Consider the following 41,803-nt stretch of genomic DNA (forward strand, 5'->3'; position numbering starts at 1 on the left):
TGCAAGAGCTTTTTTTGATAATCAACAAGGCTGCAAACCCATTACGCTATTAGTAGATAACCAGATGTTGAGTGAGGTTTTAATTACCAAATATTTAACCACAGGATTACAAAAATTAATAGACGGAAACATCGTGCTAAACACAGAACAATTTGGAATTTTACCAGGTTTAATAGCACCTGATATTTTACAATCCATTCAAGTACTTCCTGGCGTAGAAAGCGTTAATGAAAGTGTTGCCAATATAAATGTTAGAGGTGGAACCAATGATCAAAACTTAATCCTTTGGGATGGCATTAAAATGTACCATTCTGGACATTTTTTTGGATTAATATCTGCTTACAATCCAAGTTTAACCAACAAAGTTATTGTTACTAAAAACGGAACAAGTAGTCAATATAGCGATGGTGTATCTAGTACAATTAATATGTTTACTAAGGATAAAATTACAAACACTTTTTCTGGAGGAGCTGGTGTTAATTTAATTAGTGCAGATGCCTTTTTACAAATTCCGATATCCAAAAAATTAGCGCTACACATTTCTGGACGACGCTCCATTACAGATGCATTTAACACACCAACATATGACAATTATTTTGAAAGAAGTTTTCAGGATAGCGACATTAACATTAATCCAAACTTAGACAATAGCACAACGCAATCCAATTTTGTGTTTTATGATTATACTGCAAAAGTCCTATTTGATTTAAACGACAAACACCAATTTAGAGCCAATATTATTGGCATCAATAATAATTTAGATTATACCGAAAGCACTACAGATAGCAACACTACGACGTCCACAAAAAGCAGCAATTTAACTCAAGATAATTTAGGTTATGGCGCAAACTGGAATGCACAATGGAACGATGCTTTTAGCACTAACGTGTCAGGTAGCTACTCGCAATACAACGTAGACGCTTCGGATTTGCGTGTGCAAACCAATCAGCGTTTAACACAAGCTAATGAGGTCTCAGAAACTAGCTTACAACTTAAAACGCAATACCAAATCAATACTAATCTATCTTTTATTAATGGCTATCAGTTTAACGAGATTGGTATATTAAACCAAACCACAGTCACTGTTCCATCCTACTCTAAAACAAAAAAAGATGTTTTGTTAAACCATGCTTTTTTTACAGAAGTACAATATCATAAAAACAATACCTACTTAAGACTAGGTGCACGTGCCAATTACTTCCAAAAGTTTGACCAATTACTAATAGAACCAAGATTAAATATGCGTCAAAAATTATCTAACCAATTTGCTATAAAATTGGAAGGCGAATTTAAAAATCAAACTGCCACGCAAATTGTAGATTTTCAGGATGATTTTTTAGGTGTAGAAAACAGACGTTGGATACTTGCAGACAACCAAAGCATACCAATTTCAAAAAGTAAACAAGCCTCTTTTGGTATAGACTATAAACAACGCAACTTGACTCTAGATTTGACTAGTTTTTACAAAGTAGTCCAAGGTATTACTGCCAGAAATCAAGGATTTTATAATAACTTTCAATATTTAAACGCTATTGGAAATTACACCTCTAAAGGTGTCGAGTTTTTAGCTAATAAAACAGCAGACCGTTTTAGCACATGGTTAAGTTACACGTATAGCATTAACGACTATCAATTTGACAGTTTTACACCATCCGTATTTCCAAATAATGTGGATATTAGACACTCGGTTTCATTAGGTTTTAATTATAACGTATTACAAAATTTACAACTCTCAGTAGGTAGTGTTTGGCATTCTGGTCAACCTTACACTAACCCACTTGCCAGTAACCCAACCGTCCAAATCAATAATAATTATTACGTTAATTACGACCAACCAAACAGTCAAAATGTGGATCCATTTTTTAGATTGGACGCGTCTATTAATTATGACTTTAATTTTACTAAGGACTCAAGACTTAGTTTTAGAGCTGGTGTAAAAAATGTAACCAATCACCATAATACCATAAATCGTTATTTTGAAGTCGATCCAGAAGACAACAATAAAACCATCCAAATCGATAATAAATCCCTAGGATTAACACCAAACGCTAGTTTGCGTTACAGCTTTTAATAGCTTATCTTTCTTAACATTAAAGGTTTTTAAAAGACCCTTTTAAATGCACAATTGATAAGCAACGCCATTTTAAGATGAAAAAAACTATCATAATACTTTTTCTATTGTTAGCAATAACCGCTTGCAAGAACAACACCAACCAACCACAGTCACCAACTGAAACACCTTCCGACTACCAACAAATTATTACAACCCATTACCAATTATATAAACCTACCCAAAAAGCAAAAGCAGTACTAATCCTTTTTGGCGGTTTTCCGGAACAAGCAGAGGATATTAAAAAAGAATTTAAAATTCTGGAACACGCTAAAAAAAACAACATTGCTGTCCTGCTATCTAACTACAATCAAAAATTATGGTTAGACACGCAAGACAAACAACAACTAACCACACGATTACAAAACGCTATCACTGATAACCAATTACCAACAGATGCCATTTATATTGGTGGTTTTTCCAGTGGAGGCGTTGTAAGTTTGCTGCTAAGCGATTTTGTAGCAGCCTCAAAACAATATAACTTTAATCCAAAAGGCGTCTTTATTGTGGACTCTCCTATTGACCTAGAAGCCTTGTACAAAGCGTCTCAAAAAAATCTAGAGCGTCAATTTTCTGAGGTATCTGTAGAAGAAAGCACATGGATACAAAACACATTAACTGAAGCTTTTGGACCACCTGAAACCAATCTGGATCACTACCAAAACAATAGTGTGTACACCTACAGTAGTAACTACACAAAAAATTTACAACATTTAAAGAATACAAAAATACGATTGTACACAGAGCCTGACACACTATGGTGGAAAACCAACCGAAAGGCAGATTATGACCAAATGAATGCGTATTACATCAAAAAATTAGCCGAACAACTACAAGCACAACAGTTTAAAAACGTGCAATACATACCAACCAGAAATAAAGGTTACCGCTCCAATGGAGACAGACATCCTCATAGTTGGTCTATCATAGATGTGGAAGATTTGGTAGCTTGGATTTTAAACGACTAACTACTTAAAATAAATTAATTATTTGACATACATCAAATAATATGGTTTACTACAACTTTAGTTTTGCATCTTAATAATTATAAAAAAATTATGATACTTACAAAACTAAATTCAAAAGAATTATCTGGCTATACAAGTCAAGATCGTGTTGAAAACGCATTACAACAACTTCAAGAAGGAAAAGGAATTATTTTAACAGATGATGAAAATCGAGAAAATGAAGGCGATTTAATATTCTCTGCACAACACATGACCATAAAGGATATGGCACTTATGATAAGACATTGTAGTGGTATAGTTTGCTTATGTTTAACTAATCAAAAGGCCGATATATTAAAACTTCCTTATATGGTAAAAGAAAACACCAGTAGTTATCAAACCCCTTTTACCATTTCTATCGAAGCAAAAAAAGGGGTAACTACTGGTGTGTCAGCTAGTGATAGACTAAAAACTATACAAGTGGCTTGTAACAGTAATGCTACAAGTAAAGACCTAGCAAAACCTGGTCATATTTTTCCTTTAAGAGCCAATAGTAATGGTGTCCTAGAAAGACCAGGACACACAGAAGGTAGTATTGATTTAATGAAGTTGGGAGGCTTAAAACCAGAGGCTGTATTGTGCGAATTAATGAATGAAGATGGAACGATGGCTAATACAAATACAATTATATCATTTGCAAAACAACATGATTTAATAGTCCTATCTATACAGGATATTATTGATTATCGTAAATTTGTAAGAGACTACAAATAAATGACAAACTACATTGAACTCACCAATTTTATAAAGAAGAATATTGACATTGAAGATAAAGACCTAGAAGTGGTACTATCTTATTTTAAAATAATCAAAAAAAGTAAAAATACTATTTTACTATCAAATGGAAAAAATAGTCAGGTTAGTTATTTTGTAAAAAAAGGTTGTTTACGCCTGTATTACATAGACGAGGAAGGCAAAGAAATTACACGTTACATTGCTTTTGAAAATCAATTTGCCACAGAACTTGTCAGTTTTATAACCAATGAACCTGCTCAGGAAACCATTCAGGTTATAGAAAACAGTGAGTTACTATATATCACACATGATGATTTTAGACACCTAATGACTATCATACCTATATGGAAAGATTTTTACAGAATCTATTTAGAAAAAGCGTACGTTAATAATTCAAGACGCTTGTTATCGTTTACAGCTTTAGATGCATCAGAAAGGTATAAACAATTGTTTAAAATAAATCCAAATATTGTCAAGCGACTACCAAATAAAATAGTGGCATCTTACATTAACATATCACAAGAAACCCTAAGTCGAATAAAATCTAAAATCTAATTGCATATTACATTAACTACTCTATTCATTTAAAAAAACTTCAAACACATAAATCATAATAAATAGGTTACCTTTCCAAAAAACAACTTAATACATAATAAACCTAATAAATGAAAAAAGTAATTTACACCTTTGCACTTTTAGCAGTCTCATTAATGTCATGTGAAAGTAGTTCAGACGACGAAACAACTCCTCTTAACGCCACACCTACTAACGAGACAATATTACCAACTCAATTAGATATTGTTTATTCTGATGGAGAAACTGAAACGATTACATACAGTTATGATGGAATGAAACTTATAAAAGAAGAATCATCTGATGGTTATTATACAGATTATGTTTATACAGATAATAAATTAAGCGCTATTAATTACTACGAGGATTCTAATGCTGAAATCCTAGAATCCTATACGTACGACGCTCAAGGACGTGTTGAAACAATTTCAACCAATATTATTGGCGTAGGTATATATGAGTATAGCCAAACTTACAATTCAGATAACTCTGTAATTACACAAACCTCAACAACTTCTGCTGGCGCAACACCTTCTACCACTACAGTTAGCAATGGTAATGTAGTAAACTCTACAGACGGAACATATTACACGACTACTTTTAATTATGACTCTAAAAATGGCGTATTTAAAAATATAGATGTAAGAGATGTATTGGTAACCATTGAATCTGAAAATGGTTATGCTACTAATTTCACATTAAATAATCGCACTAGCGAACAGGTAGTATATAATCAAACTTTAGATAGTGAAAACTATACGTATACTATGACTTATACTAGTTTTGATTACCCAAGAACAATTCAAGAAAGCGAAGAAGGGGATATCACATTATATACTTACACGTATAATAACGACTAAAAGTCTACAACGTATTACTTTAAAATAAGTAAAAAGAAAGAAAAATCATAAAAAAACGCTTTCAAATACTTGAAAGCGTTTTTTTATATAGTAAAGTATTAAGCTTACATGCGCTCTGGCACTGCAACGCCTAATAAGCTAAATGCATTTTTTATAGTGTTTGCTACGGTTTTGGATAACTGTACTCTAAATATAATTTCGTTTTGTGTATCTGCACCAAGTATAGATACGTTTTGATAAAAACTATTAAAGGCTTTTACCAAGTCGTAAGTATAATTAGCAATTAACGCAGGACTGTGGTTTGTTGCTGCTTGCTGTATTACCTCTGGAAACAATTGTAATTGCTTGATTAACTCACGCTCCTTGTCGTCCAAAGTCACTTGATCTGCACTTAGCGTGATAGTCTCTGTGATATTAGCCTTACGCAGTATAGATTGGATTCTAGCGTACGTATATTGTATAAAAGGTCCTGTATTACCCTGAAAATCGATAGACTCTTTTGGATCAAATAAAATACGTTTTTTAGGATCTACTTTTAAAATGTAATATTTTAAAGCACCTAAACCAATCGTTTTATAAAGGTCTGCTTTTTCTTGATCTGTATAACCGTCTAGCTTACCTAAATCCTCAGAGATGGTTTGTGCTGTGTCAGCCATTTCGACAATTAAATCGTCAGCATCTACAACTGTACCTTCTCTACTTTTCATTTTTCCAGAAGGTAAATCTACCATTCCGTAACTTAAATGAAATAGGTTTTTAGCCCAATCAAAGCCTAGTTTTTTAATAATTAAAAACAGAACTTGAAAGTGGTATTCTTGCTCATTACCAACAGTATACACCATACCACCAACATCTGGATAATCCTTAACACGTTGGATAGCTGTCCCAATATCTTGGGTCATGTAAACTGCTGTTCCGTCAGAACGTAATACAATTTTTTCGTCTAATCCATCTGCTGTTAAATCGCACCAAACAGATCCATCTTCTTTTTTAAAGAACACGCCAGATTTTAAACCTTCGGCAACAAACTCTTTTCCTAAAAGGTAGGTTTGACTTTCATAATATAAGTTATCAAAATCTACACCTAAGTTAGTATACGTTTGTTCAAAACCTTTATATACCCAACCGTTCATGGTTTGCCATAAAGCAACAACGTCTTTATCTCCAGCTTCCCATTGTTGTAGCATTTGTTGTGCTGCTACTAAAATTGGCGCTTCTTTTTTAGCGTCGTCTTCGGTTTTACCTTCTGCTATTAACGCTGCAATTTCTTTTTTGTATTCTTGGTCAAACTTAACGTAGTAGTTACCTACTAATTTATCGCCTTTTAAACCAGTAGATTCTGGTGTTTCACCATGACCAAAACGTTGCCAAGCTAACATACTTTTACAAATATGTATTCCTCTGTCGTTTATAATTTGTGTTTTGTATACTTTTTTTCCAGACGCCTTTAAAATTTCGGCAACACTGTATCCTAATAAGTTGTTTCGGATGTGACCAAGGTGTAATGGTTTGTTTGTATTTGGCGAAGAATACTCTACCATTACGGCTTTATTTTCCGCGCAAGCGTTAACAAAACCAAACGTGTCTTGATCCTTAATAGTATTAAAATAATTTACAAAATAGGATGCCTGAATCTCTAGATTTAAAAAGCCTTTTACAACGTTAAACCCTTCTACTTCTGAGACATTGTCCACCAAATAATTACCAATAGCCTCACCTATTTGCACAGGATTACCTTTTACAACCCTTAACATAGGAAATACAACTACTGTAATATCTCCTGCAAATTCTTTACGTGTTGCTTGGAATTCTACAGTTTCTAAATCTGCGCTATAAACGGATTTAAAGGCTTGTTTAACGTGTTGCTCTAAGATGTTTTGAAGGCTCATTGATTATATTTTTTGAAAGGGCAAATATAGCATTTATTGAGCATAAACTATGGCTTTTTGTTATCCTTATTAGCTTGGAGTATTGGATTAAAAAAAGTAAAATACAACTTTAACATAATTGTTATTATATATGCCAAGTAAGTCTAAAAATAATAAAAATACCGTTAGTCTAATTTTTTGGCATTACCACTTAAAAATTATGATATCAGCATTTTAATAATCATTTTTAACCCTCGAAGAAAAATCCCTCCAGTTTCTTCTGTAATCAAACTAACTATTAAGTCATTACCCTAATTGCGGTTAGATTGCTTTTATGTGCAATTTATCTTACATTTGTTGTAATGCTGTATATTTAAATGAAGCGACTGATTGTCCTTTTATGCCTACTAAATTTAGCTTTTGGCTTTTCGCAAGAAGAAGAGCTGGAAAGCTTGACTATTCAATTAGCTTATCAGGATCCTGATATCTCTAAAGTGGATACGTCGGTTAGTATTATTAAATTACTTTTTAAAACCGAAGATTACAGCAAAGCATTAAAGTTTATTAAGCAAAGTGAAAAACTAGCTAAAGACTTAGACTACAAAAAAGGATTGGCTGAAATTACATACTACAAAGCTAAAATCCATTATCAAGAAGGACAATACCAAATGGCTGTTGGCGAATTTAAAAACGCTAAAACGTTATTTACCATTATTAAAGACACCATTACTGTTGCTAAAATAAATAGTGATCTTGGCTTTATAGAAATTGAAAATGGTAACTACAAAGTTGGTTTAAACTATGCGTTGTCTGCGATACAAGAGTTAGAAAAACGATCGCTTTTTAATGATTTATCTACCAATTATGAAAGTCTTGCTAATGCCTACCAAAACGCCAATGTTTTAGACAAAGCAATTACCTACAACATAAAAAAAATAGAGGTCGATAATAAAATTAATAATATTAAAGGACTTATTGCTACCAATAAAAAACTAGGAGATATTTATACTTCTAATAAAAATTATAACCAAGCCATTAGTTATTACGAAAGTGCTTTGGGTTATGCTGGCAATAATGACGAAACCACTAGAGCAAACATTTTACCTTATTTAGGTAATGCATATTTAATGGGTAAGGATTATAAAACGTCTGCAAGATATTTATTAGAATCCATTAACCTGAACAGACGTTTTGATAACCAAGAAGGTGTATTGATTGCTTTAAATAGTTTAGGCGAATTATACCTAAAACAAAACCGTTTAAGTACTGCACAGGAACAATTATTGGAGGCTTCCAATTTAAGTCGCTTATTAAACAATGATGAGCAATTACTTAAAAATTATAGATTAATGAACACGTTAGACAGTATTAAAGGCGACTTTGATAATGCTTATGTGTGGCAAAGCCAATATTATAGTTTAAAGGAAAAAATAGATGCTGAAAACAATAAAAAATCGGCAATTATAAAAATAGATACCTTAGATGGTACTACTGCTGAAGTGGATAATATAATTTTACCTGTTACCACCAATGATACGGTTGTTAGCAAGAAAAAATATGACAAATTTAAACTAATCTTTTACGCACTACTAGCTGCTTTTGCTGTGGTCTTAACCTTTTTTGTCCTGTTTTATTTAAAACGAAATAATAGATTAAAATATACCAGAGAGCTAGAGGCTAAGAATAAAAAAATAGAGTTGCAAAACGAAGCTATTTTAGAGCAAAGTAAGCATCTAGAAAACATTAATAAGGTTAAAGACAAATTGTTTTCCATAGTCTCTCACGATTTAAAAGACTCGTTAACCTCTACTAAAGGGTTTATTGATTTATTAAAAGAAGGACAGCTAACGCAAGACGAATTTCATAGTTTATTACCAGAACTAAGCGAAAACGCTAATAACGCATCACTACTACTATTTAATCTATTAAACTGGTCTAAGTCTCAAATGCAGTCTTTAGAGCCAAAACCAACCTTATTTGATATTCAAGAAGTATTTGCAGAGAAGGTAAAACTTATGGATCAAAAATTTGATGCTAAAGGTGTCAAACTAATTGATAAAACATTACGCGATTTTGTTTATGCAGATCGAAGCATGATAGAAATTGTAATACAAAACCTATTAGCTAATGCTGTTAAGTTTTGCAACAGAGGCGACCTTATTACAATTACCAACCAAATTAGTAATGGTAAGTCTATTATTAGCATTGAAGATACAGGTGTTGGTATTACAAAAGAAAACCAAAGCAAACTTTTTGGTAACAATACATTTACCACTAGAGGTACCAACAAAGAAAAAGGTACTGGATTGGGACTAACAATATGCCGAGAGTTAGTAGACTTAAACAATGGTAAAATTTGGGTGGAAAGCGAACTAAATATAGGGAGCACTTTTTATATAGAACTCCCTAAAAGTAGAATTGATAATTTAAGTGATACTGAAACTACACCTTTGGTAGAAACACCTCAGCCATCATACAGCGAGCGCTACCACCTCCACAAGTCTCAATAGTTTCTAAACTACTTGATAATATTGGACAGTGTGCTTCAATTAATTGTATTTGCGTTGGCGTTAAACTGTCGTGAGCAGCTTGGCTCATCACTAAATAAAGTTTATCATCCTTACCTTTAACTTGCAACATGTTACCAGCAAATTGGTGCATTTGTGCTTCAGTAATTTTAATAACTTTTTTGTTGTTTTTCTCTAAGTTACTCACCACATTTTTGCGTTCTTTTTTATCATCAATAGTGTCTAAACATATGACAGCAAAAGTCTCTGCTAAACACATCATCACGTTAGTATGATAAATTGGTAAGCGCTTACCATCAACCGTTTGATTTGCAGTAAAAACGACTGGTGTGTATTCAAAATCTTCGCAAAACTCAATAAATAAATCCTCATCAGCTCTTGGTGATAATGCGCAATAAGCAATCTCGTTTACACGATCTAACAATAAACTTCCGGTACCTTCTAAAAATAGCCCTTCGTCCTCTGCAGATGTGTAATCTATAATATTATTAATTTTAAAACCTTCTTGTTCTAATCTTAAAAACACATCTTCGCGTCTTTCTCTTCTTCTATTTTCAGCAAACATAGGATACATAGCGATGTCACCATTTTCATGAAAACTTACCCAATTGTTTGGAAAAATAGAGTCTGGAGTATCCAAAGAAGCCTTATCATCTATCACAATTACATTTACACCTACAGCTCTAAGTTTGTCTACATAAGCATCAAACTCGTCTTGAGCTTTTTTATTTATTTCGACATTTTTAAGAGCTAAATCCTCTTGAAAATAATTATTTACTGCTGTTTGCTCATTCATCCTAAAATTTACAGGACGAATCATTAAAATTGTATTTGTTGTTTGATGCATATTAAAATTTTTCACAAAAGTAAATTAATTTAAAAAGAAAAGCATTTAAAAAATAAGTAAATTGAAATCTTAAAAACCACCTTATAGAATTTGTACAACAGTATTTACAAAGTGAGCGTTTACTTGGCTTAAGCGCAGTAATTATAGGCTTATTATCTATTACAACTAGTATAATTTTTTACGTTAACAAACCACAATTTAAAGTCTTTGCGATTACCATGTTAATCATTGGATTAATAGAAGCTGGATTATTTATAACTGGTTACTTTTTAATAAACAATCAAAATAACGTGAATAAAAAAATAGAACAATTTATAATTAATAAAGACAACTATTTAAAGACTGACAAAATAGTTGTGGATAAAAACCTGAAAGCCTTTTTTATCCTTAAATTAATTTATGCCATAACATTTATACCCTTAGCTATTGTGTTATCTAAGATTAACCTTAAACCCATCTATTTTGGCATATTTACAGCTTTAATGATCCATCTAGCTGCTGCTATTGTAATTGATACATTTGGAGAACGTTATACTAAAATATATAAGACAATATTGAAACTACATTAAAATTATAATGACTTAAAATTGGTTTTTATAGCGACGCGCTTAATAATCAATCCCTGATAATAAGGATTTAATAAAAGGATAAAAACATCGATATCCAACATAAATCAACTAAATACTATTAATAATTTAGATTAAATGTTAAAAATTTACGATTAAACAATAGAAAAATTTGTTTTATAATTAAAAATATCTTTTCTTAGTAGTATATTAATAGCATTCCCTTTACACCTAACTGATTAATAGCAACTATGAGATTTTCCCTTATTCTCTTGTTTGTGCTTTCCCTAAGTACATTACAAGCTCAGCAAAATAACGTTGAAACTGCAAATTCTATCGACTATCTACAAGTCACTAGATATAGATTACAACCAAAAGATTTAAATCTAGACCATGTTATTGACACTGAAAAAGTCTATATAAAAATATATCATAATGAAACCGCTAGCATTGTGGATGATTATAATTTTTTTAAACCTAAAAAAAACGAAATCTTATTTTTTTACGGAACCAATGCTGAGAACCAAAAATCAGAAATGTTTTTTAAAGTTCATGACAGCTTAAAAGACGTCTATAAAAAGAAAGATTTTAATCAATTAATGCAAGTCATTAAGGTTTTAGAATACAATATCTTTTCTGAAGATAAGTTTTCAAGTGCTGAAGCCTATGCTGCATTAGAACGTGTGTAATACAAGTATTATATTTAAAAAAATGGCTGACTTTTAATTAAGTCAGCCATTTTTATATGGTGTAGTTTTTTTTTTATGGTGTGGAGTTGGAAACCTGTAACAGTTTACCGTTGTATAATTTATGTCCAGTTAATGCAAAATTAGCCATATAATCTGCCATTTGCTTAGCTGTAGTTGGTGCTTGATAACCTGGAAATGCTTCTTCTAACATTTCAGTCTGCACAGCTCCTAACGCTAACACGTTAAATGAAGGTCCAGTTTCTTTATACTCCTCAGCTAACAGCTCAGTAAGCGTAATAACAGCTCCTTTACTTGAGCTATATGCTGAGAGTCCTGCAAACTTCATACTACCCTGTACGCCTCCCATTGAGCTAACTGTAATAACATGACTATCTTTATTCATATAAGGTAAAACAGTCCTTGTCATTTCGGCAACACCAAACACGTTTGTTTTATAGATGTTTTCAAATTCGTACATGCTTGTTTCTGCAAAAGGTTTATTTAAAACAGCTCCTGCATTATTGATTAAAATATCTACTTGTTTCCAATTATCATTAATAAAAGTATTTACTTTTTTATAATCTTCAGTATTACCTAAATCAAACGAAAAGGAGGTTATATTATCAAAATGAAGGTTATTTACAGGTTGTGCATTTCTAGACAATGCTAAAACGTTATGGCCTTGATTAGCAAAAATGTGTACTAATTCAAACCCAATACCACGACTAGTTCCTGTTATAATTATATTTTTAATTTTCATTTAATGTAATTTCTTTTGTTGGTGTATTACTCATTTTTTCAATACCTGGAATAATACTATTAATTAATTGTACCATATGATTGTAATCTAACTTATCTGCTTCATCATCTACATGGTGATAATAGTCGTAATTAGATAAATCACATGAAGAGATCGTATGACATGGTAAGTTGAACTCTTTGTAAAAAGCATAATTATCTGACTGTCTAAATAGATTATACTTAGCAGCAATCTCTGAATAACCGACTACTTTAGTACCAGAATATTCATTAATTTTTTGTGCTATATTAGACTTGTCAAAACCTGTAACAAATGCAATGTAATCTCTGTCTTTAAAAGGCACACCAATCATTTCAAGATTAATCATTGTGTACATATTAAAATTATCTTGTTTTAATCGCTTTGCTAAATGCGCAGAACCTAACAATCCTTTTTCTTCCGCAGAAAAAGTTACAAAAAGTAAGCTTCTTTTATTAGTCTTTTTAGCACCAAAATATTTTGCTAAGGCTAAAACACCACTAGTTCCAGCTGCATTATCATTAGCTCCATTAGCTATACTGTCATTTGCAACCGTTTTACTTTGACCTATATGGTCATAATGTGCTCCAATTACAATAAATTCATTTTTTAATGTAGCATCATTACCTTCTAAATAGCCAACCACATTGTAAGCGTTTAAATCACCTACTTTAAAATTGTCACGATAGGTATCAAAAAAAGGCGTAATACCATAAGCATTAAACTTAGACTCAACATAGTTTGCTGCTTCACCAATACCTTCTGTTCCTGTATTTCTTCCTTTTAGATCGTCAGATGCCAAAAAAGTTACAATATCTTCAATTTCTTGGGTAGTAACAGTATAATCTTTTGGATCTGAAGTAGTCGTATCAACTTTTGTTTTACAAGCATTAACCATTACAGCTAATGCGCATACTAATAATATTTTTTTCATATTTAGTTTGATTTTAGTTTAAAGATAAAAAAATCCCAAATCAAATATATTGAAATGGGATTTTATATAATTTAAATTTTTGTTATCGCAAAACCTTATACTAACATCGTTACTGGATTTTCAATATACCCTTTTAATGTTTGTAAGAATTGTGCTCCTGTAGCTCCATCTACAGTTCTGTGATCACAAGCCAACGTTAACTTCATAGTATTTCCTGGTACCACTTGACCATTTTTTACTACTGGTTTTTGAACTATTGCTCCTACTGAAAGTATTGCTGAGTTAGGTTGATTGATGATAGACGTAAAACTCTCTATACCAAACATCCCTAAATTAGAAATAGTAAAAGTACTACCTTCCATCTCATCTAATGATAGTTTTTTATTTCTAGCACGACCTGCATAATCTTTAACTGCTGCTCCAATTTGTGGTAAAGACTGCTCATTTGCAAACTTAACAACTGGTACTAACAATCCATCTTCAACAGCTACTGCTACTCCAATATGAACGTGATTATTTAATCTCATTTTATCGTCAAACCACTGCGAGTTAACTTGTGGATGCTGACGTAATGCTAAAGCACATGCTTTAACAATCATATCATTAAAAGAAATTTTAACGTCTGGAATTGAATTATACTGAGCTCTAAACGCCATAGCATTGTCCATATCAAACTCTACATTTAAATAGTAATGTGGGGCAGAAAACTTAGATTTAGCTAAGTTTTTAGCAATTGCTTTACGCATTTGAGAGTTTGGTTTCTCATCAAAATCCTCTTGGCCTGAAGCAACAAATTTAGCAACTGGCGCAGATGATTGTGCTGCTGCAGCTGGTGTAAAGTTTTCGATATCGCGTTTAACAATACGTCCGTTTTCTCCAGATCCTTTTACAAGAGATAAAGTAATCCCTTTTTCTTCAGCCATTTTTTTAGCTAAAGGCGATACAAATATACGACCTGTAGACGTGTTAGATGTTTCTGCTTGAGCAGTTACTGCTGGTTTATTATCTTGTTTAGCCTCTAGCTTAGGTGCATCCTTTTTAGGTGCTTCTTTTAGCTTATCGTCTGTTTTAGTATCACTACCTGATACTTTAAAGTTTTTAGCTATACCAGAAACATCAGTCCCTTCAGGTCCAATAATTGCTAATAATGCATCTACTTTAGCAGAGTCACCTTCTTCTAATCCGATATATAATAATGTACCAGACTGGAACGATTCAAACTCCATAGTAGCTTTATCGGTTTCAATTTCTGCAAGGATATCACCTTCTTCCACTACATCGCCAACTTTTTTTAACCAAGTCGCTACAGTACCTTCTTCCATGGTGTCACTTAACCTTGGCATTGTCACCACTGTAACACCTTCTGGAATATCTTGTTCTTCTGAAGCAGCATCCTCATTATTAGAAGCTGTTTCTTCTGTTTTATCTTCAGTAGCATCTTGAGTTGCTTCTTCTTGACTTCCATTTAGCAATCCCGAAATATCTTCTCCTTCTTCACCTATAATGGCTAAAAGTTGATCAACTTTAGTTGTTTCACCTTCATGTACACCAATATGCAATAAAGTCCCTTCATGAAAAGATTCAAACTCCATCGTCGCCTTATCGGTTTCAATTTCAGCTAAAATATCTCCTTCTTCTATTTTATCTCCTACTTTTTTTAACCAAGCAGCGACAGTCCCTTCTTCCATGGTGTCACTTAAACGTGGCATGTTTATAATTTCTGCCATAGCTTATTTTATTTTGTGGTCTATAAATGGGTAATCTTCTTGATCGTAAACAGCGTCGTACATCACATTTTTTTCTGGATATGGTGATTCTTCCGCAAATTTCTCGCAATCAGCGACTAGAGCCTTAACTCGTTTATCAATGACTTTGATATCTGCTTCAGTAGCATATTCATTTTCAAGAATGATTTGTTTAACCTGAGTGATAGGATCTAATTTTTTGTATTCTTCTACTTCGTCTTTAGTTCTGTAGTGTTGTGCATCAGACATAGAGTGACCTCTATAACGATACGTTTTAACCTCTAAAAATGTTGGTCCATCACCACGACGTGCACGTTGTATAGCTTCGTCAAATGCTTCTGCTACTTTGATTGGATTCATTCCGTCAACAGGTCCACAAGGCATTTCATAACCTAAACCTAATTTCCAGATATCTGTATGGTTAGCTGTACGCTCTACAGATGTACCCATTGCGTAACCGTTGTTTTCACAAACAAAAACTACTGGCAACTTCCATAACATTGCTAAGTTAAAAGACTCATGTAAAGACCCTTGTCTAGCTGCACCATCACCAAAACAACATATGGTTACACCATCAACACCATGATATTTGTCTCCAAAAGCAATACCTGCTCCTAAAGGAATTTGTCCTCCAACAATACCATGACCTCCATAAAAACGGTGTTCTTTAGAAAATATATGCATAGAACCACCTAAACCTTGAGAGGTTCCGGTTGCTTTACCAAATAATTCTGCCATAACACGCTTAGGATCCACACCCATACCAATTGGCTGTACGTGGTTACGATAAGCAGTTATCATTTTATCTTTGGTTAAATCCATTGCATGTAAAGCTCCTGCTAACACAGCTTCTTGCCCATTATACAAGTGTAGAAAACCTCTAACTTTTTGTTGAATGTAGACTGCTGCAAGCTTGTCTTCAAACTTTCTCCAAAACAGCATGTCTTCATACCATTTTATATACGTTTCTTTTGTTACTTTTTGCATTGGTGACGTTTGTATTTTTTTAACGAATAACAAAAGTAACACTTTAGTTATTAATGAAAAAACTGAAAATAGTTATTTTTGTTACGAAAACGATATAGTTACAGTGCTGATTTATCAAAAATAAGCGGAAGTAGGTTTGCTAATGAATTTGAGCGTACTACTTTGCCTGTTTCTCCCATAAAAAACAGTTCGATTGGAATATCTTGTTTCACCTCGTATTCTGCAATTGCTTGTCTGCAAGCTCCACATGGTGGAATTGGTGTTAGGGTTGGATGCACTTGAGATCCAGCTATTATAGCCATTTTTACAAATTTTGCTTTTGGATATTTTGCACCAGCATAATAAATAGCTGTACGCTCTGCACATAATCCTGATGGATAAGAGGCGTTTTCTTGATTACTTCCGGTAACAATTTCTCCGTTATCTAGTAATAAAGCTGCTCCTACACTAAACTTTGAGTAAGGTGCATAGGCATTGTTTCTAGCTTCTGAAGCTTTACTCATTAATGACTGTACATCTTCTGAGACGTCACTAATATTATCAAATACCTGTAATGTTGTTTCAATTTTTACTTCCTTCATAATTTAAATATACGCAACTATTTTAGACAAAAAAACTATTGTTTTCACAATAGTTTTTAAGTTGTTTTATTTATTACTAATTAATACTCATCATACGTTCCTGCACCTAAATTAAAGGTTAAAGAAAAACGTAGTGTACTTTCCAGTGGACTTTGTACTTGAGAGGCTGAGAATAAATATGATAAATCTACATTTATAACATTATATTTAAATCCTGCTCCTAATGCAAAAAATTTACGTGCACCTTTTGTTTCGTGCTCATTAAAATATCCTGCTCTAAATGCAAATGAATCTTGATAAGTATACTCTGCACCTAAGGCATAGGTAAATTCTTGTAATTCTTCTTTAAAACCTCCTGGAGCATCTCCAAAAGATTGAAACACACCAGATAAAAATGGCACATCTGGATCTTCACCAGATACTATATAAGTAGGCTCATCCGCATTCTGAACACCATCTTCATTAGTATCATCAAAACCTAAAAGAGGAGGTGTTGGCACTAATAACTTAGAAAACTCTGCAGTTACTCCAACAGTATTATATTGATCTAATATAAAATCAAAACCTGCTCCTAATCTTAAATTAGTTGGTTGGAAATTATCTTGACCAGCTTCATCATACTTAAATTTTGGACCTAAATTCTGGATAGCAAATCCACCTCTCCAACGACCATTAAAATCGTTATAGGCTTGCTCTTCACTTTGATAATATCCTGAAATATCTACACCAAATGTGCTTGCTGCTTTAGTATCATTATCTCCAATATTAAGTTTTAGATCAGATTGCAAATAACGCATAGCTACAGACATCCCGAATTGATCGCTTAATCGTAAGGCATAAGATACATCTACTGTAAACTCGTTTGGTCTTTGTACCAACGCTTCAGAAAACTCGTCCTGAACAAACTCGATATCACCTAAAGAGAAATATTTAAAACTAGCTGCAAAAGCACTATTATCATTTAGTCTATTAAAATAAGTTACGTTACCTAAAAAGATATCGTTTACTAACTTACTTAAATAAGGTGTGTAACTTATAGCAACACCAGATTTTGTTTCTGAAAACACATATTTTGCAGAATTCCATTGCTGAGAGAATGCGTCTGGAGAGGTTGCAACACCCATATCACCCATTGCTGCTGCTCTAGCATCTGGAGCTATTAATAAAAACGGTACTCCTGTAGTAATTACTCTAGTATCGTTTGGGTTAGTAATAGTCGTTTGCGAAATACCCTTAAGAGATAAAAAGAAAGCTATCGCTATTAAAATTTTATTTTTCATGAATCAATTTTAGTTAACAAATATAATTTTTTATTAGAGGATTACAAGTTTCTCTATTTTTTCTACTGATTTATTGGTGCTTTTAGAATGGACTTTTAGTTTATAAACATAGGTCCCTTTTCCTATTTTGTCTCCAAAATCGTCACGACCATCCCAAATAATGTCTCTAGAAGTAGATTTTACTGTTTTACCGCCTACTAATGATGTTTGACCATTTAGCGTTTTTACTAATTTACCAGATATAGTAAATATTTGCACAGAGATATCTAAAACCTCTGAGCTGTTATGACTAAACCAAAACTCGGTGTAATTAACAAATGGATTTGGATAGTTTAATACGTTATTAATAACTAAACTTTCGTTTTCATTGTACACTACAAATTGGATTTCAGCTGTAGCTGAATTATTATATACGTCCCAAGCTTTAAGTGATAATGTATGTAAACCTGGCTCTAGATTCCTGAAAGGAAACCCTAAAGACCCTCTTGTATAATCGTCAACATCTGTTAAGTAATAGTCATTTAAAACGTATGGATTAACCTCGTCACCATCCAATAAAGCTACAATATCGTGACCAATTCCACTTGCGGTATTTATTCCGTTTTCATCCTGAAATTTAGCTATAAGTGTTGGCGACTCGTTGGTAATTCCTCCAGAAACAAAAGCCTCATCATTCATAAACAACGTAATAACTGGTCCAATATTATCCTCTGCTGCATCAGGATTAATACCACCGATTTTAACGGTTTCGATACTAGCACCTGATTTATCGTTTAACGTATTATTTTGGGTTGCATAAAAACTAACTTTACCGGTTCCTACAGGAATACCAATATCTTTAGGAACTATAAAATCAAATTCAAATTGTCCATTAGTAATAGTGGCTTGACCTCTAAAAACAATAGATCCCAATGTTTTATAATTTAGCTTAATTAGCGATGTGCTATTGTAAGTATTATCATTCGCTAATGTTTCTCTTTCAATTTCTTTATCAAAAATGGTCGTTGTTAAGATTCCATTATAATTAGTTAACACATTACCATTTACATCTGTTACTTCTCCTGCTAATTTAGCATAACTTAATGCTTGTAATACATCTGTATCTTGAGTGATTGGCACATCGTTAATTTTAGTAAGTGTAATGTTTGGATCTGGAAATGCTAATTTTAGAGCTGGATCACCAATACAAAATGCTAAGTTTTTTTGAGAGTTAGAAAAATTGGGATCATTTTTAGCTAATCTTAGTGCTTCTGCAACAGATGGATATTCGTAATCACTATATGTATCTAATGTACTGTATGAGAATAAATACTCTTTTAAAATCTTATTAAAGTCTTTTCCTACCGTTACAAAAATCTGTCTTGTAGTGGTTACTAACGCAATTGCTCCAGCGGATTTATTCCAATAAATTAACTCTCCTGCAGTTACCCTTAAAGGGTTATCAAACCTTGTAAACTCACAAGTTACTGTTACAAATAGATTTAGCTTACAATCGTTATTTAAAGCTTCAGCATCATCTTTTTGAAAAATACGTTCAAAAGCCAAACCGTCTTCTCCTCCATGCCCAAAATAATTAACCATGATGGCTCCTTTTTCGATAGCATTAGTAATAGCTTCTGTTACTTCTGGATATCTATCTCCTCCAGCAGATGCTTCTTGTTGGTAGGAGTCCGTGTGTATTTTAGTTACATTTATAAAAGGTTTAAATTGTGCAACTTCATCTGCAATCTCGTCTGTTGTTTCTTGTAATGTTGCTTCCCAAGCCTCATCGACATCATCAGATATTACTACAAAATTATTACGCCAACTACCTAAGGCTCCTTTTGAATAATAGACTTCAATTTTATCTACCATTTCTTTAGCGCGTTGCGGTGTATCTGCCACTATCCTACCTACTGCTACATCTAATTTATGGGAATTATTGTAGGCATCAATATTACCTTCATTTGCATCTAAATAAGCATAAAAGTCATCCGATATAAATGAATTTGACAAGTTAAAACTGCTGTAAGCATTCCAAGTTGGAAAATTATACGTGTTATCGGATATTCTACCCTTATAGTCAAATGAAGAATCTCCAAAAATGCATAAATACTTTACGCGATTATTTGGCGTACTAGCATTATCATAAACATATTTTACAAAATTCCTGATACCTGCTATATCTGGATTACCATTAGAAAACTCGTTATAAATTTGGTCTAATATTACAACCTTTACATTAAGATTATTTTTCTCTCTGTTAATTTGCGCCAATCGTTGTGCTTGAGACAAATGAGAACTGGTGGTCAGCATTAAATAGTCAACATCCTGAAAGCTACCTTGATTATTTAAAAATATGGTTCCTTTTAAATTTTGATTATTTACTCTACTGCTACTTGCCAAATTTGGTTCAAAATAATCCTGAGAACTAACAGTCACAAACTTTTTTAAACTACCCATTGGTACGTTAAAACTAATTGTACCTGCTGCTGCAGAATTACTTATTGAAGAAACATCATATAAATTAGTTACATCCCAAACCTCTTGTACCTGAGCTGCGTTAGAAACCACATAATTGGCTACACCTGCAGTTGACGCTGTTTGATTATTTTTAAATACAAATTGTTTTCCGCTAAAAGTTAAAGCTCTTGTAGCTTCTACAGCAACATAATCTAAATAGGAGGTCGCACTAGGGTTTCCTTGATTATTAAAATCCAAAGTAACGTTTACACTATTGCTAGCCACAGATGTTGTCCCTTGATAAGAACCTCCTGTTACATAAACCCCATCTATTGGACTAGTCGCATTCATGGATATATTACCAACTGCATTACTATTTACACTCAAAGCAAAACCACTGGCACTAGATGAAGTAGACACTGTAACCACTTTTAAACTTACAGGAACAGAGGTTACTAAATTAGGAAAATCAAAATTAAAGGATTGCGAGTTTTCTACTCCAAAACGCTCACCAAACCATCGTCTTCCAACAAAAATTATATTCGTTTCATCTACTTCATGAAACTTATAATCTTGAAAGGTATTTACTACTAAATCCGGAGTACCTGTTGCCTGACTAAAATTTTGGATCCTTTTACCTTGTCCAGAACTAATATTAAGATAGTAAACCGCTTTATTGGTATACGGATTAATATTAGTATTAATGTTACTATCCGAAACATTTGCAGAAGGTCCGACAGCATAAAACAACACATAATCGTTGTCATTAAAAACACCATCTTCCTCACCTACTACTTTAATAGCATTTTCAGTGGGATCAAAAGGAAAATTAGCACTATTTGAAAAAGGCATCATCATACCTCCATTTCCATAAATTTTTAAATTTCTTGGATCAAAACTAGAGACGTTAATTCCCATTTGATTTAAAAACGACTTTGAAAGCTTAAAAACACCAGTTTTAGGTATTTCAAACTTATACCATTCACCACTATTCAAAACAGAATTTGTGATAACTTGAGAATTGTTTAGTCTGCTACTATTACTAGTTGCTGCGTTATTATACTTAATAGTAAAGCTAGTTACCTTCTTATAATTATTACCTTCTCTTACAATAGGACTTAAAGTAAAAACAGCATAATTAGTAGTTCTAGCAGCTCCATTTTTTAAAGAAAATTGTAATGTTGTTGGTATTGTGGAAAGGTTAACATCCTTTAAATCTTCTCTAGCAATAGGAAGATAATTAACGTTGGTTACTTCAATAGAGTTTTCGGCAACAAAACCATTTACAATCCATTGCTCAACAAACTGCAAACCTTCTGACAAATCAAAAGAGAAGTTTTTAGAAGGTGAAAACGTAGGTATATTTAAAGAATAACTATCTGTAGCATAAGTTTGGGTATTATCCCATGCTAAGTTAAACTTTTTTTCTTGTGAAAATATTGGCGTTAGGTAGAGTACTAGTAGTACTAATAAAATCTTTTTCATTGCATTAATAACGTCTTATTTTAAATGATATTACTTAAATCTTAATAATTTCATAAAAACAAGTCAAAATTACGATAATAATTTTTAATAACCTGCGTTATACAGTTCCAAAACATCGATTAAAAGCAAATTTAATATCGATGTAACGTAAAAAAATAGGATGAAATGCATTTAAATTTTACTCAAAAATAACATTTTATGTTGTTTTGTTGGGTTTAATTATTATATTGCGACTCCAAAAAAACATTATTAGCTTACATAAACGCATGAATATGAAAAAAGTAATTGTATCAAGGTTGTTATTCGTTTTAGCGATTTCTTTGACCTTGGTTGGTTGTAAAAGATCTGGTAGCGGTAGTAATACCTCAAGAGCTACTGGATGGCAGATTAACTCTAAAGATGGTGGTTTTCAATACAATACCAAATTTAAAGAACAAGAAACTGCTCCAGGATTAGTTTTTGTAGAAGGTGGAACTTTTACAATGGGTAGAGTCCAAGACGACGTTATGCATGATTGGAATAATACTCCTAATCAACAACACGTTCAGTCTTTTTATATGGACGAAACTGAAGTAACTAATAAAATGTATTTAGAATATTTAGACTGGATTAAAAGAACATATCCACCTGAAGAAGAAAATTTCAGAGCTATCTACAATGGTGTTTTACCTGACACGTTAGTTTGGAGAAACCGCTTAGGTTACAATGAAGTTATGACAGAAAACTACTTACGTCATCCAGGTTACGGAGAATATCCTGTGGTTGGAGTAAGTTGGATTCAAGCTGTTGAGTTTGCTAACTGGAGAACTGATCGTGTAAATGAGCTTTACTTACAACAAGATGGTTACTTAAAGCAAGGAAGCCAATTAGAAGCTACTGCAGATGCTAATTTTAGTACAGATACTTACATCAATGCTCCAACACAAACATTTGGTGGTAATGAAGACATTATAAAAGGAGGAAAACTTAAACCTCAAACTAATGCTGCAGGTGACGAAATTAATGTTTTTGCATCAAGAGAAACAGGTATTATATCTCCTAAATACAGACTACCTACTGAAACGGAATGGGAATATGCTGCTTTAGGATTATCAGAAATAAGAAGCTACAACGTCTACAGAGGTCGTAAAAAATATCCATGGGATGGACAGTACACTCGTTCTGGAAGTCGTAAAATAAAAGGAGACCAATTAGCCAACTTTAAACAAGGTAAAGGTGATTATGGTGGAATTGCAGGATGGTCTGACGATGGTGCAGATATTACTGCTCAAGTTAAATCTTACGCTCCTAATGATTACGGTTTATATGATATGGCTGGAAACGTTGCAGAATGGGTTGCCGATGTTTACAGACCAATAGTAGATGATGAGTTTAACGACTTTAACTATTATAGAGGTAACGTTTATACTAAAAATGCAATCAACGATGATGGTACAGTTAAAATTGTAACTACCGACGAAATTGTTTTTGATACACTTCCAAACGGAAAAGTAGTACCTAGAGATTTACCAGGAGAAATTGCTACACAACCAATAGACGAAGAAGAAACTTACTTAAGAACGAACTTTGATAGAAGTGACAACCGTAACTTTAGAGATGGTGACTCACAATCTTCAAGATACTACGCTGATAGATTTGGAGATGATGAAGGAGAAGCTAACGAAGATGCTTCTACACGTAAAATGTACAATGCACCTAAGCATAACATAGAAATGGATTCTTCAGGAAATATGATCAGAGAGTATGACAAATCTAACAAACGTACCTCTTTAATAAACGATGAGGTAAGAGTTTACAAAGGAGGATCATGGAAAGATAGAGAATACTGGTTAGATCCTGCACAAAGACGTTATTACCCACAAAATATGGCAACAGACTATATTGGGTTTAGATGTGCAATGTCTAGAGTTGGTTCTAAATCTAAAGGAACACGTAAGTCTAAAAACTAAAAATATTATTTTTAATATATTAAAAAGTCCTAACATTTGTTAGGACTTTTTTTATACTTTTATTTCATGAAAATAGACGCATTACACCAACTTTTTTTATCCTGTACATCCATAAGTACAGACACTAGAAAAGTAAAAGATAATTGTATGTTTTTCGCTTTAAGCGGAGAAAATTTTAATGGTAATACCTTTGCAACCGAAGCTTTAAATAAAGGCGCTAAATATGCTATTATAGACGACCCTAAGTATAAGACTACAGATAATACTATTTTAGTAAAAAATAGTCTAAAGACACTGCAAGAGTTAGCCACATACCATAGGGATTTCCTAGGTTTAAAAATCATTGCCTTAACTGGAAGTAACGGAAAAACAACAACCAAGGAGCTTATTAATGCAGTAATATCTCAAAAATATAATACTACAGCAACCATAGGTAACCTAAATAATCAAATTGGTGTACCTTTAACATTACTATCAATGGATAAAAATACTGAAATTGGTATTGTTGAAATGGGAGCAAATCATAAAAAAGAAATTGCTTTTTTATGTAACATAGCTAAACCTGATTATGGATACATTACCAACTTTGGTAAAGCACACTTAGAAGGCTTTGGAGGAATTGATGGCGTTATTGAAGGTAAAAGTGAAATGTATGAGTATTTGATAAGCAATAACAAACAAATATTTTTTAATGCTGAGGACCCTATTCAAAAAGATAAACTGGGTACTTATAATAATAAGATAGGTTTCAACGATAATACAACAAACAATTACAATTACACCTTATTAGACACCAATCCATTTGTTTCGTTTAAAACAGAAGACAAGGTTATCAACTCTAATTTAATAGGCACATACAATTACACTAATTTATGTGCAGCTTGTACAATTGGTAGACATTTTAAGTTGACGATACATCAAATACAAAATGCAATTAAAACCTATGTGCCAACAAATAATAGGTCTCAAATAATTGACAAAGACAGTAACACCATTATTCTAGATGCCTATAATGCTAATCCATCTAGTATGGACGTGGCATTAAATAACTTTAGCATCCATAACGCTAAAAACAAAATAGCAATATTAGGAGACATGTTTGAATTAGGGATTTCTGCTGCTGCAGAACATCAAAATATAGTAAACCTATTAACTGATTTAGATATTAATAAAGTAATTTTAATTGGTGAAAATTTTTACAAAACTAAATCAAATCAAACCAATGTAGAACAATATAAATCCTTTGAAGATTTTAAAAACAATTACAAAACAATTAAAGACAGTGCGTTATTAATAAAAGGCTCTAGAGGAATGGCTTTGGAACGCGTATTAGAATTATTATAAATAAAAAAATCCGAAACAAATGTTTCGGATTTTTTTGTGGGCGACAAGGGATTCGAACCCCTGACCCCTTGGGTGTAAACCAAGTGCTCTGAACCAACTGAGCTAGTCGCCCTAATAATAGGTTTGCAAATATATGTTAGATTTTGATTAAAAACAAAATTCCATATCAAATAATAACATAAAAAAATCCAAAACTAAGTTCTGGATTTTTTGTGGGCGACAAGGGATTCGAACCCCTGACCCCTTGGGTGTAAACCAAGTGCTCTGAACCAACTGAGCTAGTCGCCCTATTTATTAGGTGTGCAAATATACATTAGTTTTTGACATCTCAAAACCTTTTATTCAAAAAAAAACAACATTTTTTAAATTTAAAAATTAACTCATTAATATATAGTCCCTAACAAAATAACTTTTTATAAAAATTTTAATATTTTTGGAAACAAATACACTCCAAATTTGAAATACATCTCTATAATCGATCAATTAGGTATAGATTTTAATGCTATTATTACCTTAGATGACGCTAAAATAATTAGACTACAAAAGCAATTAAAAGCTAATGCTGTACTAAATAATACAAGTAACCTTGGAGAATTAGCCCTATTAATTGATCAGCTTAAGGATGAAACGATAAGAAAACATCATATTTTTATTGAACTACACGATTGGTTAAAACAAATAATTAGCGGAAACTATAGTAACATTTCACAAAGCTCGATTAATCTTTATGAGGATAACATAGAAGACCTTTATGAATTAAAACATTTTTTAGCGCCATATTTTAGAGCGCATCTTAAACCGTTTTTAACCGAAACACTAAATAAAGGCAAATACATATTACTGTTCAATGTTATAAAAAACTATAAATTATTTACTGAAGAGATTGAACAAATTATTATCAACTTTTTTAGTGCTAAACTAAATTTTGCTACAGTTTATATTCAAAATAACCGATTAGAATTATCTCATACTCCTGTAGGATACATTACAAATAGAAACTTTATAAATTGCTTGAGTCAATATCCAAATTCGTTTACAGAGGAGGTTAATGACTTAAATTCAGTAATCATAGATACCTACAATTCTAAACGAAAAAATGTAAATGATTCTAACTTTAATTTTGCTGCTAAAACGATGGTTGCTTTTGGAGTATTGGAGGTATCAAGTTATATGCTAAAGGATATATTAACTTCTAATGCAGAAATTGCAAAACCATATGCTTATAAGACTACTGGTAAATCCAAATCTGGAACAACAGTCGGAATTTGGAGCATTGTAGTCTTTATACTTATTATTATTAGACTTGCCTCATTAGGAATTAATAGCTCCAATCGAAATGATTCACGCATTAATATTGATAATCAAGAATTATTTGAAGCTGTTAGAAAAATTAAACAGCGTCAAGACTATCAAAAAAAGATAGACTTACCACTAAAAGAAACCTTAGCAACTCAGGATGTAGTTGAAACAAAAATAAACAATGAACCTATAATTAGTAGTGAGAAGATAACATTACCTGATGGTAATAGTAAGCATAAAGCAAAAGATCATACTAGATTTATTTATTCTTTGAAATTAAAAACTAATAGAAAAGAACCAGAAATAGACAATAGTACACCTAGTAAATTAAATGAATTTACGAACCCATATCCTAAAACCTTTAATAAGATTGAAGCTTATCGTTATGGTGTAGCAAATAATACCGAATACAGCTTGGTTAGAAACAGCAGTAGTAAAGATTTAATAGTATTTAAACTTCAAAAAGGGATTGATCAATCGATTTACATACCAAAAGACGAAAAAATTTACATTAATTTAAAACCTGAAGATTCATTACTATTTTATACTGGAAATGGATTTGTAGTCGATAACTTTTCTCATTTTAAAAATGATGCGGAATTATCTAAACTTTATGTCGTCAAAACTATTGGACCAAAATTAAATCATGAAATTAACGTGCTTCCTTATAAGTTAAGTATTTACGAAAAAAGTGTAATTAATTCTGATATTAAAATAAAAGACACCAGTAAATTAGATGTAATTGACAGCAAGAACATTAATTTAAATGGTATTAATATTGATAAAATTTACACTAATTGGTACAAGAAAAAACACAACTAACGCAACCCTGTTTTGCTATCGTCTTTAAATAGTTTTTGTTTATCCTTTTCTCTATCTGGAAGTAAAGCATACAGTGCATAAACTATGTGTTTTAATGACGTATAATCCTTACGCTCTAGTACTTGATCACCTTCCTTAATTAACTGCACTGCTTTTTTCTTGTTTTCAAATTCTGAGCTATACTTTAATCCTAAATAATAACCAATAAAGTTTTCATCGCTAGATTGAATTATAGAATTATATAAAACATCAAGTTCTTTAATTTTGGCTCTAAGCAAATATTTATCTCCAGAGTTAACAACCTCCTTTTCATTAGCTATAACTTTAAGATATTTGGGTCTGTATTTCTCGTTTTCGTCTTTATTAATTTCCCACTCTATACCTTCTTTAGACAACTTATACTCTTCTATTTCTAAAGCTATAACTTTGTTTCTTGTTAAAGTATCAAACGCTTGAATTAACTTTCGCTTTTTATCATCCAGTTGATATTTTTGATCAGACACATCATTATCATCAAGCAACGTGGTTTCAATCTGTATTTCAATTAAACCAACTCGTATTTGTTCTAAAGTATTAGAATATTCAAAATTTTCATTTTCGACTTGCTCTGTTATCAAATGTTCTACCTCAGACAATACTGCATTTATTTCCATGTTAATCTTACTAATACTTATAGCACGTTCTGACTGGCTAAATACATTTTTAAATTCTTGATCGCAAGCTTGTAAATAAACATTTATTTTTAAGTCTCTGGACTCGGTTACTTCTAATTCAATCTCTATATCTGTACCTTTAATTAAATCATCTTCCAACTCTTTACCCGAAAACTCGATATAACCAATGCTTAATCCAGAACTAGGTAATCCATTGGATTGACCTTCCACAATATTGATTATTAAATTATCATCAGTATTTCTAAGTATGGTTTTAGAGGCTGTTTTATATATTTTTTTCTTTAAAGGTAAAATGCTTCCTTTTCTAAATATTTGTTCCAAACGTGTAGTTGATGCATCAATATCGTCTATTTCCATACAAATATCAATAGGTAATGGTTGACCTAAAACATTGTAACTACCTTGATTAATAGCCACAGTACTAATAGTTTTTACAACATTTAAATCCTGATCTAACACTTGGATTTTAAACCGGTTTAATTGTCCTTTTAGTAATGGGACAAACTCAGAAAACCCATTATTTACAATAGTCTTAATCCCAGAATCATAACCACCATCAACCCTTGTAATTCTAAAATTAAAATTATCACTAGCCACTTTACAAGTAATTAACTCTTCTAAATCTCTAGTATTTTGTTCATAAAAAAGTTGAGTCTCCACTGTATCAACTTCAACTTCTTGTACAACTGCGTCTGCCTCTTTTATAGTAGTTGGTTTAGATCCAGCAAAATAAGCTGCACCATAAACCACTGCAGATGTTGGATCAATACTAGAGTCAACAAGTATTCCTGTTTCTTCCTTAATACGTTGTTTTATTAATGGCACATAAGTACTACCTCCTATTAATATTAAACGTTCTATTTGAGCATTCAAAAGTTGATTCTGAGAAATCACTTTTTTAATAAACGTTATAGTTTGCTCTACTTTAGGTGAAATTACAGCTTCAAATTCTGCTCTTGTAATAATTATTTGTTCAAATAAATTATCATTATTTATATCTATATCTAACTCGATTTCTGTTTCAGGATAAACCGATAGTTCTTTTTTAGCTTCTTCTGCTTTTTTAAGTAATTCAAAATATAGACCTTTGTATTGACTTGACTTGGATTTAATTGCTTTAAACAGATTTGTAATATTTGTTTTAGCTTCTATTTTGGGAATAATAATTTTTTCGACAATAAGATTATCAAAATCTGCACCACCCAAAAAATTATCACCTTCATTGTCAATAACCTTTAATTCTCTGTCATTGACTTCAACTAAAGCTACATCAAATGTACCTCCTCCAAAATCATAAACTATCCAATTTTTAGACGATTGAATGTCCAAATTGGATTGATTTGCAAATGCTAAACACGCAGCAATAGGTTCTTGTAATAAAACAACTTCTTTAAATCCTGCTAAGTATCCAGCTTTTTTGGTTGCATTGGATTGGATTGTGTCAAAAGATGCAGGAATTGTGATTACTGCAGATTGCAGTTGTACATCATCCAAAACAAAGTTTCTAAGTTCTTTTAATAATAACGAAGACAACTCGATTGGACTAACCTCTTTATTAATTGAAGGTATAAAGTAAGTTTCCTGAGTTCCCATTTTACGTTTAAAAAGCATGCAAACGTTTTCGGCATCTTTTTCTAAATAATCTAGAGCTTTATCGCCAATAATGGTACGATTTCCTCTAAAGGCAACACAAGAAGGCAATGTCTGTTTTAAACCCAATGGGTTATTATATATCTTAACAGCTCCATTGTTATAATTAGCAATTAAACTGTTTGTGGTACCTAAATCTATAGCAAAATTAATAGTCTTCATTGGTGCTTATTCTACAATTACAATTCCCTTTTGTACTAAAGTATTTTGGTCATTTGTCTTTTTATAGACTACAGGTTTAAGTACTTTAACAATTTTCATTTGTTCATTAAAATCTCCTGTAATATTAGCTTCGACATCAGTCATTTCGTTTCGATAGGTTTGACCAATGGGATTAATAACATGATATCCTAAAGATTCAAGTTCATGATTAATTCTATCAATATTTCTATTAAAAAGCGTTAAATTTTCTTTATTGCTTTTAAGTTGAATAGAAAATACTTGATTAATAATTTCTAACATTTTAAGAGGAATTAGATGAATGTGTAAGATACAATTTATATGAAATTAAACCACTTCGGCAACCACAAAAGTACTTCCTCCAATGTAGATAACATCATCAACCGAAGCTGCTTTAAGTGCCATTTTGTAAGCCTCATTAACCGAAGCATAGGAGTTGCCACTAAAACCATTATCCTGAAAAAGTGTGGACAAAATATTTTGATCCAAACCTCTTGGCACATTTGGTTTGCAAAAGTAGTAGGTTGCCTTTTTAGGTAATAAAGGCAATATGGATACTACATCTTTATCATTTACAACACCAAAAACAATATGTAGTTGTTGAAAATTTTCTTGAAGTAATTGCTGCATTGCTATTGTTAAGCCTTCCTTATTATGTGCAGTATCACAGATTACTTTGGGATTAGTTCCTAACGTCTGCCAACGACCTTTTAAATCTGTGTTTTTAACAGTATTGAGTAGTCCTGTTTTAATGTTTTGGTCAGTAATTACAAATCCTTTTTGCTGTAATTGCTTTATGGTTTGTATAACGCCCTTAACATTTTTAGATTGATAACTCCCTTTTAGGTCAGTTGCTAAAGCTTCATTTTCAATTTGATCTGCAAAATGTATTGGGCTATTATTCTTTTCAGCGAAAGCGGTAAAAACAGACTGAGTCTCAGGTTGCGTTTCACTAATAACAACAGGAATATTAGGTTTAATTATTCCCGCTTTTTCTGACGCAATTAATGGTAAGGTGTTACCTAAAAATTGAACGTGGTCAAAACCTATATTAGTAATTAAAGACACTTCTGGTGTTATAATGTTTGTCGAATCTAAACGACCACCTAATCCAACCTCAATAACAGCAATATCTACTTTTTGTTTAGCAAAATAGTCAAATGCCATACCAACTGTCATTTCAAAAAAAGACAATTTATTAGCATCTAAAAACGTTTTGTTTCGTTTTATAAAATCAATTACAAAGGGTTTACCAACTACTTTACCATTAATTTTAATACGCTCTCTAAAATCTTTTAAATGCGGAGAAGTATACAAACCTACTTTATATCCTGCTTCTTGTAAAATAGACGCCAACATATGACTACTAGAGCCTTTACCATTGGTTCCTGCTACATGTATAGATTTAAATTTATGCTGTGGATTTTTAAGATGTCTAGCTACATTTATGGTATTAGTTAAGTCTTTTTTAAAAGCAGTCTGACCTTGTTTTTGATACATTGGAAGTTGAGAGAACATCCAGTTTACGGTCTCTAAATAAGTCATGATTTTTATTGACCTAATTTAAAATTGATACTAACATAACCAATTTGACGCTCTGGAGCTTTAGGGTCTGCTTTCCATTTGTGGGATTCTGCAATTTTTTTAGCAGGAATCAATAAACACTCAGCAGTATTTTTTGTTCCTTTTACTCCTGGCTCAGCTTTTACTACTTTACCAGAACGATCCACTTCAATTCTAACAACCACTAATCCAGCCTCGTTGCAATCTTGTCTAAAAATTTGATTGGTAGGACGACCTCTTCCATTCAGACCATAACCTACACCATCTCCATTTCCGTTTCCTTGACCAGAACCACCAAAATTACTAGGTCCATAAGCGTTACCTGTACCAGATCCATTTCCTGGTCCATTACCTGAACCATCATTATTGGAATCTGAAGGATTTTCAGAATTACTTATTCCGTTAATTAAAGCATCATTAGCTTTTTTAATATCGTCCTGTCGCTTTTTTTCTGCAGCATCTGCTGCTGCTTTTGCTGCCTTAGCTGCTTTTTCTTGTGCTAATTTATCTGCTTTAGCTTTGGCTATTGCATCACTTTCTTTTTTAGCCTGTTCTTGTTGTTTTTTAATTAAAACCGCTTCTTCATCGTCTTGGGTTAAAACGTTTTCTTTTGAAGCTGCTGCTGCAGCCTCTTGTTGTTGTTCTACCTCAGGCTTTGTTTCTTCTGGTTTAGTTTCGGTTGGTGCTGCAGCTTGTGCAGGTGCACCTCCACCACCACCTGACGATCCTCCAAAATTAATAGCTACTCCAAACTCTTCTGGTGGATCCATATAATTTTGACCAACCACAAAAAGTAGCAATACCAATATCAGCGTAATTAATGCTGTGATTTTTGCTGAATTGCGTTCGTGTTTGGTTTGAAGGTACTTCATTATTATTGTGCTTTTACTGCCAATGTGGATTTAATCTTGTTTCGGTTTGCTATATCCATAATATAAACAACGTGTTGCATCTCTACACTTTCATCAGATCTAATTGTAATTGTCGGAGACTCTACATTACCAACTTTAGCTAAAACTTCTGCCTCTAATTGGTCTTTAGAGACCTGTTTCATATCTACATAATAATTGACGTTTTTGTCAACACTTACAGATACATTTTTAGTTTGTGTAGTTTTACTAGTAGATTTTGGTAATAATAAGTCTATAGCTTCTGCGGACACTAACGTTGATGCAATCATAAAAAAGATAAGCAACAGAAAAACAATGTCTGTCATAGACGACATGTTAAATTCTGGTGTAACTTTATTTCTTCCTCTTAATCGCATATTAGCTAGGTTCGTTTAATAAATCTAAAAATTCAAGCGAGTTTGCTTCCATTTGATACACCACTTTATCTGTTTTTACAACTAAGTGGTTATATGCAACGTAAGCTACAATACCAACAATTAGACCACCAACAGTGGTGGTCATTGCTGTATAAAGTCCGTCTGCTAACGTTTTAATATCTATTGATCCTCCTGAATTTGCAATTTCAAAGATTGATAAAATCATTCCTATTACTGTTCCAAGAAACCCAATCATTGGTGCTGCTCCAGATATGGTAGCTAACACACTAACGTTTTTTTCTAAGCTATAAATCTCTAAACGTCCTGCGTTTTCTATTGCTGTATTAATATCCTCTAAAGGTTTTCCTATTCTAGAAATCCCTTTACTAATTAATCTAGACACTGGAGAGTCTACAGTACTACATAAGTTTTGAGCAGATTCTATCTTACCATTACTAACATAGTCTTTAATTTGATTCATGAAATTTGAATCTACTTTAGAAGCTTCTTTTATAGATAATATTCTTTCAAAATAAATATATAATGTCAATATCAACATTAACATCAATAAACTAATAATTACAATTCCAGCTGTACCTCCTGTTGTAATCAGTTCTATTATTGATAAAGTTTTCTCAACTGGTTCTCCTTCTACTAATGGATCTACCGCTTGAGCAGTGTCTTGAATTAATTTGCTTAGCATATTATAAAATTAGATACGTGTATAACGTTAGATTTTTGTTTTGAGTATATATTAAAATAAAGTTCTGGTCCAGAAAAATACTATTGTTCCTGCTAAAAATCCAGCCAAAGCCAACCAAGAGATTTTTTTGAAATACCAGAAAAAATCAATTTTCTCCATTCCCATTGCAACAACTCCTGCTGCAGATCCAATGATTAACATACTTCCTCCTGTACCTGCTGAATAAGCAATAAAGTGCCAAAGCTCGTTGTCAATAGGCTGAGAAAACATACCTAAACTAGCTGCTACTAATGGTACATTATCAATAACTGCAGATCCAATACCTAATAAAATAATTACTAAATCCGAAACACCTTCATGATGTAACTCTGTTCCCATCATTGGCATACTATCTTGTAAAGTAGATGCAAATCCAAATAAAATACCTAAAGACTCTAAAGCTGCTACAGCCATTAAAATCCCTAAGAAAAATAAGATACTTGGTAACTCAATTTTTGATAATGAATGGTGTACAGGACTATGGTGTGCGTGCGCATCACTTTCTTCTGAATCATGGTTAGATAAACTAAATTTAGCAGAACTATAAATTTCTGCAAAAATTGCTACCACACCTAAAGCTAACATCATACCAACATAAGGAGGTAAATGTGTTACTGTTTTAAATATTGGAACAAATACAATTGCACCTAAACCAAGGTATAACATTGTACCACTAAATCTGCTTTTCGGCTTTTCTTCTACTACTTCCTCAACCGCTAAATCACCTTTAAAAGCTGGTAAAAAAGAAGCTATAAAAGTAGGTACTAGCATACATATTAAAGATGGTAATAGTAAGTATCCAACTAAATGTCCTGTGGTAACTTTTTTACCAATCCATAACATAGTCGTTGTAACATCTCCAATTGGTGACCATGCACCACCTGCATTAGCAGCAATAATAATTAAACCTGCAAACCAAATACGTACATTTCTGTCATTAACAATTTTTTGTAAGATAGAAATCAATACAATAGTTGCAGTTAAGTTATCTATTATAGCAGAAAGTATAAACGCTAAGAAGGCAAAAATCCATAATATTTTGGTTTTCTTTTTTGTTTTGATAAAGCTTTTAATAGTAGAAAATCCATCAAAATAATCAATAATCTCTACGATTGTCATAGCTCCTAAAAGGAATACTAAAATCTCTGCTGTTTTACCTAAATGGTGAAGCAATGTTTCTTCCATTAAGTGCATCTTGGTTTCATGTCCTAATGAAGCATATCCTTCTACCAGACCATGATTGGCAGAATCAAACCACTCTGTAAAAGAGTCTAATCCTAATGAAATTAACGCCCAACTTATAGCCATCATGACTAAAGCAGGAATTAACTTATCAATCTTTATATTATGCTCTAATGTTATAGCTAAATAGCCTATAACAAATACTAAAATTATTACTGATTCCATATTATACTAATTGTTTTAATGCTATTTCAAAAGCAGTTTTACTAATTTCTTTTTTAGAAGCGTTTTTTGTATGTACGTTTTCGATTGCTTTTTTAATAATATCAGATGTATCATTAAAAATAGCTTCATCTGTCATTTGCACTTTACGTTCCATAAAATAAGCAAATACACGTGCCATACCACAGTTAGAGATAAAATCTGGTATTAAACTTACACGCTCATCTGTTTGTTCCATGATAGATCCAAAGAAAATTTCTTTGTCTGCAAAAGGTACATTTGCACCACAAGATACAACCTCTAAACCTGTATTAATCATTTGATCAATTTGATCTTGTGTAATTAATCTTGATGCAGCACATGGTGCAAAAATCTCAGTTTCTAAAGACCAAATGCGCTCATTCATTTCAGCAAAAGGTATCATGTTGTCCGTTGCTAATGTATTTCCGTTTTTAGTTAAGAAAAAGTCTTTTATTTCTTCAAAAGAAAAACCTTCTTCATTAATTACTCCACCAGAAATATCTATAATTCCAACAATTTTAGCTCCCATTTGTGCTAAGTAAAAAGCTGCTGCTGATCCAACGTTTCCAAAACCTTGTACAACTGCACGTTTACCCTTTACACTTCCGCCATAAATGTCATAATAATGTCTGACAGCTTCTGCCACACCATAACCTGTAATCATGTCAGCTACAGTATATTTTTTTGAAACATCTGGTGAGAAGTTAGTGTTTTCTAAAACCTTGATTACACCTTGGCGTAATTGACCAATACGGTTAATTTTATCTGCTTCTGTTGGTTTGAAGTGTCCATTAAATACACCTTCTTGTGGATGCCAAACACCTGAATCTTCTGTAATTGGAATTACTTCATGGATTTCGTCTACGTTTAAATCTCCTCCTGTACCATAATAACTTTTTAATAAAGGTGATACTGCTTTATACCAACGTTCTAAAACGCCACGTTTTCTTGGATCTTTAGGATCAAAGTTAATTCCTGATTTTGCACCACCAATTGCTGGTCCAGATACTGTAAATTTTACTTCCATTGTTTTGGCAAGGGATAAAACCTCGTTCATATCCAATCCTTTTCTCATTCTGGTACCACCACCTGCAGCTCCACCTCTTAAGGAGTTTATAACTGTCCAGCCTTCTGCTTCTGTTTCAGAATCTTTCCAATTAAATACTATTTCTGGTTCTTTATTTTCGTAAATTTTTAATAAGTCTTTCATGTTTGATTTTTGGTTTCAACTTTAATATTTTTCTCTCTGGATTAACATTTAAAGTAGCTAAAGTTGATTCATCTTACGAAGTGTTAGATTAATTAATTTAACAAATATAAAAAAACAAAAAATGGCTTTTAATAGTCTGGTCATTTTTATTATAATAAATTATTGTTAATAATTATTAACTTGGCCTCTTGCAATAATTTATCACTATTATTTATTTTTTTATATTGAATATTTTCCCTGACGAATGATCTTTTAAAGCTCCTGTCACTGATTTTAGACAATTGTTTTCTCCTCGTAATTTTAATATACCTAAGAAGCCAAAAATTAAGGCTTCTTTAAATTCTATAATGTTTTTTGAAGGTATTATTATTTGATTTGATGTTAATTTAGTTATTTCTTCAAGTAAAAAATCATTAAACACGCCTCCTCCTGTTGCTAAAACCAACGTATCTTGTTTTTGATTTATAACTTTAGCTATCTGAAATGCTATATGTTTTACATACGTATGTAATACATCATTGATTGGTAAATTAAAACTATCAACTATTGGAAAAATATTAGTCTTTACCCACTCCAACCCTAATGATTTAGGAGCTTTTTCATGATAAAAAGCTAATTGATTTAGCTGATTAAATAATTTGTGATGAAAATTACCTTGTCTAGCAAGTATACCTTTATCATCAAAATCAAAACCTAATACGCCTACATATTTATTTAGGACAATATTTACAGGACAAATATCAAAAGCTATTCTGTAATCATTTTCCTCAGAAGAAATATTAGCAAATCCTCCTAAATTTAAACACCAATTAAATTCAGGGAACAACAATTGGTCACCAATCGGAACTAATGGTGCACCTTGACCACCTAATTCAACATCTTGAATTCTAAAATCACACACTACAGTCTGTTGAATTAAATTTGATAATGGTGATAAATTACCTATCTGTAAAGTATAGCCTAATTCTGGTCTGTGCAGTGCTGTATGACCATGAGAGCAAACTGCATCAATATTACTAATGTTATTAGTTTTTATAAAATTGTTGATAACAGAAGCCAAAAAGATAGTATACTCTTCATCTAACTCGCTTAAATCAGAAGTAGCTAAATTTATTAAATTTTTAAGCCTATTTAGCCAAGTTTTAGGGTACGCTATTGTCTGAGCTTTTTCAATTTTAAAGCTCCAATTAGTACCTTTTTTAAATGAAATCAAAGCAAGGTCAATACCATCCAAAGACGTTCCTGACATCACGCCAATCACTGTATAATTGTCTTTTATCATATAATGTAAAAATAACTATAACGATTGAAAATATGCTAAGAAAAACTTATCTTTGTATCCAAATTTTATTAAATCAACAATCTTACATAAATTATGGATTTTAGCCTTACTGAAGAGCATATCATGATTCGCGATGCTGCTCGCGATTTTGCACAAACAGAATTATTACCAGGAGTTATTGAACGTGATAACGCTCAAACGTTTCCAGATGAACTAGTCCGTAAAATGGGAGCACTTGGTTTTATGGGTATTATGGTAGACCCAAAATATGGAGGAAGTGGTATGGATGCTATTTCTTACGTATTAATTATGGAAGAATTATCAAAAATTGATGCTTCTGCTTCTGTTATGGTTTCTGTAAACAACTCTTTAGTTTGTTACGGACTTGAAGCTTACGGTAGTGAAGCACAAAAGCAAAAGTATTTAACAAAACTTGCAACAGGAGAATCAATTGGTGCTTTTTGTTTAAGCGAGCCAGAAGCTGGTAGTGATGCTACATCACAAAAAACAACTGCTATTGATAAAGGAGATCATTATGTTATTAATGGTACTAAAAACTGGATAACAAATGGTGGTCGTAGTGATGTGTATTTAGTAATTGCACAAACGGATAGAGATAAAGGACATAAAGGTATTAATGCTTTTATAGTTGAAAAAGGAACACCTGGTTTTGATATTGGTCCAAAGGAAGATAAATTAGGGATTAGAGGAAGTGATACGCATACTTTACAATTTAACGACGTTAAAGTACCAAAAGAAAACCGTATAGGTGAAGACGGATTTGGGTTTAAGTTTGCAATGAAAACTTTATCTGGTGGTCGTATTGGTATTGCTGCTCAAGCATTAGGTATTGCTGCAGGTGCTTATGAGTTGGCTTTAAAATATAGTAAAGAACGTAAGGCATTTGGTACAGAAATCTGTAATCACCAAGCTATCGCGTTTAAACTAGCTGATATGTATACAGAAATTGAAGCTGCACGTATGTTAGTAATGAAAGCTGCTTGGGATAAAGACCAAGGTAATAATTACGATATGTCAAGCGCAATGGCTAAATTATATGCTAGTAAAGTAGCAATGGAACAAACTGTAGAAGCTGTTCAAATACATGGTGGTAATGGTTTTGTAAAAGAATACCATGTAGAACGTATGATGCGAGATGCTAAAATCACACAGATATATGAAGGAACTTCAGAAATTCAAAAAATAGTAATTTCAAGAGGAGTTATTAAGGGATAATACCTGAATACATTAATATAAAAAAGGCTTTAAAATTAATTTTAAAGCCTTTTTTATTACTAAGTTATATCATCTAAAACTAATCTAATCTCTCCATAACTATACTTGTCATCTATTTGAGATTTTAAATCTGAAAGATTTTCAAAAGTATGTTTAGGGATTAATGCTTTCAATTCTTTATAATGCTTTTCAGAAATCAAATCTGTAATTTTAACTTCACCTGAAGGTATAAAACTTGCAAGGTGCCCAAAGATAGTATTAACGTTTAAATCACGCTCAAAAGCTATTTGATCTATCGATTTACCTGCTTTAAAAATTTGTAAAGAGGTTTCTTTTGTATCTCCCTTTTTACGTTTTGGTTTGGCTTCCTCAAAAATCGCTTTACCATTAGACATCTCGATGTCATTCTCCTCGCAATACTCTCTAATTATTTTTATAATCTCATCACCATATTTGGAAACACGTGTTTTACCAAAACCATTGACATTTAATAATTCTGTTTGGTTAGTTGGCAATGTTTCACACATTTCATACAATGACTTTTGAGTGAATATTTGAAAATGAACCAAATCTTCTCGTTCGGCAATTGTATTTCTTAACGCTCTTAATAGTTCAAATAATTCAACATTAGTGGTGCCATCTATAACTGTCTTCCTTGGCGTTTTAGGTTTTTCCTTTGTCAGAAACACGGATTTAGCGCGTAATTCTAAAAATAATTTAATTGAAAACCCTGAATCCAAATTAGAAAAATATAACTGTTTAACACCTATTAACTCTTCTAAAGTATCTAATTGTTTATTAAAATCCGTGTCTAATGTTTTATTATCAGTGGTGAAATTAAAGGTTTTATAAACTTCAACTATATTAGTATCCAGTTGCTGTTTGTAATACGCTAGTGCTTTTATAAATCTTGCTTGTATTTCATCACTAGTTTCTGGAGTAGTTGATCCTTCAGAAATCTCTAATAACTGAGCTCTAAAAGCATTCGCAACTTTTAATAAAGAAGCTACACAATCTTTAATGGTAGTTAAAGGAGTTTCAATATTACCCTGAAAACTTCCTCTATTTTTATAATAGATATCCAAAAGTCTATTAGTCGGATATAAAAATTGATAAAAATCAAAAATCTCAGAGATTAAACTTAATTGAAAATGTGTTTTAGATTGTTGAAGTATACTCTCGTCTGGTTGATTTTTTTCTGCTTCAAGATTAAAGTTGATAACATTAGTATCACTTATAATTTGACTAGAATTAATCTTGCTTTTCAAAACTAATCCTTCTAAAGATTTACATCTACTTAAAGCGACATAAGTCTGGCCATGTGCAAATGCTCCTTCAGAATCAATGATTGCCTTATCAAAAGTAAGACCTTGGCTCTTATGGATAGTTATTGACCAAGCCAAGCGCAAGGGAATCTGAGTGAAGGAACCAATTTTGTTTTCAGAAATAGCCTTAGTATCCTTGTCCACAGCATAATTTATATTTTCCCAAACCTCTGGTTTAGTTATTATATTAAATTCGTCATCTGGACATTTAACAACAACTTCATCTTTATCGAGTAATATAACTTTACCTATCTTTCCATTAAAATAACGCTTGTCTGCAGAACTATCATTTTTAACAAACATGACTTGAGATCCGACTTTAAGTACAAGCGATTCTTTATTAGGATAAGAAAACTCAGGAAACTTACCCTCTACTTTTGCATTATATGTCTTAGATCTACCTTTTAGCTTCTCAAGTTTAGCCTTATTCGTGTATTCTGCCTTGTTATTATGTGTGGTTAATGAAATATACCCATCATCTTCCTTAGGTTCAAAATCAGGCTTATACCTTCTATTTAACTCATTTGCAGACTCAAGGGAAAGCGAATTAGTTCTAATTTCGTTTAATATATTAATGAATAAAGGGTTGTCCTGTCTATAAATATGTTTTAATTCAACAGAAATCGGATTACATTGTTGATAGGCATGACTACTAAAAAAGAAGGCGTTATTATAAAAAGGTTTAAGTAAGTGCCATTCATTATCTTTTACAACAGGAGATAATTGTTGTAAATCACCAATCATTAATACTTGGACGCCTCCAAAAACTAGATTTTTATTTCTATAACGACGTAGTGTCTTATCCATACCATCAAGCACATCTGCTCTTACCATACTGATTTCGTCTATAATCAATAAGTCCAATGACTTAATAATATTGATTTTAGTTTTACCAAATTTCCTATTAAATCCACCACTAGAGTTTAAATCATCATTTGGCAATATGGGTCCGAATGGAAGTTGAAAGAATGAATGGATTGTAACCCCTTTTGCATTAATAGCAGCAACACCTGTTGGAGCGACTATAACTATCCTTTTTAGGGAATTCATTTTTAATTTATGAAGAAACGTAGTTTTACCTGTACCAGCTTTACCGGTTAGGAAAATATTTCTATTGGTATTATTGACAAAATTATTAGCTAAATCTAATTCTTTATTCTCGCTCATTCTCTTATTTAATCATAATGTATCAAGATATATAAATACTATCTAAAACGAAAGTATTATATATGAATATTAGACTTAGAACAAGTTATACAATTACTAAAATACTTAATAAACAATTTACTTATAATAACCAATTGATTCACTATAGTTAAGAAAATACTACCAACTTATATTACTTCATTACCCTGAACCATCTAAGAAGTTACAATAAACATCAGCACACTTCAAAAAAAGATAAAGTTGAAACACTTTCAGATATAACTAATACACTTTTAGATACCATATAACAACTCCTTATCAAATAATTTAAAATCTAAGAATTACATTAATCAAAATTTAGTTTTTGAAAGACAGCTTTAGATAAGTCTAAAATCGAAAAAAACAAAGTACGTTAAACAAATCTATTGTTTAAAATTAATGTTTAAGTTTTAAGCTTGTATAATTTAAATATGATAATCCTAACTAACGATTAGCATATTTATATATTCTTAGTTTATAACTCCGGTATGACCTTTTCCCTTGCGCCTGATTACTTTAATTTTTGGGCACAAAAAAAACCCTTCATAAATAAATATGAAGGGTTCTCTAAAAAGGCGACGACCTACTCTCCCACAATGCAGTACCATCGGCGCAAATGGGCTTAACTTCTCTGT

The 41,803-nt window shown here is 32.1% G+C and carries 31 protein-coding genes and 2 tRNA genes (1 of these 33 only partly in view); 12 read left to right on the forward strand and 21 right to left on the reverse strand.

From position 1 onward, the window contains the following. The 5 genes from V6251_RS11935 to V6251_RS11955 all read left to right on the forward strand — a co-directional run. Positions 1-2,071: the 3' portion of a TonB-dependent receptor plug domain-containing protein gene (locus V6251_RS11935; protein WP_341588386.1), read on the forward strand. 497 nt of this gene lie to the left of the window's left edge; 2,071 of the gene's 2,568 nt are visible here — the last part of the coding sequence; its start codon lies off the left edge, out of view; its stop codon occupies positions 2,069-2,071. Positions 2,072-2,148: 77 nt separating this feature from the next. After that, positions 2,149-3,078, forward strand: a complete 930-nt coding sequence (locus V6251_RS11940; RefSeq protein ID WP_341588387.1) for a hypothetical protein — start codon at positions 2,149-2,151, stop codon at positions 3,076-3,078. Between the two features lie 90 nt (positions 3,079-3,168). Next, positions 3,169-3,831: a 3,4-dihydroxy-2-butanone-4-phosphate synthase gene (ribB, locus tag V6251_RS11945; protein ID WP_341588388.1), complete on the forward strand. Its 663-nt coding sequence runs from the start codon at positions 3,169-3,171 to the stop codon at positions 3,829-3,831. After that, a complete protein-coding gene (locus V6251_RS11950; RefSeq protein WP_341588389.1) occupies positions 3,832-4,407 on the forward strand; it encodes a Crp/Fnr family transcriptional regulator in 576 nt (191 codons plus the stop codon). A 110-nt stretch (positions 4,408-4,517) separates the two neighbouring features. Beyond that, positions 4,518-5,285: a hypothetical protein gene (locus V6251_RS11955; protein WP_341588390.1), complete on the forward strand. Its 768-nt coding sequence runs from the start codon at positions 4,518-4,520 to the stop codon at positions 5,283-5,285. Between the two features lie 104 nt (positions 5,286-5,389). Here V6251_RS11955 and argS read toward each other — a convergent pair whose 3' ends face one another. Continuing rightward, positions 5,390-7,174 (reverse strand): arginine--tRNA ligase, encoded by a 1,785-nt coding sequence (gene argS, locus V6251_RS11960; protein ID WP_341588391.1) that lies wholly within the window; start codon positions 7,172-7,174, stop codon positions 5,390-5,392. Between the two features lie 356 nt (positions 7,175-7,530). On the opposite strand from argS, the gene V6251_RS11965 reads away from it, so the two are divergent. Next, the gene (locus V6251_RS11965; protein ID WP_341588392.1) at positions 7,531-9,663 is read left to right on the forward strand and encodes a tetratricopeptide repeat-containing sensor histidine kinase; all 2,133 of its coding nucleotides are present in this window, start codon (positions 7,531-7,533) and stop codon (positions 9,661-9,663) included. Here V6251_RS11965 and ctlX read toward each other — a convergent pair. Then, complete coding sequence (gene ctlX / locus V6251_RS11970; RefSeq protein WP_341588393.1) at positions 9,596-10,528, reverse strand: citrulline utilization hydrolase CtlX; 933 nt, start codon at positions 10,526-10,528, stop codon at positions 9,596-9,598. The two genes, V6251_RS11965 and ctlX, sit on opposite strands and share 68 nt — an antisense overlap. A gap of 218 nt (positions 10,529-10,746) precedes the next feature. Between ctlX and V6251_RS11975 the strand changes: the two genes are divergently transcribed. Together V6251_RS11975 and V6251_RS11980 are read left to right on the forward strand one after the other, a co-directional pair. Then, complete coding sequence (locus V6251_RS11975; protein ID WP_341588394.1) at positions 10,747-11,097, forward strand: hypothetical protein; 351 nt, start codon at positions 10,747-10,749, stop codon at positions 11,095-11,097. Positions 11,098-11,345: 248 nt separating this feature from the next. After that, on the forward strand, positions 11,346-11,783 hold the full coding sequence (locus V6251_RS11980; protein WP_341588395.1) for a hypothetical protein: 438 nt from the start codon (positions 11,346-11,348) through the stop codon (positions 11,781-11,783). A 73-nt stretch (positions 11,784-11,856) separates the two neighbouring features. Here V6251_RS11980 and V6251_RS11985 read toward each other — a convergent pair whose 3' ends face one another. From V6251_RS11985 to porU, 7 genes are all read right to left on the reverse strand, one after another. Next, positions 11,857-12,543, reverse strand: coding sequence for an SDR family NAD(P)-dependent oxidoreductase (locus tag V6251_RS11985; protein WP_341588396.1), 687 nt, complete (start codon positions 12,541-12,543; stop codon positions 11,857-11,859). Beyond that, positions 12,533-13,495 (reverse strand): M28 family peptidase, encoded by a 963-nt coding sequence (locus V6251_RS11990; RefSeq protein ID WP_341588397.1) that lies wholly within the window; start codon positions 13,493-13,495, stop codon positions 12,533-12,535. The genes V6251_RS11985 and V6251_RS11990 overlap by 11 nt, the downstream gene beginning before the upstream one ends. 95 nt (positions 13,496-13,590) lie before the next feature. Beyond that, positions 13,591-15,222, reverse strand: a complete 1,632-nt coding sequence (locus V6251_RS11995; protein ID WP_341588398.1) for a pyruvate dehydrogenase complex dihydrolipoamide acetyltransferase — start codon at positions 15,220-15,222, stop codon at positions 13,591-13,593. Between the two features lie 3 nt (positions 15,223-15,225). Continuing rightward, a complete protein-coding gene (pdhA, locus tag V6251_RS12000; protein ID WP_341588399.1) occupies positions 15,226-16,227 on the reverse strand; it encodes a pyruvate dehydrogenase (acetyl-transferring) E1 component subunit alpha in 1,002 nt (333 codons plus the stop codon). A 98-nt stretch (positions 16,228-16,325) separates the two neighbouring features. Then, positions 16,326-16,808, reverse strand: coding sequence for a cytidine deaminase (gene cdd / locus V6251_RS12005; RefSeq protein ID WP_341588400.1), 483 nt, complete (start codon positions 16,806-16,808; stop codon positions 16,326-16,328). Positions 16,809-16,888: 80 nt separating this feature from the next. After that, a complete protein-coding gene (porV, locus tag V6251_RS12010; protein ID WP_292942320.1) occupies positions 16,889-18,088 on the reverse strand; it encodes a type IX secretion system outer membrane channel protein PorV in 1,200 nt (399 codons plus the stop codon). Between the two features lie 33 nt (positions 18,089-18,121). Next, positions 18,122-22,015: a type IX secretion system sortase PorU gene (gene porU, locus V6251_RS12015; protein WP_341588401.1), complete on the reverse strand. Its 3,894-nt coding sequence runs from the start codon at positions 22,013-22,015 to the stop codon at positions 18,122-18,124. Positions 22,016-22,281: 266 nt separating this feature from the next. On the opposite strand from porU, the gene gldJ reads away from it, so the two are divergent. Next, a complete protein-coding gene (gene gldJ / locus V6251_RS12020) occupies positions 22,282-23,964 on the forward strand; it encodes a gliding motility lipoprotein GldJ (RefSeq protein WP_341588402.1) in 1,683 nt (560 codons plus the stop codon). Positions 23,965-24,030: 66 nt separating this feature from the next. Continuing rightward, positions 24,031-25,308, forward strand: a complete 1,278-nt coding sequence (locus V6251_RS12025) for a UDP-N-acetylmuramoyl-tripeptide--D-alanyl-D-alanine ligase (protein WP_341588403.1) — start codon at positions 24,031-24,033, stop codon at positions 25,306-25,308. A gap of 37 nt (positions 25,309-25,345) precedes the next feature. On the opposite strand, the gene V6251_RS12030 is transcribed toward V6251_RS12025, so the two are convergent. Beyond that, positions 25,346-25,420, reverse strand: a tRNA-Val gene (locus V6251_RS12030). 101 nt (positions 25,421-25,521) lie between these two features. After that, positions 25,522-25,596, reverse strand: a tRNA-Val gene (locus V6251_RS12035). Positions 25,597-25,764: 168 nt separating this feature from the next. Between V6251_RS12035 and V6251_RS12040 the strand changes: the two genes are divergently transcribed. Next, complete coding sequence (locus V6251_RS12040; protein ID WP_341588404.1) at positions 25,765-27,429, forward strand: hypothetical protein; 1,665 nt, start codon at positions 25,765-25,767, stop codon at positions 27,427-27,429. On the opposite strand, the gene V6251_RS12045 is transcribed toward V6251_RS12040, so the two are convergent. From V6251_RS12045 to V6251_RS12085, 9 genes are all read right to left on the reverse strand, one after another. Continuing rightward, entirely contained in the window at positions 27,426-29,915 is a 2,490-nt protein-coding gene (locus tag V6251_RS12045) for an Hsp70 family protein (RefSeq protein WP_341588405.1), read from the reverse strand. The two genes, V6251_RS12040 and V6251_RS12045, sit on opposite strands and share 4 nt — an antisense overlap. A 6-nt stretch (positions 29,916-29,921) precedes the next feature. Continuing rightward, positions 29,922-30,215 (reverse strand): hypothetical protein, encoded by a 294-nt coding sequence (locus tag V6251_RS12050; protein WP_341588406.1) that lies wholly within the window; start codon positions 30,213-30,215, stop codon positions 29,922-29,924. Positions 30,216-30,260: 45 nt separating this feature from the next. After that, complete coding sequence (locus V6251_RS12055) at positions 30,261-31,478, reverse strand: bifunctional folylpolyglutamate synthase/dihydrofolate synthase (protein WP_341588407.1); 1,218 nt, start codon at positions 31,476-31,478, stop codon at positions 30,261-30,263. Positions 31,479-31,483: 5 nt separating this feature from the next. Further along, positions 31,484-32,368 (reverse strand): energy transducer TonB, encoded by an 885-nt coding sequence (locus V6251_RS12060; protein ID WP_341588408.1) that lies wholly within the window; start codon positions 32,366-32,368, stop codon positions 31,484-31,486. A 2-nt stretch (positions 32,369-32,370) separates the two neighbouring features. Beyond that, the gene (locus V6251_RS12065; protein WP_028283795.1) at positions 32,371-32,763 is read right to left on the reverse strand and encodes an ExbD/TolR family protein; all 393 of its coding nucleotides are present in this window, start codon (positions 32,761-32,763) and stop codon (positions 32,371-32,373) included. Between the two features lies 1 nt (position 32,764). After that, complete coding sequence (locus tag V6251_RS12070) at positions 32,765-33,466, reverse strand: MotA/TolQ/ExbB proton channel family protein (RefSeq protein WP_028283794.1); 702 nt, start codon at positions 33,464-33,466, stop codon at positions 32,765-32,767. A gap of 51 nt (positions 33,467-33,517) precedes the next feature. Then, a complete protein-coding gene (nhaD, locus tag V6251_RS12075) occupies positions 33,518-34,912 on the reverse strand; it encodes a sodium:proton antiporter NhaD (RefSeq protein WP_341588409.1) in 1,395 nt (464 codons plus the stop codon). Between the two features lies 1 nt (position 34,913). Then, on the reverse strand, positions 34,914-36,140 hold the full coding sequence (locus tag V6251_RS12080; RefSeq protein WP_341588410.1) for a Glu/Leu/Phe/Val dehydrogenase dimerization domain-containing protein: 1,227 nt from the start codon (positions 36,138-36,140) through the stop codon (positions 34,914-34,916). Positions 36,141-36,351: 211 nt separating this feature from the next. Next, a complete protein-coding gene (locus tag V6251_RS12085; protein ID WP_341588411.1) occupies positions 36,352-37,422 on the reverse strand; it encodes an anhydro-N-acetylmuramic acid kinase in 1,071 nt (356 codons plus the stop codon). Between the two features lie 93 nt (positions 37,423-37,515). On the opposite strand from V6251_RS12085, the gene V6251_RS12090 reads away from it, so the two are divergent. Then, positions 37,516-38,658: an acyl-CoA dehydrogenase gene (locus V6251_RS12090; protein WP_028283790.1), complete on the forward strand. Its 1,143-nt coding sequence runs from the start codon at positions 37,516-37,518 to the stop codon at positions 38,656-38,658. Positions 38,659-38,717: 59 nt separating this feature from the next. Here the strand turns inward: V6251_RS12090 and V6251_RS12095 are convergent, their stop codons facing one another. Continuing rightward, entirely contained in the window at positions 38,718-41,150 is a 2,433-nt protein-coding gene (locus V6251_RS12095; protein ID WP_341588412.1) for a helix-turn-helix domain-containing protein, read from the reverse strand. Positions 41,151-41,803 lie beyond the last annotated feature (653 nt).

The sequence above is a fragment of the Olleya sp. Ti.3.14 genome (genome assembly GCF_038154885.1).
Classification (GTDB): domain Bacteria; phylum Bacteroidota; class Bacteroidia; order Flavobacteriales; family Flavobacteriaceae; genus Olleya.

Excerpts from the sequence above, each read along its gene's own strand:
- V6251_RS11940 (WP_341588387.1), top strand. The coding sequence starts at position 2,149 with ATGAAAAAAACTATCATAATACTTTTTCTATTGTTAGCAATAACCGCT.
- ribB (WP_341588388.1), top strand. The coding sequence starts at position 3,169 with ATGATACTTACAAAACTAAATTCAAAAGAATTATCTGGCTATACAAGT.
- V6251_RS11950 (WP_341588389.1), top strand. The coding sequence starts at position 3,832 with ATGACAAACTACATTGAACTCACCAATTTTATAAAGAAGAATATTGAC.
- V6251_RS11955 (WP_341588390.1), top strand. The coding sequence starts at position 4,518 with ATGAAAAAAGTAATTTACACCTTTGCACTTTTAGCAGTCTCATTAATG.
- argS (WP_341588391.1), bottom strand. The coding sequence starts at position 7,174 with ATGAGCCTTCAAAACATCTTAGAGCAACACGTTAAACAAGCCTTTAAA.
- V6251_RS11965 (WP_341588392.1), top strand. The coding sequence starts at position 7,531 with ATGAAGCGACTGATTGTCCTTTTATGCCTACTAAATTTAGCTTTTGGC.
- ctlX (WP_341588393.1), bottom strand. The coding sequence starts at position 10,528 with ATGCATCAAACAACAAATACAATTTTAATGATTCGTCCTGTAAATTTT.
- V6251_RS11975 (WP_341588394.1), top strand. The coding sequence starts at position 10,747 with ATGTTAATCATTGGATTAATAGAAGCTGGATTATTTATAACTGGTTAC.
- V6251_RS11980 (WP_341588395.1), top strand. The coding sequence starts at position 11,346 with ATGAGATTTTCCCTTATTCTCTTGTTTGTGCTTTCCCTAAGTACATTA.
- V6251_RS11985 (WP_341588396.1), bottom strand. The coding sequence starts at position 12,543 with ATGAAAATTAAAAATATAATTATAACAGGAACTAGTCGTGGTATTGGG.
- V6251_RS11990 (WP_341588397.1), bottom strand. The coding sequence starts at position 13,495 with ATGAAAAAAATATTATTAGTATGCGCATTAGCTGTAATGGTTAATGCT.
- V6251_RS11995 (WP_341588398.1), bottom strand. The coding sequence starts at position 15,222 with ATGGCAGAAATTATAAACATGCCACGTTTAAGTGACACCATGGAAGAA.
- pdhA (WP_341588399.1), bottom strand. The coding sequence starts at position 16,227 with ATGCAAAAAGTAACAAAAGAAACGTATATAAAATGGTATGAAGACATG.
- cdd (WP_341588400.1), bottom strand. The coding sequence starts at position 16,808 with ATGAAGGAAGTAAAAATTGAAACAACATTACAGGTATTTGATAATATT.
- porV (WP_292942320.1), bottom strand. The coding sequence starts at position 18,088 with ATGAAAAATAAAATTTTAATAGCGATAGCTTTCTTTTTATCTCTTAAG.
- porU (WP_341588401.1), bottom strand. The coding sequence starts at position 22,015 with ATGAAAAAGATTTTATTAGTACTACTAGTACTCTACCTAACGCCAATA.
- gldJ (WP_341588402.1), top strand. The coding sequence starts at position 22,282 with ATGAATATGAAAAAAGTAATTGTATCAAGGTTGTTATTCGTTTTAGCG.
- V6251_RS12025 (WP_341588403.1), top strand. The coding sequence starts at position 24,031 with ATGAAAATAGACGCATTACACCAACTTTTTTTATCCTGTACATCCATA.
- V6251_RS12045 (WP_341588405.1), bottom strand. The coding sequence starts at position 29,915 with ATGAAGACTATTAATTTTGCTATAGATTTAGGTACCACAAACAGTTTA.
- V6251_RS12050 (WP_341588406.1), bottom strand. The coding sequence starts at position 30,215 with ATGTTAGAAATTATTAATCAAGTATTTTCTATTCAACTTAAAAGCAAT.
- V6251_RS12055 (WP_341588407.1), bottom strand. The coding sequence starts at position 31,478 with ATGACTTATTTAGAGACCGTAAACTGGATGTTCTCTCAACTTCCAATG.
- V6251_RS12060 (WP_341588408.1), bottom strand. The coding sequence starts at position 32,368 with ATGAAGTACCTTCAAACCAAACACGAACGCAATTCAGCAAAAATCACA.
- V6251_RS12065 (WP_028283795.1), bottom strand. The coding sequence starts at position 32,763 with ATGCGATTAAGAGGAAGAAATAAAGTTACACCAGAATTTAACATGTCG.
- V6251_RS12070 (WP_028283794.1), bottom strand. The coding sequence starts at position 33,466 with ATGCTAAGCAAATTAATTCAAGACACTGCTCAAGCGGTAGATCCATTA.
- nhaD (WP_341588409.1), bottom strand. The coding sequence starts at position 34,912 with ATGGAATCAGTAATAATTTTAGTATTTGTTATAGGCTATTTAGCTATA.
- V6251_RS12080 (WP_341588410.1), bottom strand. The coding sequence starts at position 36,140 with ATGAAAGACTTATTAAAAATTTACGAAAATAAAGAACCAGAAATAGTA.
- V6251_RS12085 (WP_341588411.1), bottom strand. The coding sequence starts at position 37,422 with ATGATAAAAGACAATTATACAGTGATTGGCGTGATGTCAGGAACGTCT.
- V6251_RS12090 (WP_028283790.1), top strand. The coding sequence starts at position 37,516 with ATGGATTTTAGCCTTACTGAAGAGCATATCATGATTCGCGATGCTGCT.
- V6251_RS12095 (WP_341588412.1), bottom strand. The coding sequence starts at position 41,150 with ATGAGCGAGAATAAAGAATTAGATTTAGCTAATAATTTTGTCAATAAT.